General features: G+C 67.0%; 51 protein-coding genes and 1 pseudogene (1 of these 52 only partly in view). 25 read left to right on the top strand and 27 right to left on the bottom strand.

From position 1 onward, the window contains the following. The 3 genes from TX88_RS35105 to TX88_RS12620 form a co-directional block, all read right to left on the bottom strand. Positions 1-393: dihydrodipicolinate synthase family protein (locus TX88_RS35105; RefSeq protein WP_044517200.1), on the bottom strand; the 393-nt coding region annotated here is incomplete at its 3' end. A 17-nt stretch (positions 394-410) separates the two neighbouring features. After that, positions 411-1205 carry an SDR family NAD(P)-dependent oxidoreductase gene (locus TX88_RS12625; RefSeq protein WP_044517199.1) on the bottom strand — a complete coding sequence of 265 codons (795 nt, stop codon included), beginning with the start codon at positions 1203-1205 and terminating at the stop codon, positions 411-413. A 7-nt stretch (positions 1206-1212) separates the two neighbouring features. Next, a complete protein-coding gene (locus TX88_RS12620; protein ID WP_044517197.1) occupies positions 1213-1974 on the bottom strand; it encodes a crotonase/enoyl-CoA hydratase family protein in 762 nt (253 codons plus the stop codon). Positions 1975-2238: 264 nt separating this feature from the next. On the opposite strand from TX88_RS12620, the gene TX88_RS12615 reads away from it, so the two are divergent. After that, the gene (locus TX88_RS12615; RefSeq protein WP_209446974.1) at positions 2239-3006 is read left to right on the top strand and encodes a TetR/AcrR family transcriptional regulator; all 768 of its coding nucleotides are present in this window, start codon (positions 2239-2241) and stop codon (positions 3004-3006) included. Positions 3007-3066: 60 nt separating this feature from the next. Here TX88_RS12615 and TX88_RS12610 read toward each other — a convergent pair whose 3' ends face one another. From TX88_RS12610 to TX88_RS12600, 3 genes are read right to left on the bottom strand one after another with little or no spacing between them, the layout of a single operon-like run. Beyond that, entirely contained in the window at positions 3067-4248 is a 1182-nt protein-coding gene (locus tag TX88_RS12610) for a thiolase family protein (RefSeq protein ID WP_044517196.1), read from the bottom strand. Positions 4249-4300: 52 nt separating this feature from the next. Beyond that, on the bottom strand, positions 4301-5197 hold the full coding sequence (locus TX88_RS12605; RefSeq protein ID WP_044517194.1) for an enoyl-CoA hydratase/isomerase family protein: 897 nt from the start codon (positions 5195-5197) through the stop codon (positions 4301-4303). Then, entirely contained in the window at positions 5187-5960 is a 774-nt protein-coding gene (locus TX88_RS12600; protein ID WP_044517193.1) for a FadR/GntR family transcriptional regulator, read from the bottom strand. The genes TX88_RS12605 and TX88_RS12600 overlap by 11 nt, the downstream gene beginning before the upstream one ends. Positions 5961-6051: 91 nt before the next feature. Between TX88_RS12600 and TX88_RS12595 the strand changes: the two genes are divergently transcribed. From TX88_RS12595 to TX88_RS12555, 9 genes and pseudogenes are all read left to right on the top strand, one after another. Beyond that, on the top strand, positions 6052-6846 hold the full coding sequence (locus TX88_RS12595) for an enoyl-CoA hydratase/isomerase family protein (RefSeq protein WP_209446973.1): 795 nt from the start codon (positions 6052-6054) through the stop codon (positions 6844-6846). A gap of 16 nt (positions 6847-6862) precedes the next feature. After that, positions 6863-7678, top strand: a complete 816-nt coding sequence (locus TX88_RS12590) for an enoyl-CoA hydratase/isomerase family protein (protein WP_044517190.1) — start codon at positions 6863-6865, stop codon at positions 7676-7678. Then, positions 7678-8451: an enoyl-CoA hydratase/isomerase family protein gene (locus tag TX88_RS12585; RefSeq protein ID WP_044517188.1), complete on the top strand. Its 774-nt coding sequence runs from the start codon at positions 7678-7680 to the stop codon at positions 8449-8451. Before TX88_RS12590 ends, TX88_RS12585 begins: the two co-directional genes overlap by 1 nt. Continuing rightward, positions 8451-9899 (top strand): class I adenylate-forming enzyme family protein, encoded by a 1449-nt coding sequence (locus TX88_RS12580; protein WP_044517186.1) that lies wholly within the window; start codon positions 8451-8453, stop codon positions 9897-9899. The genes TX88_RS12585 and TX88_RS12580 overlap by 1 nt, the downstream gene beginning before the upstream one ends. Continuing rightward, on the top strand, positions 9892-11328 hold the full coding sequence (locus TX88_RS12575) for a class I adenylate-forming enzyme family protein (RefSeq protein ID WP_044517185.1): 1437 nt from the start codon (positions 9892-9894) through the stop codon (positions 11326-11328). The genes TX88_RS12580 and TX88_RS12575 overlap by 8 nt, the downstream gene beginning before the upstream one ends. Before the next feature lie 61 nt (positions 11329-11389). After that, positions 11390-12831, top strand: a pseudogene (locus TX88_RS12570) (class I adenylate-forming enzyme family protein). Further along, the gene (locus tag TX88_RS12565; protein WP_044517183.1) at positions 12828-13955 is read left to right on the top strand and encodes an NDMA-dependent alcohol dehydrogenase; all 1128 of its coding nucleotides are present in this window, start codon (positions 12828-12830) and stop codon (positions 13953-13955) included. Before TX88_RS12570 ends, TX88_RS12565 begins: the two are co-directional and overlap by 4 nt. Then, on the top strand, positions 13952-14350 hold the full coding sequence (locus TX88_RS12560) for a PaaI family thioesterase (RefSeq protein ID WP_044517182.1): 399 nt from the start codon (positions 13952-13954) through the stop codon (positions 14348-14350). Before TX88_RS12565 ends, TX88_RS12560 begins: the two co-directional genes overlap by 4 nt. Beyond that, on the top strand, positions 14347-15174 hold the full coding sequence (locus TX88_RS12555) for a TIGR03619 family F420-dependent LLM class oxidoreductase (protein WP_044517180.1): 828 nt from the start codon (positions 14347-14349) through the stop codon (positions 15172-15174). Before TX88_RS12560 ends, TX88_RS12555 begins: the two co-directional genes overlap by 4 nt. A gap of 91 nt (positions 15175-15265) precedes the next feature. Here the strand turns inward: TX88_RS12555 and TX88_RS12550 are convergent, their stop codons facing one another. The 5 genes from TX88_RS12550 to fabG form a co-directional block, all read right to left on the bottom strand. After that, positions 15266-16453, bottom strand: coding sequence for a CaiB/BaiF CoA transferase family protein (locus TX88_RS12550; protein WP_044517179.1), 1188 nt, complete (start codon positions 16451-16453; stop codon positions 15266-15268). An 88-nt stretch (positions 16454-16541) separates the two neighbouring features. After that, positions 16542-17210, bottom strand: a complete 669-nt coding sequence (locus tag TX88_RS12545) for a GntR family transcriptional regulator (RefSeq protein ID WP_044517177.1) — start codon at positions 17208-17210, stop codon at positions 16542-16544. A gap of 3 nt (positions 17211-17213) precedes the next feature. After that, positions 17214-18407 carry an acyl-CoA dehydrogenase family protein gene (locus tag TX88_RS12540; protein WP_044517176.1) on the bottom strand — a complete coding sequence of 398 codons (1194 nt, stop codon included), beginning with the start codon at positions 18405-18407 and terminating at the stop codon, positions 17214-17216. Next, positions 18404-19624 (bottom strand): acetyl-CoA C-acetyltransferase, encoded by a 1221-nt coding sequence (locus TX88_RS12535; RefSeq protein ID WP_044517174.1) that lies wholly within the window; start codon positions 19622-19624, stop codon positions 18404-18406. Before TX88_RS12535 ends, TX88_RS12540 begins: the two co-directional genes overlap by 4 nt. Next, positions 19621-20409, bottom strand: coding sequence for a 3-oxoacyl-ACP reductase FabG (fabG, locus tag TX88_RS12530; protein WP_044517173.1), 789 nt, complete (start codon positions 20407-20409; stop codon positions 19621-19623). The genes TX88_RS12535 and fabG overlap by 4 nt, the downstream gene beginning before the upstream one ends. Before the next feature lie 66 nt (positions 20410-20475). On the opposite strand from fabG, the gene TX88_RS12525 reads away from it, so the two are divergent. Genes TX88_RS12525 through TX88_RS12515 form a run of 3 tightly spaced genes read left to right on the top strand, consistent with a single transcriptional unit; the run spans position 20476 to position 24015 of the window. Then, positions 20476-21657, top strand: coding sequence for an acyl-CoA dehydrogenase family protein (locus TX88_RS12525; protein ID WP_044517171.1), 1182 nt, complete (start codon positions 20476-20478; stop codon positions 21655-21657). A 39-nt stretch (positions 21658-21696) separates the two neighbouring features. Then, the gene (locus TX88_RS12520; protein WP_044517170.1) at positions 21697-22518 is read left to right on the top strand and encodes a mycofactocin-coupled SDR family oxidoreductase; all 822 of its coding nucleotides are present in this window, start codon (positions 21697-21699) and stop codon (positions 22516-22518) included. Positions 22519-22524: 6 nt separating this feature from the next. Then, positions 22525-24015, top strand: a complete 1491-nt coding sequence (locus tag TX88_RS12515; RefSeq protein WP_044517168.1) for a class I adenylate-forming enzyme family protein — start codon at positions 22525-22527, stop codon at positions 24013-24015. A gap of 2 nt (positions 24016-24017) precedes the next feature. On the opposite strand, the gene TX88_RS12510 is transcribed toward TX88_RS12515, so the two are convergent. The 4 genes from TX88_RS12510 to purU all read right to left on the bottom strand — a co-directional run bounded on the left by TX88_RS12510 (position 24018) and on the right by purU (position 27788). After that, the gene (locus tag TX88_RS12510; RefSeq protein WP_044517166.1) at positions 24018-24926 is read right to left on the bottom strand and encodes an alpha/beta hydrolase; all 909 of its coding nucleotides are present in this window, start codon (positions 24924-24926) and stop codon (positions 24018-24020) included. Continuing rightward, complete coding sequence (locus TX88_RS12505; RefSeq protein WP_044519356.1) at positions 24923-26275, bottom strand: flavin-containing monooxygenase; 1353 nt, start codon at positions 26273-26275, stop codon at positions 24923-24925. The genes TX88_RS12510 and TX88_RS12505 overlap by 4 nt, the downstream gene beginning before the upstream one ends. A 147-nt stretch (positions 26276-26422) precedes the next feature. After that, positions 26423-26875 (bottom strand): MaoC family dehydratase, encoded by a 453-nt coding sequence (locus tag TX88_RS12500; RefSeq protein WP_044519355.1) that lies wholly within the window; start codon positions 26873-26875, stop codon positions 26423-26425. 22 nt (positions 26876-26897) lie between these two features. Continuing rightward, the gene (gene purU / locus TX88_RS12495) at positions 26898-27788 is read right to left on the bottom strand and encodes a formyltetrahydrofolate deformylase (RefSeq protein ID WP_044517165.1); all 891 of its coding nucleotides are present in this window, start codon (positions 27786-27788) and stop codon (positions 26898-26900) included. A gap of 462 nt (positions 27789-28250) precedes the next feature. Between purU and TX88_RS12490 the strand changes: the two genes are divergently transcribed. The 3 genes from TX88_RS12490 to TX88_RS12480 are packed head-to-tail and all read left to right on the top strand — an operon-like array spanning position 28251 to position 33075. Next, positions 28251-29006 carry a hypothetical protein gene (locus tag TX88_RS12490; protein WP_044517163.1) on the top strand — a complete coding sequence of 252 codons (756 nt, stop codon included), beginning with the start codon at positions 28251-28253 and terminating at the stop codon, positions 29004-29006. A 26-nt stretch (positions 29007-29032) separates the two neighbouring features. Next, on the top strand, positions 29033-31195 hold the full coding sequence (locus TX88_RS12485) for an Rv1355c family protein (protein WP_110918060.1): 2163 nt from the start codon (positions 29033-29035) through the stop codon (positions 31193-31195). Between the two features lie 17 nt (positions 31196-31212). Then, a complete protein-coding gene (locus TX88_RS12480) occupies positions 31213-33075 on the top strand; it encodes a putative bifunctional diguanylate cyclase/phosphodiesterase (protein ID WP_044517160.1) in 1863 nt (620 codons plus the stop codon). On the opposite strand, the gene TX88_RS12475 is transcribed toward TX88_RS12480, so the two are convergent. Beyond that, on the bottom strand, positions 33055-33927 hold the full coding sequence (locus TX88_RS12475; protein WP_044517158.1) for an FAD-binding protein: 873 nt from the start codon (positions 33925-33927) through the stop codon (positions 33055-33057). The two genes, TX88_RS12480 and TX88_RS12475, sit on opposite strands and share 21 nt — an antisense overlap. Positions 33928-34299: 372 nt before the next feature. Between TX88_RS12475 and TX88_RS12470 the strand changes: the two genes are divergently transcribed. Together TX88_RS12470 and TX88_RS12465 are read left to right on the top strand one after the other, a co-directional pair. Beyond that, positions 34300-35010 carry a TetR family transcriptional regulator gene (locus TX88_RS12470; RefSeq protein WP_044517157.1) on the top strand — a complete coding sequence of 237 codons (711 nt, stop codon included), beginning with the start codon at positions 34300-34302 and terminating at the stop codon, positions 35008-35010. Between the two features lies 1 nt (position 35011). Beyond that, a complete protein-coding gene (locus TX88_RS12465; protein WP_044517155.1) occupies positions 35012-35665 on the top strand; it encodes a ScbR family autoregulator-binding transcription factor in 654 nt (217 codons plus the stop codon). Between the two features lie 3 nt (positions 35666-35668). On the opposite strand, the gene TX88_RS12460 is transcribed toward TX88_RS12465, so the two are convergent. Next, positions 35669-36031 (bottom strand): PAS domain S-box protein, encoded by a 363-nt coding sequence (locus TX88_RS12460; protein ID WP_209447053.1) that lies wholly within the window; start codon positions 36029-36031, stop codon positions 35669-35671. Positions 36032-36231: 200 nt separating this feature from the next. Between TX88_RS12460 and TX88_RS12455 the strand changes: the two genes are divergently transcribed. Together TX88_RS12455 and TX88_RS12450 are read left to right on the top strand one after the other, a co-directional pair. Further along, on the top strand, positions 36232-37464 hold the full coding sequence (locus TX88_RS12455) for an acyl-CoA dehydrogenase family protein (protein WP_044517152.1): 1233 nt from the start codon (positions 36232-36234) through the stop codon (positions 37462-37464). Then, positions 37465-38607 carry an acyl-CoA dehydrogenase family protein gene (locus TX88_RS12450; RefSeq protein ID WP_044517150.1) on the top strand — a complete coding sequence of 381 codons (1143 nt, stop codon included), beginning with the start codon at positions 37465-37467 and terminating at the stop codon, positions 38605-38607. It begins immediately after the preceding gene. A gap of 87 nt (positions 38608-38694) precedes the next feature. On the opposite strand, the gene TX88_RS12445 is transcribed toward TX88_RS12450, so the two are convergent. Genes TX88_RS12445 through TX88_RS12430 form a run of 4 tightly spaced genes read right to left on the bottom strand, consistent with a single transcriptional unit; the run spans position 38695 to position 43178 of the window. After that, positions 38695-39726 carry an amidohydrolase family protein gene (locus TX88_RS12445; protein ID WP_044517149.1) on the bottom strand — a complete coding sequence of 344 codons (1032 nt, stop codon included), beginning with the start codon at positions 39724-39726 and terminating at the stop codon, positions 38695-38697. Between the two features lie 11 nt (positions 39727-39737). Further along, positions 39738-40739: a VOC family protein gene (locus tag TX88_RS12440; protein WP_110917930.1), complete on the bottom strand. Its 1002-nt coding sequence runs from the start codon at positions 40737-40739 to the stop codon at positions 39738-39740. After that, positions 40732-41607 (bottom strand): alpha/beta fold hydrolase, encoded by an 876-nt coding sequence (locus TX88_RS12435; RefSeq protein WP_044517146.1) that lies wholly within the window; start codon positions 41605-41607, stop codon positions 40732-40734. The genes TX88_RS12440 and TX88_RS12435 overlap by 8 nt, the downstream gene beginning before the upstream one ends. Then, the gene (locus TX88_RS12430; protein WP_044517144.1) at positions 41604-43178 is read right to left on the bottom strand and encodes a bifunctional 3-(3-hydroxy-phenyl)propionate/3-hydroxycinnamic acid hydroxylase; all 1575 of its coding nucleotides are present in this window, start codon (positions 43176-43178) and stop codon (positions 41604-41606) included. The genes TX88_RS12435 and TX88_RS12430 overlap by 4 nt, the downstream gene beginning before the upstream one ends. A 97-nt stretch (positions 43179-43275) precedes the next feature. Between TX88_RS12430 and TX88_RS12425 the strand changes: the two genes are divergently transcribed. From TX88_RS12425 to TX88_RS12410, 4 genes are read left to right on the top strand one after another with little or no spacing between them, the layout of a single operon-like run. Continuing rightward, a complete protein-coding gene (locus TX88_RS12425) occupies positions 43276-43911 on the top strand; it encodes a TetR/AcrR family transcriptional regulator (RefSeq protein ID WP_044517142.1) in 636 nt (211 codons plus the stop codon). Continuing rightward, positions 43908-44849, top strand: coding sequence for an acetaldehyde dehydrogenase (acetylating) (locus TX88_RS12420; RefSeq protein WP_044517141.1), 942 nt, complete (start codon positions 43908-43910; stop codon positions 44847-44849). The genes TX88_RS12425 and TX88_RS12420 overlap by 4 nt, the downstream gene beginning before the upstream one ends. Next, positions 44846-45853: a 4-hydroxy-2-oxovalerate aldolase gene (gene dmpG, locus TX88_RS12415; protein ID WP_044517139.1), complete on the top strand. Its 1008-nt coding sequence runs from the start codon at positions 44846-44848 to the stop codon at positions 45851-45853. The genes TX88_RS12420 and dmpG overlap by 4 nt, the downstream gene beginning before the upstream one ends. A 45-nt stretch (positions 45854-45898) precedes the next feature. Next, positions 45899-46798 carry a DMT family transporter gene (locus TX88_RS12410; RefSeq protein ID WP_044517138.1) on the top strand — a complete coding sequence of 300 codons (900 nt, stop codon included), beginning with the start codon at positions 45899-45901 and terminating at the stop codon, positions 46796-46798. Here the strand turns inward: TX88_RS12410 and TX88_RS12405 are convergent. After that, complete coding sequence (locus TX88_RS12405; RefSeq protein ID WP_044517136.1) at positions 46776-48362, bottom strand: FAD-dependent oxidoreductase; 1587 nt, start codon at positions 48360-48362, stop codon at positions 46776-46778. The genes TX88_RS12410 and TX88_RS12405 overlap by 23 nt on opposite strands. A gap of 183 nt (positions 48363-48545) precedes the next feature. On the opposite strand from TX88_RS12405, the gene TX88_RS12400 reads away from it, so the two are divergent. Further along, positions 48546-49124 carry a TetR family transcriptional regulator gene (locus tag TX88_RS12400; protein ID WP_044517134.1) on the top strand — a complete coding sequence of 193 codons (579 nt, stop codon included), beginning with the start codon at positions 48546-48548 and terminating at the stop codon, positions 49122-49124. A 17-nt stretch (positions 49125-49141) separates the two neighbouring features. Here TX88_RS12400 and atzF read toward each other — a convergent pair whose 3' ends face one another. The 5 genes in view from atzF to TX88_RS12375 are tightly spaced (at most 3 nt apart) and all read right to left on the bottom strand, a layout consistent with a single transcriptional unit that may run on beyond the window. Further along, entirely contained in the window at positions 49142-50803 is a 1662-nt protein-coding gene (atzF, locus tag TX88_RS12395) for an allophanate hydrolase (RefSeq protein WP_044517133.1), read from the bottom strand. Continuing rightward, entirely contained in the window at positions 50800-52794 is a 1995-nt protein-coding gene (locus TX88_RS12390) for a 5-oxoprolinase/urea amidolyase family protein (RefSeq protein ID WP_044517131.1), read from the bottom strand. Before TX88_RS12390 ends, atzF begins: the two co-directional genes overlap by 4 nt. Next, a complete protein-coding gene (locus TX88_RS12385) occupies positions 52791-53411 on the bottom strand; it encodes an urea amidolyase associated protein UAAP2 (protein ID WP_044517130.1) in 621 nt (206 codons plus the stop codon). Before TX88_RS12385 ends, TX88_RS12390 begins: the two co-directional genes overlap by 4 nt. After that, entirely contained in the window at positions 53408-54235 is an 828-nt protein-coding gene (locus TX88_RS12380) for an urea amidolyase associated protein UAAP1 (RefSeq protein WP_044517128.1), read from the bottom strand. The genes TX88_RS12385 and TX88_RS12380 overlap by 4 nt, the downstream gene beginning before the upstream one ends. A 3-nt stretch (positions 54236-54238) precedes the next feature. Continuing rightward, positions 54239-55257, bottom strand: the 3' portion of a protein-coding gene (locus TX88_RS12375) for an amino acid permease (RefSeq protein WP_044517127.1). Its footprint extends 523 nt past the window's final position; only the last 1019 of its 1542 coding nucleotides appear in the window; its start codon lies off the right edge, out of view; the stop codon is at positions 54239-54241.

Raw genomic sequence — 55257 nt, 5'->3', positions numbered from 1 at the left:
TCCGGCGTGCGCCTCCATCATCGGCGTCTGGATGTAGACGATGTCGGCTCCCGCCTGCTGAGCATGCAGCGTGAGCTCCAGACAGTCCTTGGCCGACGCCGCCGCGGTGCAGGCCTGAATCACGACATCCGGATTGGCCCGGCGGCCCTCCTGGATCGCCACCTCGAGCAGCTGCTTGCGCTCGGCCAGGGTCAGCGCCCAGAACTCGGCCAAACCGCTGGTACACCAGAGCATCTGGTGACCGAGATCGGCGACGCAGTAGCGCACCAGGTGCCGATAGGCATCCCAGTCGATGTCGTCGCCGTCGGTTCCGCAGAACGGGGTATAGAGCGAGTCACCGATTCCGCGCAGTGCACCGCGCGCCCAGTCCCGCGCTTCGGCTGCTGTCGCCATATCGTGCTCCTCCTGGGTCAGATGAAGTCGCTACCGCCGTCGACGTTGATGTTCGCACCAGTCATGTACGAGTTGCGCTTGGATGCGAGAAATGCTGCGACAGGCCCGATTTCGCTGGGAAGTCCAGCACGGGGCAGGTGGGCGGGATGCCCGAAATGCTCGTCGATGGCGGCCATCAACGCATACGGGTCGTCGCCGTCGACACCCACCGTGCCGGCCCAGCCCCGCAGCGACTCCGACGAGATGCTGCCCGGGGAAACCACATTGACCATGATCTCGTCCTTGGCCAGCAACAACGACAGGTTCTTGGACACGCTGTTCACGGCGGCCTTGGCCGCGGTATAGGCCGGCAGCCGCGTGCTCTGCCGCTGGGTGGAGTGGGCCGAGAAGTTGACGATGCGCGCCCATTCGGCGTTGCGCAGCAACGGCAACGCCGTACGCACGCAGCGCACCATGCCCATCAGGCCGGCGTCGAACGCCTCCTGCCACTGGTCGTCGGTCAACTCCTCGAAGTTGCCCGCGGCCCCCGGGCCGACCGTGTTGATCAGCGCGTTGATCTCACCCCAACGCTCGCCCACGTCGGCGAAGGCCCGCTCGACCTGGGAGCTGTCCGAGGTATCGGCGACGATCGCCACCGCCTCCGGCGATCCCAGGCGGGCCAGCTCCGTTGCGGCAGCGTCGAGTACGTCGCGGGACCGCCCGACGATCGCGATCCGCGCACCGTCCTCGGCCAGACATCGAGCCGTCGCGAAGCCCATCCCCCGGCCACCGCCCACGACGACGGTGGCCGCACCTGCGAATCCCAGATCCATAGGGTCGTCAGGAACCGGTCCAATTGGGTGCGCGCTTCTCCGCGAAGGCGATCGCACCCTCCTTGGCGTCGTTGGAGGAGAAGACCGGTCCGAGCAGTTCGCCCTGCTTCTTCCACATCTCGTCGGCCGACCACTCCGCCGACGACGCGATGATCTCCTTGGTCACGGCCACGGCCAGCGGGCCGTTGGCGGTGATCCGATCGGCAAGTTCGAGCGCACCGTCGAGCGCCTCACCTGGCTCGGTCAGCTTGTTGACGAAACCCCATGCGGCGGCTTCCTCGGCGGTGAAGCTGTCGCCGGTGAGCGCGAGTTCCATCGCCTTCTGGTACGGGATGCGCTGATGCAGCCGCAGCAGGCCACCGCCCCCGGCGACCAGTCCACGCTTGACCTCGGGGATGCCGAACTTGGCGACCTTGGAGGCGACCACGAGGTCTGTCGCCAGGACCAGCTCGGTCCCACCGGCGAGGGCGAACCCTTCGACAGCGGCGATCAGCGGCTTGCGCGGCGGACGCTCGGTGAAACCCGCGCCCCGCCCGGGAACGTAGGGCAGCTCCCCTGAGGCGAACGCCTTGAGGTCCATGCCTGCGCAGAAGTTGCCGCCCGCGCCGGTGAGGACGGCCACCGACAGCTCGGGGGTGTCGTCGAGTTCGTCCATGGCATCGGCGAGCCCTTGGACCACCGCAAGATTGAACGCATTGCGCGCTTCCGGACGATTGATCGTGATGACGAGCGTCCGACCCCGACGCTCCCGCAGAACTACTTCCGACACCAATTGCCCCTTCGCTCACGAAGCCCAATAACCCGGAAAAGCCTACTATAGGGGTTACAGTACAAAGGCGGCACCCCGTCGGCCACGCCCGAGCGACGCGTCGGCGTCAACGGTGGAAGGCACCCACGGAAGGGCTACCGGTAAGGTTGACAGCGACAAGACCCCGCGACACGCGCGCATAGGCGCAGTTCAGGTGGCGGCCGGCGGTAAATTCACCAGCGATTGACCCGCGGCACAGGGACGACTTGAGCAGATTCGATTTCGATGGAGGTGCCCGCAGTGGCAAAGCAACCGACCGCTGAGAAACGTCAACGGCGCGAACGCGGGTCCATCAATCCCGACGACATCATCAACGGCGCATTCGAACTCGCCGAGCAGGTGTCGATCGACAACCTCAGCATGCCGCTGCTGGGCAAACATCTGGGCGTCGGTGTCACGAGCATCTACTGGTACTTCCGCAAGAAGGACGACCTGCTCAATGCGATGACCGACCGCGCGCTGCGCGAGTTCGTCGTCGCCACCCCCTACGTGGAGGCCAAGGACTGGCGCGAGTCACTGGCCAACCACGCCAGGACCATGCGAAAAGCCTTCATGGGTAACCCCATTCTGTGTGATCTCATTCTCATTCGCTCGGCCCTGAGCCCGCGCGCCGCACGCCTGGGAGTGCAGGAGATGGAGACCGCGATCTCCGGACTCGTCGAGGCCGGACTGTCCGTCGAGGACGCCTTCGACACCTACTCGGCCGTGTCGGTACACGTCCGCGGGTCGGTTGTGCTGCACCGCCTCTACGAGAAGAACCGGTCCAACGACAACGCGCCCGGCGACTACGAAGAGACCATGGTCATCGACCCCGAGGTGACTCCGCTGCTGGCACAGGTCACCAGCGAGGGGCACCGCATCGGGGCGGCCGACGAGAAGAACTTCGAGTACGGCCTGGAGTGCATCCTCGACCACGCCGCGCAGCGGATCGAGGCGAATGCCGGTAAACCCGCCAAGAAGGCACCCGCCCGCCGCAAGGCCGCGGCCAGCTGACTCCGCGTCCCCGGCACATCCTTCTCGGATGTTCGCACCGGGGACGCAGGGCCAACTTTCTTAGACCTCGATGACCAGCCCGCCACCCTGGCCGCCGCCGGCGCACATCGCAGCCACGCCGATACCGCCACCGCGGCGCTGCAGTTCGTAGATCAGGGTGGTGACCATGCGGGCACCAGAGGCCGAGATCGGGTGGCCGAGGCTGCAGCCGCTGCCGGAGAAGTTCACCAGTTCCTCGTCGATGCCGTACTTGCGCACCGCGGCGATCGGCACCGAGGCGAACGCCTCGTTGATCTCCCACAGCGCCACATCCGACGGCTTGAGCCCGGCCCGGTCCAGGACCTTGCCGATCACCTCGACGCCGCCCAGGCCGGTGTCACGAGCGGCGACACCGACCGCACCCCACGCCCGGACCTTGGCCATCACGTTGAGGTTCTCCGCGGCCGCATAGTCGTCGCCGACCAGCGCGACAGCAGCGGCAGCGTCGTTGGTGCCGCTGCTGTTGCCCGCGGTGATGGAGAATCCTTCGATCTCCGGGTGCAGGACCTTGAGTTCGGCGAGCTTCTCGGCGGTGGTGCCGCGGCGCGGGTGCTCGTCGACGCTGAACTCGATGACCGAGCCGTCGGGCTGGTTCACCTTCAACGGCACGATCTCGTCGAGGAACTTGCCCGCATCGATCGCGGCGATGGCCCGCTGGTGCGACCGCGCGGCCCAGGCGTCCATGTCCTCACGAGTGATCCCGGCGGCCTGTGCGGTGTTCCAGCCGACTGTGATCGACATGTCGCGCATCGGCGCGTCCGGGGTCTCGACATGCGTCGGGGTCATCCACGGCTCGATGAACTCGATCTCGGGCCCGAATCCGGGCACCCGCCACTTCATCAGCGGCGACGAGGACAGCGACTGCACGCCGCCGGCCACCAGGACCCGCTCCATGCCGGAGCCGATCTGGGCCGACGCGTTGCCGATCGCGGTGAGCGATCCGGCGCAGTGCCGGTTGACGGCCTGGCCGGGCACGGACTGCCAGCCCAGCGCGTCGGCCGCATAGCGCGCGATGTCGCCGCCGCCGTAGTTCGATTCGGCGAAGATCAGGTCGTCGATGGCCTCGGGATTGATACCCGCGCGTCGGACCACCTCGGGCAACACCGTGGTGATGAGGGTTTCCGGCGGGGTGTTGACCAGGGTCCCCTTGAAGGAACGGCCGATCGCTGTGCGGGCAGCGCCCACGATGACGGGTGTTGGCATGGTTCCACCTTTACGCTATATCGTGTTTCTGTAACGGTATCAGGACGGGTTTCTACTGCGGTTCGGGGACGTGGAAATGCTCGTCGCGCAGCCGGAACGCTTCCTTCGTGCCATGCTGCGCGCGGGTCTTGACGAAGTTGAACTCACCTGGCGAAAACTGCAGGTTGGTGCCGTAGGCGTGGAAGATGTAGCTGGCCACCTCCTCGCCCTGGTATGCCTGACTCTGCTCGACGAGCCGGAACGCCTCCTTGGCGATCACCACCCCGTCGGCCGGCATCTTGGCCGCCTTGGCCGCCCAGTACTGCGCCCGCGCCGTCACCTGATCGGCATCGCACGTGTCGGTGAAGATGCCGAGGTGCTCGATCGAACCGGCTTCGACGATGTCCCCGGTGAGCAGCATCCGCCGGGCCAGCACCGGCCCGAGGCGGTGAAAGAACATGTGCAGGCTGCCCAGCGCCGGGCCGAGGAACCGGGTGGCCGGCATCCCGATCTTGGCATCGCGTGCGATCACCGAGATGTCGGTCATCAACGCCATCTCGAATCCACCGCCCAGTGCGTAACCGCTGATCTCGCCCACGGTGACCTTCGGGAAGCCCATGAAGTTGTGGTAGAAGCCAAAAGACTTGCGGTCCACCGTCAGTCGGCGTCGCTGGCTCGGCCGTGACTTCCGAGAAGCCTCTTTCGCTCCAGCACTCTGCTCTTCGCGCGAGCGCTCATCGCCGTACCAGCCGTACGCGTTGTTCATGTCGGCGCCGGTACTGAACACACCCTCGGCCCCGCGCAGCAGCACCACGGTCAGATCGTCGTCGTCGGCCACGATGTCGAGGTAGCGCGCGATCTCGTCGCGCATCGCGGCGTCATAGGAGTTGCGCTGCTTGGGATTGTTCAGCGTGATGGTGGCGATGCGGTGGTCCGCATCGACCTCGAAGAGCACCCGGTCATCTGTCATGCGAAATCAACCTCGCTTCAATCGTTTTGTCGTTGTCGGCGGCCAGCGTGGTGCGCCGCGCCGCGGTGAGATGGTCGGCCGCGAGCTTGGTCGCCCGGGCGGTATTGCCGTCCGCGATCGCGTCCACCAGCCGCTGGTGGTCCCGCAGCGCGGCCCGCATGGTCGGGGCCGACATGCCCGCCTCGCCTTCATTTGTCCACACCCCGGATTCGTGCGTGGACCAGATCAGCTCCAGTGAGCCGATCAGCAAGATCATCGGCTCGTTGCCGCATCGGGATACCAACGCTTCGTGGAACCGCCGGGCGTTGGGAACATATTGCGAGGTGTCGTCGAACTGCTCTGTCTGCCGGTCGATCTCAGCCCGCAGATATGGCACCACCTCGGTGGCGCGGTCGTCCCGTGCGGCGCACATTCCCGCACAGATCGGCTCAAGGTGCAGCAGGGCCTCGCTCACGTCGGCCGGCGTGGCGGCCCGCGTCTGCAGCACCATGCCGATCATGTGGGCGGTGCGGTCTGCCGACGGCATCTGCACCACCGCTCCCCCGACATTTCCGCGGCGGACCGAGATCAACCCGTCGGTCTCCAGCAGGTGAATGGCCTCACGCAATGCCGGTGGACTGACCCCGAACTCCTGGAACAGGCTTTCCTGGGTGGGCAGGATGTCGCCCTCCCGCAGGCGGCCCGACAGGATGTCGTCGCGCAGTTTGGACGCGACGATCTCGGCAACCCGGGGCTGCCGGATGCGCCTCGCGCGTCCTTCCATCAGCGACCTTTCCTTGCTAACTTGTACAAGATAGTAACCGCATCGCCTACTGTATGGGCAACTGTATGGATTGGGAAAGGCTGGAATCCAGGTGAGTGACGGTTCGGTGACCACGTCCCGCGCGGACTCCACGCTGCGCATCACCCTCGACCGCCCAGCACGGCGTAACTCGTTGAACCATCAGATGATCGACGAGCTGGTCGGCATCTTGTCGGCGGCCGCCTACGACGATTCCCTGCGGGCGATCGCCATCACCGGGGCCGGTGACGACTTCTGCACCGGGGCCGACTGGGTCGCCACCAACGACTCAGGTCAGCGGCCCCGCACCGGCGATCTGGTCCGGCGGATCCCGCACACCGCGCACCGCGTCATCGAACTGGTCGCCACCATCCAGTTGCCGGTGGTGTGCGCGGTGCGGGGCTGGGCCGTCGGGCTGGGCTGCAACCTGGCGCTGGCCGCCGACTTCACCATCGCCGACACCGGCGCCACCTTCTGGGAACCGTTCATGAGCCGCGGGTTCACCCCCGATTCCGGCGCGACCTGGCTGTTGCCCCGGCTGGCCGGGGTGGCCCGGGCCAAACGCATGCTGCTGCTCGGCGAGCAGGTCACCGGGTCCCAGGCTGCCGACTGGGGGTTGATCCACGATGCGGTTGCCGCCAACCAGTTGGATACGGCAGTGGACTCCTTGTTGGCGCGGCTCGCCGCCGGACCGACCGTCGCCATCGGGCTGGCCAAGCAGGCCATCGCCTACGGCCAGCACGCAACGCTCTCCCAATCACTCAACCAGGAGCTGTCCAACCTGGAACTCTCCTGCCGCACCACCGATTTCAAAGAGGGCCTGGCCGCGTTCCGGGAACGCCGCGACCCCGATTTCCAAGGCCGATAAGACAATAAGAGGACAGATGACTGCGTTTGCTACGTACGACACCATCAAGTACGAGGTGGACGGCCACAAGGCCACCATCACCTTGAATCGGCCCGACGCGCTCAATGCGCTGTCGCCGCACATGATCACCGAGTTGCGGGCCGCCTACGACCAAGCCGAGAATGACGACAACGTCTGGCTGATGATCGTCACCGCCACCGGTCGCGCATTCTGCACGGGCGCCGACGTCAAGGAGATCCCCGGTGACGGAAAGGTTGTCAACGAGCGGCCCTACCTGTCCACCTACGAGCAGTGGGAGGCGCCGCAGGAGGGCACCCCACCGTTCCGCAGCATGGCCAAGCCCGTCGTGGTGGCGATCAACGGAATCTGCTGCGGCGCCGGACTGGATTGGGTCACCACCGGTGACATCGTCATCGCCTCGGACAAGGCGACGTTCTTCGACCCCCATGTGAGCATCGGCCTGGTCGCCGCCCGCGAGATGGTGCGCCTGGCCAGGGCCCTGCCGCGGTCGGTGGCGTTGCGAATGGCGTTGATGGGCAAGCACGAACGCATGACGGTCGAGCGCGCCTACGAACTCGGACTGATCACCGAGATCGTCGAGCACGACAAGTTGCTGGAACGTGCCCACGAGATCGCCGACACGGTCTGCCTCAACGCCCCGCTGGCGGTCCGGGGAACCCGGCTGGCCATTCACAAGACGCTGGATCTGCCGTTGCACGAGGGCGAGATCCTGGCCGAGACGTTCCGCGAGCGCGTGGTCCGGACCGAGGATGCGCTGGAGGGGCCCCGGGCGTTCGTGGAGAAGCGCAAGCCCAACTGGCAGGCACGGTAGTGGACACGATTCTCCTCGACTTCGACCACGGATCACGGGTCGCCACGGTCACGCTGAACCGGCCCGAAGCGCTGAACTCGTTCAACCGTGCCATGTGCAATGAGATGCGCGACGCCTGGCATGCCATCAAAGATGACGAAGGCATCAATGCCGTGGTGTTGCGGGCGGCGGGCGACCGCGCGTTCAGCGCCGGGCTGGACGTGAAGTCCAGCTACGGGCAGCCCGAGATCGTCTGGAACCACGAGGATCCCGGCGAACTGCTGAGCCCGAAGTGGCAGAAGATGTGGAAGCCGGTGGTCTGCGCGGTGCAGGGCATGTGCACGGCAGGCGCGCTGTATTTCGTCAACGAAGCCGACGTCGTGATCTGCTCGCAGGAGGCCACGTTCTTCGATTCCCACGTCAGCGCCGGTCTGGTGTCGGCGCTGGAGCCCATCGGCCTGATGCGGCGGGTCGGGCTCGGCGATACCTTGCGAATGGCGTTGATGGGCAACGACGAACGTGTCGGCGCCGAGACCGCACTGCGCATCGGACTGGTCACCGAGGTGGTGGCCAGGGACCAGTTGTGGGACCGCGCGAACCAGATCGCCACCACCATCGCCGCGAAGCCGCCGACCGCCACGCAGGGCACCGTGAAGGCGATCTGGGAGTCCCTGGACAAGCCTTACCGTGCCGCCATGGATCAGGGCCTCATCTACACCCGGCTGGGCAACCCGATCGCCAAGGCCGAGCTGGCCGAGCGTCCCCTGCCCAAGACAGCACCCCGGATCCGCTGATGGCCCATCCCCTTTCGCAGCGCATCGACAACGTCCTCGACCTGGACCCGACCGCGAACGCCGTCCAGTACGACGGCCGGTGGCACACCTGGGGGCAGGTCGCGACGCTGGCGCGGCACATCGGTGCGATGTCTTCCGGCATGCGGGTCGGCATCATGCTGCGCAATCAACCCGCACATGTGGCGGCGCTGCTCGGGGTGCTGTCCGCGGGCGGCACCGTCGTCGTGATCAACCCGTCCCGCGGTGACGAGCGCACCCGCGCAGACATCGAAGCCCTCGGACTGCCGGTGCTCATCGGCCTGGCCGAGGACATCGCCGCACTGGCCACCCCCTCGCCTGCGACGACAACGGTGACGATCCGCGACCTCGACACCGAACCCGAGGTCAGCCCCGCCCAGCACCCCTCCCAGGATGTGGGGCGTCCGGGTGTGGCGGTGTGGATGCTGACCAGCGGAACCACCGGCCCGCCCAAGCGGGTGGACCTCACCTACGACATGCTGGCCCGCAGCGTCATCGGCCGGGACCCCGGAAATAGCCCGGCCCCAACCGAACTGCGGCGCGGCGTGGCGATCGTCAACTCGCCGCTGGTGCACGTCGGCGGCGTGTATCGGGTGCTGCTGTGCATCGCCGAAGCCCGATCATTCGTGCTGCTGGCCAAATTCGACCTCACGCGCTGGGCCGACGCCGTACGGGAGCACCAGCCGCGGGCGGTGTCGCTGGTCCCGGCTGCGCTCCGCATGGTGCTGCACTCCGACCTGACCCGCGACGACCTCGCCGGCGTCCGTGCAGTCACCTCCGGCACCGCGCCCTTGTCCGCCGATGACGCCGACGCGTTCACCGAGAAGTTCGGTATCCCGGTGTTGACCTCGTATGCCGCGACCGAGTTCGGCGGTGGGGTGGCCGGCTGGACGCTGGCAGATCACCAGCAGTACTGGAAAGCCAAGCGCGGCAGCGTTGGCCGGGCAAACCCAGGAGCCCGGCTACGGGTCGTCGACGAGGATGGCAATCCGCTGGGGCCAGACGAGAAGGGCTTGCTCGAGGTCAAACCGGCACAGTTCGATGCCGATGCGGACTGGCTGCGCACCACCGACCTGGCCCGTATCGATGCCGACGGATTCGTCTGGATCCTCGGCCGCGCCGACCAGGCCATCATCCGCGGCGGGTTCAAGGTGATGCCCGACGATGTCCGCATCGCCCTGGAGAGCCACCCCGCAGTGCGCGGTGCGGCCGTAATCGGTATATCCGACGACCGACTCGGCGAGACTCCGGTGGCGATGGTGGAACTGCACGGCAGGGCCACCGTCGACGCGCTACTCGAGTACCTGGGTGGCCGGCTGGCCCGCTACGAGATCCCCACCGACATCGCCATTGTCGAGACGATTCCCCGAACTCCTTCGGGGAAAGCCGATCTCGGCGCCGTACGGGACCATTTCGCCTCGCGTGTCTGACACCGTTGCGGAGCTGCTGCGCGAGTGCGCCGATCGCCCGCTGCTGATCTGCGATGACGAACGGATCAGCTACGCCGAGGCACAGCGTCGCTCCGCCCAGGTCGCGGGTGGCCTGCTCGAGCTCGGCGCCGGGAAGGGCACGCACGTCGGGCTGCTCTATCCCAACGGGGTCGATTTCGTGGTCGGGATGCTCGCGGCAGCCCGCATCGGTGCGGTGGTGGTGCCATACTCCACTTTCCTCACCGCGGCAGAGCTCGATACCCAGGTGCGCGCCAGCGACACCGCGATCCTGCTGTCGGCACGCAGTTTCCGCAATCACGACTACACGCAACGCCTCGCGGGTATCGACGCACCGTGCCTGCGGCAGGTGTTGTTCGATCTGCCGCAAGCCGACGTCCCGACCCAGGCCGAATTCGAAGACGATGTGGACGGGTCCGATCCATTGGCGATCATCTACACCTCGGGATCCACCGGCTCCCCCAAAGGCGTGGTCCACACCCACGGATCACTGATCGGACATCAGAGAAACCTCAACGAGATCCGCGGCCTCACGGCGGCCGACCGACTGTTCTGCAACTCACCGTTCTTCTGGATCGGCGGCTTCGCCTTCGGGCTGCTGGCCACGATCACCGCCGGGGCCACCCTGATCTGCTCGAACGCGACCGACGCGGGCGCCACCCTCGACCTGCTGGAGGCCGAGAGCCCCACCGTCACCAATGGATTCCTCGCCGGCATCAGCCATCTCAGCAGCCATCCCAGCTACCCGAACCGTCATTTCTCGGCAACGCGAGGCAACCTCTACCCAGTCATGGCGGCCGACTGCCGGCCCGCCGACCCGGAGCTACGGCACAACATGCTGGGGATGACCGAGACCGGCAGTGTGGTCCTGGTCGACGGCGACGACGGCGACCAACCCGAGCATCGTCGCGGCAGCTATGGCCGGCCAGCACCCGGATTCGAGACGAAGGTGCTCGACTCCGGCGAATTGTGCGTTCGCGGGCCATACCTCATGCAGGGCTACTACGGACGCAACCGCGAAGACTGCTTCGACGCCGACGGCTGGTTTCACACCGGCGATCTGGTACGCGTCGACGACGACGGCTACTTCTACTTCCTCGGCCGCGCGGGCGCGATGATCAAAACCGCCGGCGCCAATGTCACGCCCGGCGAAGTCGAGAAAGCGCTGGCGGCACTGGGACTCACCGCGCACGTCCTCGGCCTGCCCGATACGACTCGCGGGCAGATCGTCGCGGCGGTCATCGTCACCGACGACCCCGTCGACATCGACGTGGTGCGCAGCGCGCTGCGCACCACGCTGTCGGCCTACAAGGTCCCCCGGGTGTTCGCGGTATGCGGTACCGCCGACGTGCCGACACTCTCCAGCGGAAAGCTCGATCTACCCGCACTGGCCAGGCTGTTCAGTGCCTGACCGGGAGCCCGACACCATCGACGCGCTGGTGCGCGCGCACGCCCTGTCGGCGAAGGCCTCGATGTCCGCGGTGACCGACCCTGATGCTCGTCTCACCTACGCCGAACTGGACACGAGCACAGCCGAACTGGCCTCCGGATTCATCGCGGCGGGTATCACCAAAGGGACTCGGGTCGGGCTCATCATGCCCAACGGGGTGGACTGGGTGCGGATCGCGATCGCACTGATGCGGATCGGCGCCGTCCTGGTACCGCTGAGCACATTGCTGCGCCCAAGCGAACTGACAGCTCAACTGCGCATGGCATCGGTGCAGTTCCTCGTCACGGTCGAGGAATTCCGTGGCCACCGATACCCGGTGGACCGGAATCAGGTGCCCGCTCTGCGCGCAGTGTGGACTGCCGGGGAAGCAATGAGATTCAGCGGAGCACGTGGCACTGCGGACGCGCTGGCCACCTGCGTACGCGAAAGCGACCCATTGGTCATCATGTTCACCTCGGGCAGCAGCGGGCCACCGAAGGGGACCGTTCATTCGCACAGCAGCGCCCTGGGCGCGGTGCGCTCTGGGCTCGAGGCGCGGTGCATCACCGCCGACACCCGGCTGTACCTGCCCATGCCGTTCTTCTGGGTGGGCGGTTTCGGCGCAGGCATCCTCTCGGCCCTGGTCGCCGGGGCCACCCTGGTCACCGAACCCGTCCCCACCCCGAATCCACGCTCGAACTGCTTCAGCGCGAACAGGTCACGCTGTTCCGGGGTTGGCCCGAGCAGGCCGAGGCACTGGCCCGCCACGCCGGCGCCGCGGATCTGAGCTCATTGCGGCCCGGAAGCCTGGAAGCCCTGCTGCCCGACGGGATGCGGTCACGGCCCGGGGCGCGGGCGTCATTGTTGGGAATGACCGAATCGTTCGGCCCGTACTGCGGATACAGGGCCGACGCCGACATGCCGGAATCGGCCTGGGGCAGCTGCGGCAGACCGTTCGACGGTATGGACGTGCGCATCGTCGACGTCGAGACCGGCGTTGCGCTGCCCCGCGGGGAAGCCGGGGCAATCCAGATCCGGGGCCCGCACGTGATGCGCGGAATCTGCCGGCGCAGCCGAGAGCAGGTGTTCACCGCCGACGGCTACTACCCGACCGGCGATCTCGGGCACCTGGATGCCGACGGGTTCCTGTTCTACCGCGGCCGATCCGACGACATGTTCAAGGTCCGTGGCGCCACGGTGTATCCGAGTGAAGTGGCGCGAGCGCTGCGGTCCATCCCTGGGGTCCGCGCAGCACATGTGGTGAACGTTCCTCACGGCCCGGCCAACCGGGTCGGTGCGGCCGTGGTGGGCGATGGGCTGACCGTCGAAGCACTGCGCTCGGCCACCCACGCAATCATCAGCTCGTTCAAGGTACCCACGCTGTGGCTGCTCCTCGACGACGAGGACGCCGTCCCCCGCGGGGGCACCGGGAAAGTCGACAACGCCGCACTGCGCGAGATGTTGAGGAAGGTTGTGCACCAATGAAAACCAAAGGCGCCCTGGTATGGGACTTCGGTCAGGCGTGGTCGATCGAAGAGATCGAGATCGGCGACCCGCGCAAGGGTGAGGTGAAGGTTGCCCTGGAAACCGCGGGGTTGTGCCACTCCGACCATCACCTGATGACTGGCGACATCCCGATGGCCGACTTCCCCATCCTGGGCGGGCATGAAGGGGCCGGGGTGATCGTGGAGGTCGGTCCGGACACCGAGGGCCTCGAGGTCGGCGATCACGTGGTGATGTCGTTCATCCCGTCCTGCGGCAGCTGCCCGGCATGCCAGACGGGGCTGCGCAACCTCTGCGACCTCGGGATGGGCCTGTTGGCCGGCGCTTCGGTATCCGATGGATCGTTCCGGGTGCAGACCAAGGGAAGAAACGTGATTCCCATGTCGCTGCTCGGCACCTTCTCCCCGTACGTCGTCGTGCATCGGACCTCCGTGGTGAAGATCGACCCGTCGATCCCTTTCGAGGTGGCCTGCTTGGTCGGGTGCGGGGTGACGACGGGGTACGGATCGGCAGTACGCAGCGCCAACGTCCGGCCAGGTGACGACGTGGCGGTCATCGGTATCGGCGGTGTCGGCACGGCGGCCATACAGGGCGCCGCGATCGCCGGCGCCCGGCGCATCTTCGCCGTCGACCCGGTCGAATGGAAGCGCGAGCAGGCACTGAAATTCGGTGCGAGTGAGGCATACCCGGATGTGGCCACCGCGTTGGCGGGAGTGGCCGAAACGACCGGCGGACGAATGTGCCGCAAGGTCATCGTCACCGTCGGTCGCGCCGACGGCCGTGAGGTGGAGTCATGGATGCAACTGACCGCCAAAGGCGGCACGTGTGTCCTCACCGCGATGGGCAACGTGATCGATTCCGACACCACGCTCAATCTGGCCGGCTTGACGCTGCTGCAGAAGAGCTTGCAGGGCAGCTTGTTCGGCGGCGGCAACCCGCAGTTCGACATCCCCGAATTGCTGACCCTCTATCAGCTGGGCGCGTTGAATCTGGATGACATGGTGACCCGCGAGTATCGCCTCGAGCAGATCAACGATGCCTACCGGGACATGTTGGAGGGAAGAAACATCCGCGGTGTCATCCGCTACACCGAGGCGGACCGATGACCGCCGACATCTTCGAGCTGTTCGAGCTGATCGGTTATCGGGACGCCCCGGGCTCCGACGACGAGGCCGTGGTCGAGCTTCCCGTGGCCCCACACGTGGTCAACACCAACGGCGGTCTGCAGGGTGGTCTGCTTGCCACCCTGGTCGACACCGCGGCCGGCAAGCTCGCCATGCGTCAGCTGCCACCAGGCCACAGCGTGGTGACCTCGGACCTCAACCTGCGTTACCTACGGCCGGTGACCGACGGTGCCGCACGGGCCGTGGCCCGCATCGTGCACGCCGGTAAGCGATCCATGGTGATCCAGGTCGACATCTTCACGGTCCCGGACAATGACCTGGCCGTCGTGGCCACCGTCAGCTTTGCGAAGATCCAGGCCAAGGAGGCAACGTCGTGAAGCTCGGACTGTCCACACCCATCGTCATGCAGCATCCCGGTGAGTTCTCGCCGTGGGAGGCCGACGCAGGCCCCGACGAGCTGGCTTTGATCGCCGAGGCGGCTGACGGCTTGGGGTTTCACCACCTCACGTGTGCCGAGCACACCGGAATACCCGCCTCCGCCGCCGCGGTGCGCGGCACGGTGTACTGGGACCCGCTGGCCACCTTGTCGTTCCTGGCAGCCCGGACCCGGCGCATCCGGTTGGCCACCGCCGTGGTGGTGCTGCCCTATCACCACCCGGTGGCACTGGCGAAGAGCTATGGGACCCTCGACCGGCTCAGCGGCGGACGAGTGATCCTCGGCGTCGGCGTCGGATCACTGACCGAGGAATTCGAACTGCTCGGCGCCCAGTGGGAGGACCGCGGGGCCGCGGCCGACCGCGACATCGCCCGCCTGCGGGCCGCGTGGGGGCAGCGCGAGGTCGACGGATTCGTCATCGAACCGCACGCCACCACGATGGATCTCGAGGTCTGGGTGGGCGGGCGCACCAAACGCTCGCTACGGCGTGCCGTCGAATTGGGGACCGGCTGGGTACCTTTCGGCCTTTCACCCGACACGATCGCTGAGTTCCTCGCACCACATCAGCTGCCCGCGGATTTCGATATAGTCCTCTCTCCCGGGGTGGCACTGGACCCGCTGGGAGACCCGGATTCCACACGAGGCCGTCTGGGCCGGTTGCGCGACACCGGCGCCACGATCGCCAACTGCACGGTGCAGGCGCGCAGCGCCGAACACTTCTGCGATCAACTCACGGCGCTTCATGCGATCGGCGAGGCGCTGTAGATTCACACCCGGTCGTGCGATGTTGAGATTGCGTACAGGGTCGTGAATCCACGAACTTCACGACCCTGTACGCAATCTCAACGGTTCGCCATTACACGATCTGGTTTGTCCGCAATTGGGCGATCTGCTCAGCGTCATAACCGATCTCGGTAAGAACCTCGTCGGTGTGCTCACCCAACAGCGGAGCCCGTCGACGGATCGTCCCCGGCGTCGCCGACATCCGGAACGGCGTCTCGATGATCGGCACATCGCGCGACGCGCCTGGGAACGGGACCCGCTGTAGGTAGCCCATGGCCTGCACATGCGGGTCGTCGAGCACGTCCTGCGTGGAATGCAGCGGGGCGGCGGGCATTTTCGCCTTCTCCAACAGTTCCAGCACTTCCGCCTTGGTCTTGTCGGCACACCACTCGGACATGATGTCGTTGAGGATGTCGCCGTTGGCCCAACGGATGTCGTCGTTGGTGAAACGTGGATCGTCGAACAGTTCTTCGCGACCCACCAGCCGGCACCAGCGCTTGAACATCGGTTGCCCGGCGACCTGCAGCAGGACCCACTGGTCGTCGGCGGTGCGATAGAGATCGCACGGCGCGACCGACGCACCTTTGTTGCCCATCCGGGGCTTGTCGACCTGCAGCAGTTCACGCTCGATCAGGAAGGCGTTCGACAGCATCAGCGCGGTGGGCAGCAGCGCGCCTTCGACGTGCTGTCCCGTCCCGGTCTTGTCGCGGTGATACAGCGCCATCATGACGCCGATCGCGAGCGTGAGCGCGGTCCCGAAATCCGCGTAGGGCACCACGGTTCGGATCGGTTGGTCCGGCAGTCCCTGCCGGTAGACCGCCCCGGACATCACCTGTCCGGCGCCGTCGAAGCCGATCTTCTCGCTGTACGGGCCGCCCTCGCCGTAGGCCGTCGCACTGGCCAGGATGATGTCGGGCTTGACCGCCTTCAGCGTCTCGTAGTCCAGCCCGCTGGCCCGCATCCCGGCCGCGGGCATGTTGGCGATCACGATGTCGGCCTGTGCCACCAGCCGGCGGGTGATCTCCGCGCCCTCGGCGGTGGTGGAGTCCAGCGTCAGTGAGCGCTTGTTGCGGTTGCACTGCAGGAAGGTTCCGCCTTCACCGCCCTCGGTGACGGCCTGCACCCAACGGTCTTCCCCGCCTTCGCGTTTCTCCACCCGCAGCACGTCGGCACCCATGTCGGCCAGGATCGCGCTGCACCAGGGGGCCGCGATGAACCGGCCGTAGTCGAGCACCCGTATCCCGTCGAGAACACCAGGCATTCCTGCCCCTTCCTTCGGCGAGCAGACGCGGAGGTACCCAATTTTGCGTTGAAACAGGTACTTTCGCGTCTGCTCGCGGGTCAATTCGCTACTCGAGTACGCCCAGCCGGTCGAGGTGCTCGGTCAGCGGTTTGGACGCGGCACACAGATGCTCGGCCATGGCGTCGCGGGCCGCATCTCCGTCGCGCGCCTTGAGCGCGGCCAGGATCCGGCGGTGGTCGTGGGTGGACTGCTCGGGCCAGCCCTCCACTGTCGGGTACACCGATTCCAGTGCGTACCGGGTGATCTGGGACATCAGCTGGGCCAGCTTCGGCGATTCGGCCGCCCGGTTGACGCCCCGGTGGAACGCATGGTTGAGCCGTACCGCTGCCTCATGATCGTCCTGCGCATAGGCGTCCTCCAGCTCCCGCTGGATCCGGGCGAGATCACCGAGTTGGCCGTCGGTGATCTGGCCGGCCGCCCGGGACGCCAGCTGCCCGCCGATGTGCGCCTGCACGCCCGCCACGTCGTCGATGTCGCGCCGCGTGACCGGCAGCACCAGGAACCCGCGCCGGGGCTGCTGGGTCAGCAGCCCCTCGGTGCGGAGGCCGAACAACGCCTCGCGCACGGGCGTCACGCTGATCCCCAGCTCGGCCGCCAGTTGCTCGAGCCGGATGTAGTTGCCCGCAGGATAGGTGCCGTCGAAGATCCGGCGCCGGATCAGTCGCGCCACATCCTCGGCCAGCTGTGGCCGAGAAGCGAAATCGGGGATGGACACGGTTCAGACCCGATAGTCGGACAGCAGGCGCTTGCTGATGATGTTCTTCTGGATCTCGCTGGTGCCCTCGCCGATCAGCAGGAACGGTGCATCGCGCATCAGCCGCTCGATCTCGTACTCCTTGGAATAACCGTACCCGCCGTGGATCCGGAAGCTCTGCTGGGTGACCTCCGAACAGAACTCGCTGGCCAGATACTTGGCCATGCCGGCGGCCACGTCGTTGCGTTCGCCGGAGTCCTTGAGCCGGGCGGCGTTGACCATCATCAGATGTGCGGCCTCGACTTTGGTTGCCATCTCGGCCAATTGGAAGGCCACGGCCTGATGCTCGGCGATCGGCTTGCCGAACGTCTCCCGCTGCTGGGCATAACGGACTGCCAGCTCGAAGGCGCGGATTCCCACGCCGCACGCCCGGGCCGAGACGTTGACGCGACCGACCTCGACCCCGTCCATCATCTGGAAGAAGCCCTGTCCGGTGACACCGCCGAGGACGTCGTCGGCACCCGCGCGGTAGCCGTCGAAGATCAGCTCTGTGGTGTCGATGCCCTTGTAGCCCAGCTTGTCGAGCTTGCCCGGAATGGTCAGGCCGGGAACGACTTCACCGAAGCCGGTGGGCTTTTCCACCAGGAACGCGGTCAGGTTGCGGTGTGGCTTGTCGGCGCCCTCGTCCGTGCGAACCAGCGCGGCCACCAGGGTTGAACTGCCGCCGTTGGTCAGCCACATCTTCTGGCCGTCGATCGTGTACGTGCCGTCGTCGTTCTTCTTGGCCCGGGTGCGGATCGCGGCCACATCGGAGCCCAGCTCGGGCTCGGACATCGAGAACGCACCCCGCGTCTCACCAGTCGCCATGCGCGGCAGGAACTTCTGCTTCTGGGCGTCGGTTCCGTGCTGGCGGATCATGTACGCGACGATGAAGTGGGTGTTGATCACCCCGGACACGCTCATCCAGCCGCGGGCCAGTTCCTCGACGCAGAGCGCGTAGGTGAGCAGCGACTCGCCGAGCCCGCCGTACTCCTCGGGGATCATGAGCCCGAACAGGCCCATGTCCTTCATCTGGTCGACGATGGCCTGCGGGTAGGTGTCGGAGTGCTCCAGCTCCTGGGCGGTCGGGATGACCTCCTTGTCGACGAATTGCCGCACGGTGGAGACGATCTCGGTCTGGAACTCGGTCAGCCCCAGGGTTTGCGCGAGTCTGGTCATGGGGTCACCCTTTCGAACACAGCGGCCAGCCCCTGGCCGCCGCCGATGCACATGGTCTCCAGCCCGTAGCGGGCCTGACGCCGATCGAGTTCTCGCGCCAGCGTGGCCAGCATCCGGCCGCCGGTCGCCCCGACCGGGTGCCCCAGTGAGATACCGGATCCCCGGACGTTGGTGCGCTCGAAGTCGGCCTCGCCGAACTTCCATTCCTTCGTCACGGCCAGTGCCTGGGCGGCGAATGCCTCGTTGAGCTCGATCAGGTCGATGTCGCTGAGCTGCAGATCGGCCTTGGCCAGGGCCACCTCGGTGGCCGGAACCGGGCCGATGCCCATGACGTTGGGGGCAACACCCGCCGAACCCCACGACACCATCCGCACCAGTGGCCGCAGGCCCAGCTCGGCGGCCTTCTCCGGGGTGGTGACGATGCACATGGACGCGGCATCGTTCTGGCCGCTGGAGTTGCCCGCGGTCACGGTGGACTCCGGGTCCTGCTTGAGCAGAACAGGTTTCAGCTTGGCCAGCGCCTCGACCGTGGTGTCGGCACGCGGGTGCTCGTCGGTGTCGATCACCGTCTCACCCTTGCGGGAGCGGACCGTCACCGGAATGATCTCCTCGGCCAGAACCCCGGACTCCTGGGCCGCCACGGCGCTTCGATGCGAGCGGACCGCAAGCTCGTCCTGCTCGGCGCGGCTGATGCCGTACTCGCGACGCAGATTCTCGGCGGTCTCCAACATTCCGCCCGGCACCGGATAGAACTGACCACCGGCAGTGGTGCGTCCGCGTGCCAATCCGTCGTGAATCTGCACGCCGCTTCGGGCTCCACCCCAACGCATGTCGGTCGAGTAGAACGCGACGTTGCTCATGCTCTCGGCACCGCCGGCCACGACCAGATCGTTGTCGCCACTGCGTACCTGCAGGCAGGCCTGGATCACAGCCTGCAGCCCGGAACCGCATCGGCGGTCGACCTGCATGCCCGGAACGGTCACCGGCAGCCCGGCGTCGAGCGCCACCACGCGGCCGATGGCCGGGGCCTCACTGTTGGGATAGCAGTGGCCCAGAATCACGTCCTGCACCTGCTCGGGTGCCACACCGGTGCGCTCCAACAGGCCCTTGAGGGCGACGACACCGAGTTCGACGGCGGTCAGCGACGCGAACATGCCGCCATAGCGGCCGATCGGAGTGCGGACCGGTTCGCAGATGACCGCCTCGCGGGTACTCATACGTGCCGACCGCCGGTCACCTCGAGCACGGTGCCGGTCATGTACGACGACAGGTCGCTGGCCAGGAACAGCGCGACCTTGGCCACCTCGTCGGGTTCGCCGGCGCGGCCCATCGGGATCTCGGCCAGTTTCTGATCCCAAATCCGCTGCGGCATGGCCTCGGTCATCGCCGAGCGGATCAGCCCCGGCTGGATGGCGTTGACGCGCACGCCGAGGTGGGCGAGTTCCTTGGCCGACGCCTTGGTCATGCCGACGATGCCGGCCTTGGCCGCCGAGTAGTTGGTCTGGCCGACCAGGCCGACCTTGCCCGAGATCGAGGACATGTTCACGATCGCGCCGCGCTGGTTCTCCCGCATGATCGCCGCGGCCGACTTGGTGCCGTTCCAGGTGCCCTTCAGGTGCACCGCGATGACCTGGTCGAACTGCTCCTCGGTCATCTTGCGCAGGGTGGCGTCACGCGTGATGCCCGCGTTGTTGACCATGATGTCCAGACGGCCGAACCGTTCGACCGCGGCCTGCACGAGGGCCTCGACTTCGGCGGACGACGTCACGTCACAACGCACCGCGGTCGCCACTTCGGGCCCGCCGAGTTCCTGGGCGGCCGCCTCGGTGGCTTCCAGGTTGACGTCGCCGAGCACCACCCGGGCGCCCTCGTCGATGAAGCGTCTCGCGATGGCCAGGCCCAGACCCTGGGCACCGCCTGTCACCACTGCAGTTTGACCGGTCAGCAACGACACCTGATCACCTAACTTTCGATCCCGGGGGCTCTGTCTGAGCCAGATCATATTTCATATACGATATTGGAGATTCATCACCCCCGCGGATCCCGCGCGACGAAATGGAGCTCCCCTGTGACCACCACCGCGGCCACTACCGAAGTCAGCGACGAGGACTTCCAGGAGATCCTGGCGCAGACCCGCAGCTTCATCCGCTCCGCCGTGGTGCCCCGCGAGAACGAGATCCTGGCCACCGATCAGGTGCCCGACGATCTGCGCGAGCAGGCCAAGGACATGGGGTTGTTCGGATACGCGATCCCCCAGCAGTGGGGTGGCCTCGGGCTCAACCTGGCCCAAGATGTCGAACTGGCAATGGAATTCGGCTACACCTCGCTGGCCCTGCGGTCGATGTTCGGCACCAACAACGGCATCGCCGGGCAGGTGTTGGTGGGCTTCGGTACCGATGAACAGAAGACCCGGTGGCTGGAGGGCATCGCCTCCGGCGATGTCGTCGCCTCGTTCGCCCTGACCGAGCCCGGCGCCGGATCCAATCCGGCGGGCCTGCACACCAAGGCCGTTCGTGACGGGGACGACTGGGTGATCAACGGCCAGAAGCGGTTCATCACGAACGCACCGACCGCGGACCTGTTCGTCGTGTTCGCCCGCACCCGTCCCGCCGATGCCGACGGCCCGGGCATCGCCGTGTTCCTCGTGCCCGCCGGCGCCGCCGGTGTCGAGGTGGGCGCCAAGGACGCCAAGATGGGTCAGGAGGGCGCCTGGACCGCCGACGTCAACTTCACCGACGTGCGGGTGCCGAACAGCGCACTCGTCGGCGGCAGTGAGGACGTCGGCTACCGTGCCGCGATGACCTCCCTGGCGCGCGGCCGGGTCCATATCGCGGCACTCGCGGTGGGATCCGCCCAACGCGCGCTCGACGAATCAGTCGCCTACGCCGCCGCGGCGACTCAGGGCGGCCAACCGATCGGCAGTTTCCAGTTGGTGCAGGCGATGATCGCCGACCAGCAGACCGGGGTGATGGCCGGCCGGGCTCTGGTCCGTGATGCCGCCGCCAAGTGGGTGTCCGGCGAGGACCGCCGCATCGCCCCCTCGGCGGCCAAGTTGTTCTGCACCGAAATGGCAGGCAACGTGGCCGATCTCGCGGTTCAGATCCACGGCGGTACCGGCTACATGCGCGAGGTCCCGGTCGAACGCATCTACCGCGAGGTCCGGCTGCTGCGCCTCTACGAGGGGACCAGCGAGATCCAGCGACTCATCATCGGCGGCGGGTTGGTCAAGGCCGCCCAGCGCCAGCACTGAATCCACCCACCGAATCAACAGACCGACCAAGGAGAATCCATGACCGAGCGGCTCGCCGGAAAGGTCGCCTTCATCACCGGAGCTGCCCGTGGGCAGGGCCGCGCGCACGCGGTCCGGATGGCCAAAGAGGGCGCCGACATCATCGCCGTCGACATCGCCGGTCCGCTGCCCCCGAGCGTGCCCTACGACTCGGCCACCCCCGAGGATCTGACCGAAACCGTGCGCCTGGTCGAGGCCACCGGCAAGCGCATCATCGCCACCGCCGCCGACACCCGCGACCACGACGCGCTGCGGGAAATCGTCGGCAAGGGCGTCGCCGAGTTCGGCAGGCTCGACGTCATCGTGGCCAACGCGGGCATCACCGTTCCCGAACCCTGGAACGAGACCACCCCGGAGTCGTTCCGCGACGTCATGGACATCAACGTCACCGGAACCTGGAACACCGTGATGGCCGGTGCCCAGCACATCATCGACGGCGGCCGCGGCGGGTCGATCATCCTGATCAGCTCGGCTGCCGGCATCAAGATGCAGCCGTTCATGGTGCACTACACCGCCAGCAAGCACGCCGTCGCCGGCATGGCCCGGGCCTTCGCCGCTGAGTTGGGCAAGCACAAGATCCGGGTGAACAGCCTGCATCCGGGTGCGGTCAACACCCCGATGGGCACCGGCGACATGCTCGCCGCGCTCAACCGGGCCAACGACACCAACCCCGGCCTGATGCAGATGGTGACGCCGTTCCTGCCGGACTACATCGCCGAACCCGAAGACATCGCCGATGCCGCGATCTGGCTGGCGAGCGACGAGTCACGGTATGTCACCGCCAGCCGGGTGGCCGTCGATCTGGGCTCCACCCAGTTCTAGGCCGGCATGTCCAGCCCAGTATCCACGGACTTCGCCGACGGCCTGGCCACCGGGCTGGACGCCTACGGTGACCGGCCGTTCATCGAGTTCGACCGAAAATGGTATTCGGGCAACGAGATCACGCAGTTCATCGAGCAGGTCTCGGTCGCGCTGCGGGAAGCCGGCGTCGAGCCCGACGAGCCGGTCGGCCTCGTCGTGCGCAACCGGGTGGCCCACGCCGCCGCGATCCTCGGGTTCATCGCGTCGCGGCGCCCGGTGGTGATGATCTACTCGTACCAGTCCGCCACGGCGATCGCCCGCGACGCCGAAAGCCTGGGACTACCGGCGATCCTCGCCGATATCGACGACTGGACACCGGAACTCAACGGCGCGGTGCGCGCGGCCGGATCGGCCGGGATCTCGTTGTCCGGTGGGGCGCTCGGGGTCGGCGTGATCGCGGCGCGGCAACCCGGCAGCCGACACGACCCCGCCCTGGAACAGTCCGGCCTGCATATCCTGACCAGCGGCACCACCGGCCCACCCAAGCGAATCCCGGTCGCCACCAAGGTGCTCGCCCACACCGTGCTGAGTATGACGATCGGTGCGGGCACCGAAGTGGTCGGTCCCGACACTCCACCCGCGCTGGTCTACTGGCCGTTCGGCAGCATCGGCGTGTGCCAGCTGCTGGCCGCACCGTGCTCGGGCAAGCGCATGGTGCTGCTGGAGAAGTTCAGCGTCCCCGAGTGGGTACAGGCGATCAAGACCTACCGGATCACCCGGGCGGGCGTGCAGCCCGCGATCCTCCGGATGCTGCTGCAGGCCGACGTTCCGCCCGAGGATCTGGCGTCGCTGGAAGGACTCTCGGGCGGCTCGGGACCGCTCGAGCCGGAACTGCGGGCGGAGTTCGAGAGCCGCTACGGCATACCGCTGCTATGGGCCTACGGAGCAACCGAATTCGCCGGATCGGTGTGTAGCTGGACACCCGAGTTGTACCGCCGGTACGGCGCGGACAAGCCCGACAGCGTCGGGCGTACACTGCCGGGCGTGCGCGTCCGCATCGTCGACCCCGATACCTCCGCCGAGGTTCCGGCGGGCAGCATCGGACTGCTCGAAGCCCGCGTCGAGGTCATCGGACCGGACTGGGTGCGCACCACCGATCTGGCCTCCGTCGACGAGGACGGGTTCGTCACCCTGCACGGGCGCGGCGACGGCGCGATCAACCGCGGCGGTTTCAAGATCCTCCCGGAAACGGTTCGGCGGGTTCTGATCTCACATCCCAGTGTGCTCGACGCCTGCGTGGTGGGCGTACCCGACGCCCGTCTCGGCGCGGTGCCGTTCGCCGCGGTCGAGCTGCGGCGCGATGCCGCCGTACCCACCGAAGCCGAGTTGAAGGACCTGGTGCGCGAGGCGCTACCGAGCCATCATGTGCCGGTGGCGGTGGCGGTCGTCGACGCACTCCCCCGCAACGCAGCCCTCAAGGTGCGGCCGGGAGACGTTGCGGCGCTGTACCGCCCGTAGCTTCAGGCCGAACCCAACGTCCGGGTAAGGAACTTCACCTGGTCCCCGGCGGCGGTGTCGAACCAGTCATGGCCCGGCCACACGTCGAAGTGATCGCACGGGTAGTGGTGGACCTGAGCCCTGGCCTGTACGGCCGTCTTCATCACCGAGTTGGCCGGCACGAACCGGTCGAAGTCGGCGATCTGAATCAGCACAGGGCATTTCAGTGCCTTGGCCGCGGCACCGGTGCGGATCTGTACCAGCTCCATCCCGATGGCCGAATCGACCTCGTTGCGCCACGTCGGCCCGGCGATGGCGTGATAGCTGTCGTATGCACCGTCGAGGGCCAGCGCACCGGCCTCCCCTGGTTTGGCCGCCAGCGGCATCAACGTCGGCGCCCGGCCCGCCGCCACCGCCACCCGGCTCTTGACCCCGGCCAGTGTCCAGCGCAGTGCCGATGCGACGTCGCGGTGCGCCACGGCCGCACGACTGGCGGCCAGCCCACTCGTCAGCGGGGTCATCCCGATCACCGCGGCCACATCGGCGCACTGTGCGGCCACCCGCAGGACGTGACTACCCGAGAACGACGATCCCCACAGCACCACCCGGCTGCGATCCACCCCCGGCAGCTGTTGGGCGGCAGCGATGGCCGCACCGTAGTCCGCCATCTGGCGCTCGACCGAAACGCTCTGCCGCGGTTGCCCATCGGAGGCGCCGAAGCCGCGATAGTCGAAGGCCACCACGTCCAGGCCGGCCGCGCTGAACCGCTCCGCGAACGGCTGCAGGCCGGAGTCCTTGGTTCCGCCGAACCCGTGTGCCATCACCACCACCGGACGTCCCGCCGCCCCGGTGAGCCCATCACCGGCCGCGGCGAAATGCCAGGCGCTGCACCGCTCACCGGCCGAATGGAACGTGAGCTCGGTGTAGGTCATGCCGTCACTCCGGCCGTCGTGCCGGTGCGGCCGGCCGCCCGTTTGGCCCCGGCGGCCAATTCGCGCGTGCGGATGTCGTGCTCGTAATAGAAGTAGTCCACCTGCTGGGTGTGCCGGGGCCGGTCTGTGCAATGTCCGCCGTGCAGCTGCTGGTCGGCATCGATCACCCGCTCCATCTCCGCCACCGGCGGTAGGGCGTAGCGCCCGACCGCGTAGGCCGCCAATAGCCTGGACTGGCACTCCACGAACGGGAACAACGTCGGGATCGCCTGTGCGAAACCCATGAACACCAGATCGTCCATGCCGGGCTTGAACATCCGCTTGTACAGCCGGATGTGGTTGTCGGGGGCATCGACGACATCGCGGTCGAAGAACGGGAAGGTGATGTTGTAGCCCGTCGCGTAGACGATCACGTCGAAGTCGTCACTGGTCCCGTCCTCGAAATGCACGGTGGCACCGTCCAAGCGGGACACGTTGGGCTTCGGGATGACATCGCCCGATCCCAGCCGCAACGGCAACTCCACCGACTGCGTCGGATGAGCCTCGAAGAGCTTGTGGTTCGGCGCGGGCAGCCCGTACATCGTGGGATCGGTGCCCAGCATCGGGCCGATCAGCTGGACCAACTTGCGCTGCCAGGACAACGGCACGTACGGATTGGTGCGGAAGTATTTGTCACCCGGTTGTCCCGCAATGTATTTCGGCACGATCCAGGCGCTCGAGCGGGTGGACAGCGTGACCTTGTTCTGCAAGGACTTGGACGACAGCTCCACGGTGATGTCTGCGGCGCTGTTTCCGATACCCACCACCAGGATCCGTTTGCCGGTCAGCTCGAGCGGTTCCTTCGGGTCGATGTAGTGGTGCGAATGGATCTCTTCACCGGTGAACGTCCCGGGGAACTCCGGCAGCCGGGGGTCCCAGTGATGACCGTTGGCAACGACGAGCAGATCGAACTCGCGGCGGGCACCGGCCTGATCCTCGATCTCCCAACCGCCACCGTCGATCCGGGCCGCGTGTACGACGCCGTTACCGAACTCGATGTTGTCCAGCAGCCCGAAGGCATTCGCGTAGGCGTCCAGGTAGGACTTGATGTCGGAGTGGTGCGGGAACGACGGGAAGTGCTCGGGGATCGGGAAGTCCTTGAACGACAACCGATGCTTGCTGGTGTCGATGTGCAGGGAGCGGTATGCGCTGCTGTGCCCGTTCGGATTGCCGAAGGCCCAGTTCCCACCGATACGGTCCGACGTCTCGAACGTGGTGTACGGCACCCGGTAGTCCTTGAGCATCTTCCCGGCGGTGAGCCCGCTGATGCCCGCGCCGATGATCGCGGTCCGCGGCAGTGAACGCTGCAACACAGTGCTCCTTCACGTTGTGATGCAGAACACTAACAGCGGACTTTGACGGACGTCAATGAATTCTGACAAGTGTCAGAAACGCCGCGAGCAGTCCCCCGGACGGGAGACTGCTCGTCGGAAAGTGCGCCGGAAACCGGCCTGAGGTCAGCCGATGAAACGGACGATCGACTCGGCGACCGCGGCGGGCTTGTCCGAGCCCTCGATCTCGACGGTGACGGTCATGGTCGCCTGCACCGCTCCGTCGAGCTGGGCGACATCGGCGATCGCCGCGCTGGCCCGCACCTTGGAACCGACCCGCACCGGCGTGATGAACCGAACCTTGTTGTAGCCGTAGTTGATCGCCATCGCGATGTTGTCGACTCGATACAGCTGATGAGTGAAATGCGGCAGCAGTGACAGCGTCAGCAGACCGTGCGCGATGGTCCCGCCGAACGGGCCGCCGGCCGCCTTCTCGGGGTCAACGTGGATCCACTGATGGTCGTCGGTGGCGTCGGCGAACAGATTCACCCGCTCCTGGGTGATCTCCAGCCACTCGGTAGGGCCCAGCTCGCTGCCCTTCGCGGCCACGAATTCGTCAAGACCATTGAAGATTTTCACGCTCACTCCTCTCGAACCGTGGTCAGAAGACTACGGTCTGATTCCCGAACCGGATTACGCGGTCCTCACAGTGCCACAGCACTGCACGCGACAGCACGAGCCGTTCGACATCCGCACCCAGGCGCACCAGGTCACCGACCGAGTGGCGGTGGTCCACACGGACCACGTCCTGCTCGATGATCGGGCCCTCGTCGAGGTCGCCGGTCACGTAATGCGCTGTCGCGCCGACCAACTTGACCCCGCGTTCCTTGGCCCTGCGGTACGGCGCCGCGCCGATGAACGCCGGGAGGAGCGAATGGTGGATGTTGATCAGCGGGCAGCCCACGGCTTCGAGGAATTCGGGAGTCAGGATCTGCATGTACCGGGCCAGCACCACCAGATCGACGTTGCCCCGCAACAACTCCAGGAGCCGTTGCTCGGCCTCGGCCCGGTTCTCCCGGGTCGCGGGTACGTAGAGGAACGGAACACCGAATGCGCGCACCTGCTCGGCAAGGTCGGGATGGTTCGAGATGACCATGACCACGGACATGTCGAGTTCGCCGCGCCGGTTGCGCCACAACAGATCCAGCAGGCAATGGTCTTCTCGGGATGCCATCAGCGCCACCCGCTTCGGCTTGGAGGCCTCCGTCAGACGGAAGTCCATCTCGAACGGTTCGGCCACCTGGCGCCGGAAATCGCGCTCGAGTTCGTCGCGCACCGCGGCCAGCCCCGGTAGGTGGAAGATCGTGCGCTGGATGAAGGTGCCACCGGACTGCTCGGTGGAGTGCTGATCCAGTGACACGATGTTGGCGCCGGCGCCGGTGAGAAAGCCGCTGATCGCCGCGACCAGGCCGGGCCGGTCCGCGCAACGCAGCAGCAGCCTGCCGACATCTCGAGCCGGCAGGGCGGTTGCTTTCGGGTACTCCTCTGTCATCACCGAACAGAATCTCACCTGAGTTACCCGCGCCGAGGCGCAACCCCGCCAAGGCATGACAGTTCCGCAAGGGCCGGGCCGACGTGAAGCCGACCTTCGTTCACGTTCGAACACCAACGCGGCAGGGCTGGCTGAGCGCCATGACAGCAAAGCCATCTCCAACCGGCGCGGCCAACTACATTCGACGCCAACGCAAATTTCGAAATTTTGCCACCCGCCGATTTGACACACCTATACGGGCTAAATAGCGGCACCTGAATTTGCCAGAATTGCATGTACCCGCGAGTAAATCGGCAAGGGCCGCACAGAATTAACCACGCGCCTGGACAATCTTTCCGGGCTCGCTGGAATTTCTCCGCTAAGCGGCGCGATACTCATCACACGTATTCGCACAACCTGTGCTGCGCACTAAATCAGCCACTCCAGTCGGACGGCGTGGCTGACCGACGAAATGGATTCCAGATGACCGCTCCCCAACTCGATGCCGCCGGCCGTACCGCCATCGCACTGGACGAAAGCCCAAGCTGGTGGGACCCCGACAGCGAGTGCACCATCGTCGTGGCCCAGCCCGGCGCAGAGCGCGAATTGTGGACCGAATACGTCCGCGGGGCCGAGTCGAACTACCGCAAACACGGTGTCGAACTGGCACTTGACGCGAAAGCCCTAGAGACGGGCGACGATACGGCGTTGTTCTGCGTAGGGATCAATACCTCCGGCCGGGTTGTCGGCGGCCTTCGGGCCAAAGGGCCCTACCGAAGCGTCGACGAAAGCCATGCAGTCGTCGAATGGAGCGGACAGCCCGGGCTGGATTCCGTGCGAAAGATGATCGCCGACCGCCTGCCGTTCGGAGTGGTCGAAATGAAGACAGCCTGGGTCTGTGACGACCCCGAACAGAGCCGGGCACTGACCGATACTCTTGCGCGTATGCCACTGCATTCCATGACAATGCTCAACATTCAGTTCGCAATGGCCACAGCGGCGGCATACGTCCTGAAACGCTGGCTGTCTTCGGGCGGGGTGCTGGCGGCCAAAATCCCGGCAACTCCATATCCGGACGAACGCTACCAGACGAAGATGATGTGGTGGGATAGCCGCACATTCGCCAATCACGCCGACGCTGCGCAGCTGTCGCGATACTTCACCGAGGCTCAGCGAATCACTCCGCGCACGCACGCAGCCGACGTCGACGCCCTTGCTTCCGCCGCGGCGGGACGATGACCCACGAAGGACTGCACGGAGGCGACATGAATTCCGAATCGAGCGAACTCAACGACCCCGATCAATATCGAGCCATCTTCGTCGATGACGAAGGGCATCCGGGGAGCACCGTCGACCAGCTTCGACGAGACCCGCGCATCACGGTCATCGATGAATGTCGCGAACAGCAGGCTGCGCTGCGCACACTCGTCCCTGCGGTGGACCAGGAATTGCTCGATGAACCGACGCGCTGGGCTTACTACCCGTGGCGCCGGAGCCTGGTCCACATATTGGGTCCGGACGCCTTCAATCGGTTACGCCTGGATCGCAATCGCAACCTCGTCACCGCCGACGAACAGCGACGGCTGTCGGGCCTGAAGATCGGCGTCGTCGGCCTCAGCGTGGGACACGCCATCGCCTACAACCTGGCCACCGAGGGGCTGTGCGGCGAGATCCGCCTCACCGACTTCGACGAACTCGAGTTGGCGAACCTCAACCGGGTCCCCGGCACGGTGTTCGACCTCGGGCTGAACAAGGCGGTGGTGGCCGCACGCAGGATCGCCGAGATCGACCCGTACATCACGGTCCGGATCGATCGCAGCGGTGCGGTACCCGAGTCCATCGACGAGTTCCTGCGGGGGCTCGACATCGTCGTCGAGGAATGCGACTCGCTGGATGCGAAAGTGCTTGTCCGCGAGGCCGCCCGGGCCCGTCGGCTACCTGTGCTGATGACCACGGGCGACCGCGGGCTGCTCGATGTGGAGCGGTTCGACCTGGAACCCGCGCGGCCGATCCTGCACGGTCTGCTCGGCGACATCGCCGCGCGCGACCTGGCCGGGCTCAGCAGCAAGGACAAGGTGCCACACGTGCTGCGCATTCTCGACGCTCCCCAGCTCTCACCCCGGATGGCGGCCTCGCTGGTCGAAGTCGGCAAGACACTGAGCACCTGGCCCCAACTCGCCGCCGAAGTCGTGCTCGGGGCGACGGTGATCGCCAATGCCGTGCGACGCATCGGCCTGGGTGAGCCGATGCCGTCGGGGCGAGTGCGCGTCGACGTCGCAGACGCACTCGACGGCATCAGCGATCCGCTGGTCACCCGATCAGCACCCACACCCACATCCACACCCACCCCCGCGGGCGCCGAGGCCGACGCCGAACCCGGTGGGATGGCAGAGATCCTCACCTATGCGGCGACTCGCGCACCCTCCGGCGGCAACGTCCAACCGTGGCATTTCGAGGCGAGTGACGACCAGATCAACCTCCGGTTGGCGACGAAATACACCACCGCCATGGACGTCGGGTACCGCGGCAGCGCCGTGGCGCTGGGGGCGGCGGCGTTCAATGCCAGGGTGGCTGCCGCCGCACACGGCCTGACCGGGCAGGTGGAGTGGTCCCGCGGCGACGAGGGCACGCCCTTGTTCGGGGTCGCGGAGTTCGCCCCCGGCAGCGCACCTGAACTGGCTGAGCTCTACGAGCCGATGCTGGCCAGGGAGACGAACAGGCTCCGGGGCACATCGGCTCCGATCGCCGGCGACGTGATCGCCGATCTGCGGACCGCCGCCCGAAACGAGGGTGCCGAACTGACGATCCTCGACGATCGGGCCGAGATCGAAACCGCCGCACGCCTACTCGCCGCGGCGGACCGGATCCGGTACCTCACCCCGACCCTGCACCGGGAGATGATGTCGGAACTGCGCTGGCCCGGCGATGCAGACCCTGATGCCGGAATCGACGTGACGACGCTCGGGTTGGACCCGGCCGACCTGGTGGTGCTCGACATCCTGCGTCGGCCCGAGGTGATGGCGAAGTTGTCGGACTGGGATGCCGGGTCGGCACTCGGCGACGACACCTACGAACGGGTCACCTCGAGCTCGGGGCTGGCCGTCGTCTCGGTTCGCGGCCGCCGGTTGACCGACTACGCCCTGGCCGGGTCGGCGGTCGAAGCTGTCTGGATCCACGCTCAGCGCCACGGGCTCGCGGTTCAACCCGTGTCGCCGGCGTTCCTGTACGCGCACGACGACCGGGACCGCAGCGCACTCTCGCCTGGTCACGCCGATGCGCTGCGCGATCTGCAGTACGCTTTTCGCAGGTTGACCAACACCGAGCGCGACGAATCACAGGCGCTGGTGCTCAGGCTGTCCTACGCACCGCGTCCGACCGTACGGAGCCGACGCCGAGCCCGTACCGGCCTGACGCCGCAGTACAGCTGAGGCCGGTGCAGAGGTATATGCGGAGGTATCTGGTGCCAGGCAGCCTCGAACTGCTCGTCACGTCGGTCGCGACGCAACTCATGGCGGTCGACGCCGCGACCTCGGTCGCGGTGAGCCAGCAGGTGCTGGCCGAACTGGTCTCGTTCTTCGATGTCGACGTGAGCTTCCTGCGTCACAACGATCACGAGACGCACGCGACCCGGTTGGTGGCCGAGTGGCCACCGCGCCCGCCGGACAGCCCCACCGACCCGATCGCGGTCATCCACTTCGCGGACGCCGATCCGGTGTTCGCGATGGCCGAGCACCTCAAGGAGCCGGCGGTCTTCCGCCCGGAACCGGACACTGACGACTACCAGCGCACGATCGAGGCGGGACGCCACATCGCCAGCACCTCGATGGCATGTGTGCCGTTGTTGTCCGGGGACGTCACCACCGGCGTCCTGGGGTTCGTCAAGTTCGGCGATCGCGAGTGGCTACCCGCCGAACTCAACGCGCTCAAGGCGATCGCCTCGCTGTTCGCCCAGGTGCAGGCCCGCATCGAGGCCGAGGACCGGTTGCGTTACCTCGCCGATCACGACCACCTCACCGGGCTGCACAACCGCAGGGCGCTCATGGCCCACCTGGAGGCCCGGCTGGCTCCCGGCCAGCCCGGCCCGGTCGTGGTGATGTTCTTCGACCTGGACCGGTTGAAGGCGATCAATGACTATCTGGGTCATACCGCCGGTGATGCCTTCATCAGCATCCTGGCCGAACGGTTGCAACGCGGCGACGATTCACCCAAGCTCATCGCGCGACTCGGCGGCGACGAGTTCGTCGTGGTCCCCGCGGCCTCGATGACGGCCGAGGCAGCCACGGCATTGGCGTACCGACTCCAGTCGGTTCTGCGCGAACGGGTGACCATCGAAGGCGAGATGCTCACCCGTACCGTCAGCATCGGTCTGGCGCAAGGCATTCCGGGCCGAGACTCCACCTCCGACCTGCTCAACCGGGCCGACCACGCAGTACTGACGGCGAAGAGCTCCGGGGGCAACCGGGTCGCGGTGTTCTCCGACGAGATGGCGATGGAGATCGACTTCCGCAACGACATCGAGCTGCACCTGCAGAGCGTGATCGAGAGCGGCGCACTGGTGTTGCACTATCTACCCGAGATCGACATGCGCACCGGTGAGGTGCTCGCCGCCGAGGCCCTGGTCCGCTGGCAGCACCCGACCCGCGGGCTGCTGTCCCCCGACTCCTTCATCGGCGTGGCCGAATCCATAAATCTGGCAGGCGAATTGGGCCGCTGGGTGCTGCGCAACGCATGTGAAGAGTTCGCCCGCTGGCGGGCCAACGGCGTCGGCCGCAACATCGTGCTGCGGATCAACGTGTCCCCGGTGCAGTTGGTGACCGACGGATTCGTCGCGTCGGTCGCCGGGGTCATGAAGGAGTTCCGCCTCCCGCGCGGGTCGGTCTGCCTGGAGATCACCGAGAGCATCGTGGTGCAGGACATCGAAACCACTCGTTCGACCCTGACGGGATTGCACAAGGTCGGCGTGCAGGTGGCCATCGACGACTTCGGCACCGGCTACAGCGCGCTGTCGCTGTTGAAATCGCTCCCGGTGGACACCCTCAAGATCGACCGCAGCTTCGTCGCGGGACTCGGATCCGACCCGGGCGACCTGCCGATCGTGCGCGCGGTGATCGCCCTGGCCGGCGCCTTCGGCCTACAGCTGGTGGCCGAAGGGGTGGAGACCGAACGGGCCGCGCTGACGCTGCTGAGACACGGCTGCTACCGCGCCCAGGGGTTCTTGCTGTCCAAGCCGATCCTCGGCCACGAGATGGCCGCGTTACTGGCCAAAGGGCGGGTACCGGTGCACTTCTCAGCCGCGCCGCGCACGTGACCGGTACGACTCACGCGGTGAGTCGTGCACTCCGCCAGATCGGCAGTAGTCCGATCGTCCGGTGTCAGGCTCGTGGGCCAGCAGTTCCACGCGACCGAATCTGCTGGCACTGTAACCGACCAGGCCCACCTGCAACGGCTTACCGGGCTCGATGAGCTGACCGGGCGCCGAGCCACCGACGCGGGGTTCGGTCGACAGGGCCACGCCGTGGCGGGCCCGCAACGCCAGCGGACCCTCGGCGGTGTCGAACACCGCCCCGAGAACCTCGCCCTCCTCGAACACGATGCGTCGCAGCGTGCTGTTGTCCAGGGTGTGGATCTGGCGGTCGAGCGCCTGCGCCGACAGCCAGTCACCAACCATCGATGCGGCGCCGGACTCACTCTGGGCTTCCAGCGTCCCGAGCACCTTGACCTGGATCTCTTCGCCGGTGCGGGTCTTCATCGAGGTGGTGCCCCGATCGGCCAACCGGGTGTAGAGCACGCCGTAGGGAGACGTCAGGCAGGATTGCGCCCAGTCCTGCAGCCGGGCGCCGTAGAACGGAGCGATCCGGCCGCGTCCGGTGACCGGGGTCCAGTCGGTGACCGCCCGAACCGTCAGAGCGGTGTCGTACTCGGCGTCATCGACCGGCTTCACGTCCGCCGACAACTCGTCGAGGTAGTCACGGGTCTCGGGATCCTGGATGCCCGCGCCCAGCCACGGTGCCTCCGCACCCGGCGTCACCGATTGCGGGTTGCTCGCGGCCGCTGGGCGAACGATATGCACGTCGAGCCCGGCATCCGCTGCCGCGACAGCCGCGGCCAACGCACCGAAGCCCGAGCCACAGCAAACGACGTCGACTTCGTCATCCCACATCGTCTAGTGACACTCCGACTGAACCGCATGGTGCATCATCAAGATCGAATCACTTTGGTAGGCACCAGAAATTAGGGTCGCCATGGCCCGCACCGGGATTCGAGGGGGATTGCCGGTGCAGGCCATGACAACGCTTCCAGGATAGCCCTTGGCTACTGCCGACCGCCAAATGGTGGCGCTCGCCACTGCGCCCGCGGCCGTGGCATGCGCCACCGCCGGGCGGGCAACCCGCGACGAACCAAGAGTTATCACGCTAAGCACGATACATACCTTTAGAATGTTATGCACGTACGGTGAAGACTTTGAGTCTGCTGGTGGCGACGGTGAAATCAGACAAGACCACCGGCCGATCAGAGTCAGGAAGGCCCCGAGGTGACTGAGCAGCTCGACCGGCGAGCAGAGCTGACCCGCCTCCAGATCCTGCAGGCGGCAGCGCGGCAGTTCGCCCACACGCCGTACAGCCTGGTGAGCCTCGACGACATCCTGGCCGACGCCGCCGTCACGAAGGGTGCGCTGTACTTCCACTTCCGGTCCAAGCACGCGCTGGCGGTCTCGATCGTCGAGCACCGCACCGCGCAGGGCAACAAGGCCGTCGAGGAGGTCCTGGCCCGCAACCTGTCGGGAGCGGAGACGTTGATCGACCTCACCTGTCTGGTGGCAGCAGAAGACATCGGCGACCCGATGGCCCGGGCAGCCCTGAACCTGGTCGAATCCATCGGCCGGACCGACGGCCTGGGGCCGCGGGTGCTCGGAGAATGGGTACAGGGTTTCGCGGGCATCGCCAAACGCGCCATCGGCGAAGGCGACTTCACCGCCGACAGCGACCCGGAAGCGATCGCCCGGTTGTTGGTGTCCCTCTACCTGGGCGTGCGCCAGACGAGTGACCTCGACGATCCGCCGCGGTTCCTCACCGAGCTCGAGCACGGCTGGCGGCTGGCGCTCCCCGGGTTCGTCGAACCGGAGCGGCTCGCGTACCTCAAGCAGTTCATCCGGCGCCGCACCGCGGTCGGCGTCAAGAAGGTAGTCCCCCTGCGCCCCCACTCACCGGACGGCGCACCCAACGCAGCCGTCGGGCGATCCTGACATGGCCCGCCAGGCCCGATCCGAGCTGACCCGGCAGAAGATCATCGCCGCCGCCGTCGACCTGTTCAGCGAGCACGGCTATCCGGCGACCGGGCTCGGTGACATCATCGCGCGGGCCGAGATGACCAAAGGCGCGCTCTACTACCACTTCGACTCGAAGGAATCGCTGGCCGAGGCGATCATCAGCGACGGTGGCACGGCGATGCTGGCCACGTTCCGCGCCATCGCCGAATCCTCGTCGCCGGCTTTGGAAAACACCATCCACGGGCTGTTCGTGGTGGCCGATTTCGCCCGCTCGGACAAGGTCGCGCAGATCGGCATGCAATTGCTGCGGACGTTCAGCGGCATCAACGCCGCCGCCACCCAGGTCTACACAAGCTGGCTCGATGAGCTCAGAACGCAGTTGATCCAGGCGGCCGAGGAAGGCGACCTACGGGAAAACCTCGACATCGCCGGCGCCGCCGAGGTGATCCTCGGATCCATGCTGGGAGCCGAGGCCCTCTCGCGTGCCAACGCGACAGGCACCGACTTACGCGAACGTGTCGCCCACACGTGGGACCTACTGCTCCCCGCGATCGTCAGCAGGGAATCGCTGGATTACTTCCGTGAATTCCTGGCCCGCGAATCGCTGCGCCGAACCCAGGCCGCGGGCTAGCTCCTACAACTCTTCGGACCACAACCGCTCGGTGAGGTCCTGGAACGTCGCCAGCACCACCGGGTCGTCGCCGCGCAGCAGCGCCGACTTGCTCATCCGCGCCCGCACGATCGAACCGTCGCGGTGGACGAGGTCGACCAGCAGCCCGGCATTGGCCCGCATCACCGAGACCGCCGACTCGTCGGCCGGCAGCGAATGGAATATCTCAGCAAACTGCATGGTCTTGACTGCATCGGTGTCGCGGCCGACCATCTCACCGAACGCACTGTTGGCGAAGAGGATCGTCCCATCCTCGGCGATTGCCAACACCGGCACCGGGAACCGCTCCAGCACCACCAGCGCAGGAATGTTCTGCAGCAGTGTCATCGGCGATTGCGGGTCCTGACCGCTCTGGCGACGCTCCACGAGTCGATTATCGCCCGCGGCCCAGGCCAGGTGCCACCACCGACCAGCAACGTGCGGTAAGGACCCGCCCCGGTCGAGCCGACGCCCAGGGTCGGGGTGGCCTGCGCCACTTGACTAACTAGGTTTACTCTGTGGAGCGACACCAGTAGACAGGGGCAGGCATGGACCTGAAGTGGTCGACGAGCGACCAGAAATTCCGCGACGAGGTTCGCGACTTTCTCGCCAAGAATCTGACTCCCGAGATCCGGCGTGCGGGCCAGCTGATGACCAGCGTGTATGCCGATCACGACGCCAGCATGGCCTGGCAGAAGATCCTCCACGAGCGTGGCTGGGCGGCCCCGGCCTGGCCGGTGGAACACGGCGGCTGCGACTGGAGCCTCACGCAGCACTACATCTTCAGTCGCGAGTCGACCCTGGCCGGCGCCCCGTCACTGTCGCCCATGGGCATCCGCATGGTGGCCCACGCGATCATCAAATTCGGTACGCAGGCGCAGAAGGACAACTTCCTTCCCGGCATCCTGACCGGTGAGGTGTTCTTCTGCCAGGGCTACTCCGAGCCAGAGGCCGGGTCGGACCTGGCCGCGCTGTCGATGGCAGCGGTGTCCGACGGGGATGACCTGGTGTGCACCGGCAGCAAGATCTGGACCACCCACGCCCAGGAAGCCAACTGGATGTTCGCGCTGGTGCGCACCACCCGTGGCGCCAAGAAGCAGCAGGGCATCACCTTCGTGCTGATCGACATGACCTCCCCCGGCATCGAAATCCGCCCGCTGGTCATGACTTCCGGCGAAGAGGTCCAGAATCAGGTCTTCTTCGACGAGGTCCGGGTACCGAAGTCCAACGTGATCGGCACGATCGACGACGGCTGGACCGTCGCCAAGTATCTGCTGGAATTCGAGCGTGGCGGCGGCGCCAACGCACCGGCGTTGCAGGTGCTTGGCGACGAAATCTCAGCGGTTGCCTCCGATATGCCCGGACCGGCCGGTGGCCGGCTGATCGACGACCCGGCCTTCAGCCGCAGGCTCGCCGACGCCCGGCTCCGCACCGATGTGCTGGAAATCCTGGAGTACCAGGTGCTGGCCGCGGTCGCCGAGGGCGGTCATCCCGGTACGGCGTCGTCGATGCTCAAGATCCTGAGCACCGAACTGAGCCAGACCCTGACCGAACTGTCCATGGAGGCCGCGGGCCCGCTCGCCCGCGCCTACCAACCGCACGCCACCTTCCCGGGCGGCCCGGTGGCCGAGTACGAACCGCCCGCCGACGGCTATCACAGCGGAGCGCCGTGGCAGGCGGTCGCCCCGCTGCGCTACTTCAACGACCGGGCCGGCTCGATCTACGCCGGTAGCAACGAAATTCAGCGAAACATCCTCGCCAAGGCAGAACTGGGGCTCTAGATGGACTTCAACCTGACCAACGAACAGGAACTGCTGCGCGACGGGCTGACCAAGTTCCTGGCCAGCCGCTACGACCTGGCGTCGAGCCGCGCCGCGGCCAAGACCGGCCCCGGCTGGCAGCCCGAGATCTGGCGCGGCTTCGCCGACGAACTGGGAATCCTGGGCGCCACCCTGCCCGAGGAGGCCGGCGGCATCGGCGGCGGGCCGGTCGAAACCATGGTCATCGCCGAGGCTTTGGGCCACGCCCTGGTGATCGAGCCGTTCGTGGACACCGTGGTGGTCGCCGGCGGCCTGCTGCACCGATCCGGCGACAAGGCCGCCGCTGCACTGCTGGAAGATATCGTGGCGGGTTCGGCCATCGTCGCCTTGGCGGCCACCGAGCCGACTTCCGGGGACAACTGGCGCGACGTGTCCACCACCGCGCGCCGAGACGGCGACGAGTGGGTGCTCGACGGCGCCAAGGTGATGGTCGTCGACGCACCGCTGGCCACCCACCTGCTGGTGACCGCGCGTACCTCGGGGGAACGCGCCGACACCGACGGGATCTCCCTGTTCCTGGTCGACATCACCTCGTTGATAACGGGATTCACCGCGCACCCGTATCGCACAGTGGACGACCGCAGGGCGTCGGACCTGACGTTCTCCGACGTCCGGTTGCCCGCCGGGGCGTTGTTGGGGACCGAGGGTCAGGCCTGGCCGTCGCTGGACCTGGCCCGTGACGAGGGGGCGGCGGCGGTGTGCGCCGAGGCCGTCGGCGGAATGCGCAAGGTGCTGGCCGACACGGTCGAGTACTGCAAACAGCGCCAGCAGTTCGGCCTGCCCATCGGTAGCTTCCAGGCGTTGCAGCACCGGATGGTGGATATGCACATGGAGGTCGAACAGGCTTCGGCCGCGGTCTATCTCGCCGTACTGAACCTCGATGCCGAACCCGCACAACGGGCCAAGGCGGTATCGGCGGCCAAGGCCACCATCGGACGGGCCGCGCGCTTCGTCGGGCAGAACTCCGTGCAGTTGCACGGCGGCATGGGCATGACCGAGGAACTGGCGATCGGTCACTACTTCAAGCGGCTCACCGCGGTGCAGTACGAGTTCGGCTCAACCGATTACCACGTCGCCCGCTACGCGGAGCTGACCCGGGCCTGAAACCGTGAGACCGCACCGAAACTGAAGCCAGGGACAGAATCAGCGCCGATTTTGTCCCTGGCTTCAGTTTCGGTGTTCCAGCAGGGCTCATCTCGCGTTGATGAGGCGGGCGACTCCGCGCATCACCGCCCGGGTGGCCTGATGCCGCACCTGATCCAGCGGTGAGGGCGCCGGAGCCGCCGGGGCGGTGCCGAGCCGCGGGAACAGCGCCAGCGCGTTGTCGCGGTTGATCGCCTGGCGGGCAGCGGCATCGAGCCCGTCGTAGGTGTCCAGGCCCGCGGCGAACAGCTGGCTCGCGGGCAGCGGGGCGAACGGCCAATCGGAACCGAAGGTGATGTGGCCGGGTTTGGCGAACGCGAGCAGGGTGGGTAGCGCCGCGGCACTCGACGACAGCGCGGTGTCGAAGTAGAAACTCGCGAAGTCGTCGAGGATGTCGGCCGGACTGCGGCCGGTATCCGCCATGATTGCCACCGCCATGCGGTGCGAGGCATACGGTACGAACCCGCCGGCGTGGCTGAGGATGAACTTGATGTTCGGGTACTTACGCCGGATACCATTGCGTACCAACAGGTAGGCAGCACGCGTGGTGTCGAGGAGAAAGTCCGCGGCGAACGGTGGGACACCGGGCACCGTCGGCGCCGGAAGGTCGGCCGGATGGATGAAGACCACGGCGGACCGGACGTCGAGCGCAGCCCACAATTCGTCCTGTCCATCCTGTCCGAGGTAGGTGCCGGCGTTGTTGGCCAGCAGGACGACTCCGTCGGCACCGAGTGTGTCGAGCGCACGGATGGCCTCTGTTGTCGCAGCTTCGACGTGCGGCATGGGAAGCGTGGCGAAGAAACCGAACCGATCCGACTGCGAGGCGAACACCTCTGCTCCATAGTCGTTGAGGTCGATGGCCAGCGCCGTGGCGTCGGACGCATTCGGCAGAAAGGTGGTGCCCGGCGTCGACACCGACAGAATCGCGGTGGCGATATCGAGTTCAGCCATGGTCTGCAACGAGGCCTCCGGACTCCAATCCGGCAAGGCGCGGCCGCCGGCTTCATCGATCCCCGCCTTCTGCAACGTCTTTCGATAGTCGGCCGGAATCATGTGGTGATGGGTGTCGATTCGGTTCATGGTCTTCCTCCCTAGCGGTCGGCGATACCGGCACCGGCCAGCGGTGCGACGCTGTCCTCGCGCCGCAGCACGGAGCGGGCGCCGGTCTTGAACTGGGCGAGCTTGTCGATGATCGTCTGCCCTTCCGGGGAGTGGCCCCAGATGCTGATGCCCTGGTGGGTGGTGGGCTTCCAGGTCGTCTCGTCGACGACCAGAGGGTTCCACCCCACCTCCCATTCAAACCCTGATGGGGTCATCGCGTAATAGGACAGTTCCCGATCGTTGGTGTGCTGCCCGACTCCCAGCGCCATACTGAAACCGAGTTCCTTGATCCGCTGGTAGGACGTGGTCATATCGTCGAGGTCGGCGACCTGGATGTTGAGGTGCTGGACGCGGGTGCGGATCGGGTTGACGGGCAGGCGGTTCACCGAGGCGATGGCCACCGAGTGGTGGCGCTGGTTGACCCGCAGGAACCGGATCTTGACCTTGACGCCGCTGATCGTCTCGTCGATGAAATCGGACAGTCGAGCATCGAACACGGTGTTGTAGTAGCCCCGCATCTGTTGCGGCTTCTTCGTGGTGATCGCGACGTGCCCGATACCGCAGTCACCGGTCACGAAACCACCGCGCGCGGTCATCCGCAGTGGTGTGACGGCAGGGCGGGCGCGGGTGAAGATCTCCTGCGTCAACCCGTTGGGGCCAGGAAACCGCACGAGCCGCTCCACCCCACGCAGGGCGGCCTCTTCCGCACTTCCCTCGCTGACCGGCACGCCGTGCCGCACGACACGTCCGACGATGTCGTCGAACGTGTCGTGATCGTCGAGCTGCCACCCGAGCGCCGTGACGTCCTCGGCCGGTCCACGTTGCAGCAGAAACCGGCACTGATTCTCGTCGAGCCGGAACCGAAGGACATCGGGCAGTGCGTCGTCGACGTGGAGGCCGACCCCGTCGCGGCCGAAACGCCGCCAATCGGCGAACTTCTCGGTTTCGATGACGACGTAGCCGAGGCGGACATTGCCGAACACGCTAGGCATGAGCGAGCTTCGAGGTCTGGCCGAGGAACTCGGTGACGAGTTCATTGAAGAACTCGGAGCGTTCCCACTGCATCCAGTGGCCCGTGTGCGAGGTCATCACGAGTTCGGCGTTCGGCATGGCGTTGAGCAGCATCGGGCCGCCGGCCGGCCGGTTCACCTTGTCGTCGCGGCCCCACAGGACCAGCGTGGGGGTCTGCAGGTGCTTGAGCCGGCTGTCGCGGGTGAGGTCCATGCGCCAAAGCGTGCGCAAGGCCTTCGGCCCCGACGGCCGGGTCAACGGTGGCTCGGCGATCACCTCGGGATCGATGGACGCCCGGTACCGCAGGTCGATCAGCTCGTCGGGCACCGAACTGCCGTCGTACACCAGGTAATTGCGAATGAAGGCGCCCAGCTTCTCGCGGCTCGGGCCGTCGCCGGTGTAGTAGGCCAGCAGACTGTTCAGACCTGCGGTCGGCAGCGCGCGTGTGGTGCCGATGCCGCCGGGGCCCATGAGCACCAGCTTGCCGACGCGGTGCGGGGTATCCAGCGCCAACCGCAATGCCGCTGCGCCGCCGTAGGAGTTTCCGATCAGATGCGCTGTCTCGATGCCCAGTTCGTCGAGCAGGCCACGGATCATGTCGGCGAGGAAACCGAACGGATCGTCCTTGTCGACTCCCTTGGCCGAGCGCCCATAGCCGGGCATATCCGGCACGATGACCCGGAAATGTGCGGCGAGAGCGTCGATGTTGCGGCCGTAGTTGGACACCCCCGAGGCGCCGGGGCCGCCGCCGTGCAGCATGACCACCGCGGGTCCGGTGCCGGCTTCGGCGTAGAAGATGGCCCGGCCCGCGACTGTCACGGTGTGCTCGGTGAGTGCGGTGGTGGTCATGTGTGAGCTCCAGTTCTGGTCGGTGCCAGCTCGTAGCCGGCCGGTGGTGCGGGTAGCCGCTGCCCGGATTCGGCTGCGGCGTAGATGAATCCGTCGGGGCGCAGCACGACGGCTGCGGCCTTCTTCTGCTGCAGCCAGGCGATGAGCGTGCCGTCGATGTCGCGGACCGCTCCGGGCCCCGCGGCGTCCCCGGGACCGGCCAACGCGATGGCAGGCACGCCCAGCTCGGTCCAGGCTCGCACGCCCGCAGGGGTGACTCCGGTGTGCAGCACCGTCCATCGCCCGGCCACCACGTCGTCCAAGCGGGCCGTCGCGCCCGCGTCGTCGATGACCCACGGTTGTGGGATCTGCCAGCCGGCCGCGTCTTTTCCGGGCCGGGCGAAGAACCCCTCGCCGTAGCGCGCGTCCGGGATCCAGTAGAGCTTTTGACCGCCGCGCAGCACTCCGGGCAGCTTGGTCAGCGCCCGGAGGGTGTGGTTACGGACGGCGGCGATCACGCGGTTGCGCTCGGTGATCACTCGGCCGACGAGACAGGCGCGGCGGGTTACTTCGACGACGTGTGGTTTGCGTTCTGCCTCATAGGAATTCAGGAGGGCATCGGGCGCCCGGCCGGCCAGCACCGCGGCGAGCTTCCAGCACAGGTTGGCCGCATCGCGCACCCCGGCCGACATGCCCTGGCCGATCCACGGCGGCATGGCGTGCGCGGCGTCGCCGGCCAGGAAGATGCGGCCGACCCGCCAGCGGTCGGCAACCCGGACATGGTGGCTGTAGACCACGGCCCGAAGGATCTCGACGTTCTCGCGAGTGATGCCCTGATCCTCCAGCACCTTCCAGACCTCGGGTTCGCTGACCAGTTTCTGCTCGTCCTCACCCGCCCGGTCCGGGTACTCCCACCGGTGGTGCCCCAGCGGTGTCGGACAGTCGACGGTGGGACGGTCCGGGTTGCAGTGGAATCGGAGCCGGTCGTGGGCATCCCATTCGGTGAGCACCTTGGTGTCGATGACGACCCATCGTTCGGCGTAGGTGTTGCCCGAGTACCCGATGCCCAATTGCCCACGCGTCGGGGACGATCCGCCGTCGGCGGCGATGACATAGGAAGCCCGCACCCTCTTGAACGTGTCGGTGCGAAGGTCCGCGAGCATCAGCTCGACGTGATCCGATCGGGACAGCACGCGCAGACATTCGTGTTCGAGCAGCACCTCGACGGTGTCGAAGCGCTCCACCCCCTCGCGCAGGACATGGTCGGCCGCGGGCTGGTAGAGGAATTGTTGAGCCGGGTGGCCCGAACCTCGCGCGAAGATCGTCGTCTCGATGAAAGGCACGCCGTCGGCATCGACGAACGCCGCGGGCCGGTCCGGCAGCATGTCCTGCTGCAGTCGGTCCGCCAGGCCGACCGACTGCCAGATGCGCAGCACCTCTTCATCGGTACTGATTGCCCGGGCCCTGCCGTATACGTCTGGATCACGCTCGATGACGAGCACTTTCAAACCTTGTCGGCCCAACAGGTTCGCCGCGGTGGCGCCGGTGGGCCCATAGCCGATCACCGCCACGTCGTAGAGGTCTGCAGTCACGGTGGCCTCATCTCGTCATCGAGGGTTGTCCTGTAGTGATCGCTACGGTAATGTAGTGATCACTACAGAGTCAAGAAGGAAAATGACGGGAGTCCTGATGCCCCCTGATGAGCAGCCCAAGCCGCGCCGTCGCCGCCTCGATGGCGAGCAGTCGCGGGAACGGATCCTCGACGCCGCCACCGAGATCGCCGCCGAGCGCGGGTATGAAGGCACCAGCATCGCGCTGGTCAGCAAGAAGTGCGGGTTACCGGCCAGCTCGATCTACTGGCATTTCAAGGACAAGGACGACCTGATCGCGGCGGTGATCGAGCGCAGCTTCGGGACCTGGCTGGCAGCCTGGCAGGTGCCGGCCGACGGGACCGCCGAAGAGCGAGCGACCGCATTCGGCGCAAACGTCGCCAAGGCGTTGGTCGAATCCCCCGACTTCATCCGGCTCGGGCTCATGCTCGCCCTGGAGCGCCGTCCCGTCGAGTCACGCGCCCGGGCCATGTTCCTGCAGGCACGCGCTCAGGCGTACAACCAACTCGTCGACACAATCCTGGACTGGGCGCCGGACCTGAGTGACGCCCAGGTCCACCAGCTGGCCACCTACACGATCGCGGGCGCCGACGGACTGTTCATCGCCAAGGAGATCGGAGGCGATTCGGTGGATCTCATCGCATTGTTCGAATTGCACGCGCGCAACGTGATCGAGGCGGCCCGTCGCCTGGTCAACGATCGGGACAGCCGATGAGCCGCTATCCGGTCGCCATCGTCGGCTCGGGCAACATCGGCACGGATCTGATGATCAAGATCCTGCGCAGCGACGGGCCGCTGGCCGTGGCCGCCATGGCCGGCATCGACCCGCAGTCCGACGGTCTGGCGCGCGCGGCCCGCCTCGGGGTGCCCACCACAGCCGACGGCGTCGACGGACTGCTCGCGATGCCCGAATTCGCCGGCGTCAAACTGGTTTTCGACGCCACCTCAGCAGGCGCTCACCGCGCCAACTGGGCCCGGCTGGCCGATCACGGAGTCCGGATGATCGATCTCACCCCGGCCGCCGTCGGCCCCTACTGCGTGCCGGTGGTGAACATCGAGGAGCATATCGACGCGCCCAACCTCAACATGGTGACCTGCGGCGGACAGGCCACTGTGCCGATCGTGGCCGCCGTCGCGCAAGCGGGCATCGTGTCGTACGCCGAGATCATCTCGTCCATCTCGTCGCGGTCGGCAGGTCCGGGAACTCGCGCCAACATCGACGAGTTCACCGAAACCACCTCTGCGGCACTGCACATCGTCGGCGGCGCACAGCGGAGCAAGGCGGTGATGATCCTCAACCCGGCCGACCCGCCGGTCCTGATGCGCAACACCGTGTACTGCCTCGTCGATGGTGACGCCGATCCGCACACCATCGAGAACGACGTCGTGGCCATGGCCGACAGGGTCAGCAGCTACGTGCCCGGATACCGGCTCAAACAACGCGTTCAATTCGAGACGTTCAGTGCCGCACGGCCTCTGTACATCCCGGAAACCGGAAAGTTCAGCGGGACCCGGGTGACCGTGATGCTCGAAGTCACCGGCGCCGCGCATTACCTGCCCGCCTATGCAGGCAATCTCGACATCATGACCTCGGCCGCCAAAGCAACCGCCGAACGCATCGCCGCCTCCGAAAGTGCCATCACACCATCATGATTCACGACTTGTACGTCAGCGACGTCACGCTGCGCGACGGCATGCACGCAGTGCGCCACCAGTACAGCCTCGACCAGGTGACCACCATCGCCGCCGCGCTTGACGCCGCCGGAGTGGATTCCATCGAGGTCGCCCACGGCGACGGTCTCGGAGGATCGAGCTGCATCTATGGCTTCGGGGCGCACACCGACCTGGAGTGGATCGAAGCGGTCGCCGCGGCCGTACGCAACGCCCGGGTCGCGACGCTGTTGTTGCCCGGGATCGGCAGCGTGCACAACCTCAAGGACGCCCACCGCGCCGGCGCCTCCGTCGTGCGGGTGGCCACCCACTGCACCGAAGCCGACATCTCGGCCCAGCACATCGCTGCCGCACGCGATCTCGGTATGGACACCGTCGGCTTCCTGATGATGAGCCACATGGCCACGCCGGCGAAGCTCGCCGGTCAGGCCGAACTCATGGAAAGCTACGGAGCCACATGTGTTTACGTCGTCGACTCCGGTGGCGCCATGACCATGCGCGATGTCGCCGACCGGGTCGATGCGCTCCGCGACGTCCTGTCCCCCACCACCGAGATCGGCATTCACGCTCACCACAATCTGTCGCTGGGCGTGGCCAATTCGATCGTCGCGGTCGAGCACGGCGCCAATCGGGTCGACGCGTCGCTGACCGGCATGGGCGCCGGAGCCGGCAACGCACCGCTCGAGGTGTTCGTCGCGGCCGCCGACAAACTGGGCTGGCGGCACGCCTGCGACCTGCATGCCCTGGAAGATGCCGCCGACGACATCGTGCGCCCCTTGCAGGACCGGCCGGTCCGGGTGGACCGCGAAACGCTCACGCTCGGATATGCCGGGGTGTACTCGAGTTTTCTGCGCCACGCCGAAGCCGCTGCCGAGCGCTACGGCGTCGACGCACGCTCGCTGCTCGAAGAGGCCGGTCGCCGCGGCATGGTCGGCGGCCAGGAGGACATGCTCGTCGACATCGCGCTCGATCTGACCGCGTCATAAGGCGGTTCGGGACACCGGTGCCGCGCGATCCGTAGTCTGGATCGGGTGAGTGTGCGGGGCTGGCTGCTGCTGGGCGCCATGAGCATCATCTGGGGCATCCCGTACCTGCTGATCAAAATCGCCGTCGAAGGCGTCTCGGTACCCGTGCTGGTCCTGGCCCGCACCGCGGTCGGCGCAGCCGTGCTGTTGCCGCTGGTGATGTCGCGCGCGGCGTGGGCGCCGGTGCTGCGGCATTGGCGGCCCGTGCTGGCGTTCGCGTTCTTCGAGATCATCGCGGCGTGGTACCTGCTCTCGGATGCCGAACGCCACCTGAGCAGCTCGTTGACGGGCCTGCTGATCGCCACCGCCCCGATCATCGCCGCGGTTCTCGACCGGATCACCGGTGGAGAACGGCTGAGCGCCAAGCGAATCGCGGGACTTGGGGTCGGGCTGGCCGGTGTGGCCGTGCTCGCCGGCCCCGGACTGGCAGGCGGGCACGGCTGGCCGATCGCCGAAGTGCTGTTGGTGGCAACGTGTTACGCCATCGCTCCGCTGATCGCCGCCCGCTATCTGGGTGACGTGCCCACCCTCCCGCTGACCGCGGCGTGTCTGACGATCGCGGCACTGATCTACACCACACCGGCACTGCTGACCTGGCCCGATCAGATGCCGTCACGGCGCGTGCTCATCGCGCTGGCCGCGCTCGCCGTGATCTGCACCGCGCTGGCCTTCGTGGTGTTCTTCGCGTTGATCCGCGAAGTCGGGGGTGCGCGGGCACTGGTGTTCACCTACATCAACCCGGCCGTTGCGCTGGCCGCCGGCGTCGTCGTGCTCGGCGAGCCGCTGACCGTGTACAACATCGCCGGGCTGGCGCTGATCCTCGCCGGGTCGGTCCTGGCGACCCGCACACCCCGCGACCCCGATCCGCAGGTAGAGGCCGAAGTCAGCCGCGCAGGCCCGCGCTGAGCATCTCCTCGATCGACACGAACTTCACCCTCGGCCGCGCCGCCTGCACGCCGCGGTCACGTTCGGCGGCGTCGATCGCACGCCATCCCGGCCATCCGACCGGCTCTGCTCCCCGGGCGGCCAACAACGCATCGAGCGACTCGACGCCCTTGACGTCGCGGGTCAACAGGCCGGCATCGAAATCCGCCCACAACTGGGCCACGGTCTGCTCGGCACACACCCGGTTCGTGCCGATCACCCCACGCGGTCCGCGTTTGATCCAGCCGGTCACGTAGGTGCCGGGCACGACACGGCCCGAGTCGTTGGGCACGGTCCCGGAGTCCTCGTCGTAGGGCAGCCCGGAGACGGGCAGGCCGCGATAGCCGATCGACCGCAGGATCAGCGACGTCTCGATCACCTCGGTGCCACCGGCCTCGCTGCTGACCTCCAACCCTTCGGCACGGTCGGTTCCGTGGATGGCGATCGGGGAGGTGCCGAAGCGGAACACCACGCGCTTGTGTCCGGGAGTCGGGCTGCGCTGTGCGTATTCGCGCGCGATGGCGAGCTTGAACGAGGTCTCGACGTCGTCGTGTTCGTCATCGGCAGGTAGGTCCTGCGGGTCCACGATCACGTCGACACCGTCGAGATGCCCCAACGCCAGGAACTCCCCCGCCGAGAACGCGGCGTGCCCGATGTCACGACGCGCCAGGATCACCACTTCCCGGATTGCGCTGTCGGCCAACGCATCCAGGGTGTGCTGCGCGATATCGGTGGCGGCCAGCGCGGTCCGGTCCATCAACAGCACGCGGGCGACGTCGAGGGCGACGTTGCCGTTGCCGACGATGACCGCCCGCTCGCCCGACAGGTCGAACTGGTGCGCGGCGTGGTCGGGATGCCCGTTGTACCAACCAACGAACTCGGCCGCCGCATGGTGGCCCATGAGATCCTCGCCGTCGATTCCCAGTCGCCGGCTGGTGGCCGCGCCCACCGCGTAGATCACCGCGTGGTGATGGGCCAGCAACTCATCGTGGTTGACGGTGCGGCCGACCTCGACGTTGAAATGGCTGGCGAACCGCGGGTTCATGAACGCCCGCTCGAAGATGTCGACGACCGACTTGGTGTGCTGATGATCAGGCGCCACGCCCGCCCGGATCAGGCCGAACGGCGTGGGCAGCCGCTCGAACAGGTTGATCTCCACGCCGTCGACATCGATCAGCTCGGCTGCGGCGTAGCAGGCGGCAGGCCCGGATCCGACGATGGCCACCCGTAGTTCCCCCGCCTCGACCCGCGCCCGGGACGCCGGCGCAGGTGCGGTCACCGGCTCGAGCGGATGACGCTCGAAGTAGGCGGCATTGAGGTCCTTGAACCGCTGCAGTTCGCCGGGCAGGTCCTCTTCGTAGTGGATCGCGCCGACCGGGCACTCCTCGAAGCACGCTCCGCAATCGATGCACGATTCCGGATCGATGTACAGCATCTCGGCCGACGCGGAATCCAGCCCGCCCTCAGCCGGGCGGATGCAGTCCACCGGGCACACCGGAACGCAGCTGGCGTCCTTGCAGCAGTTCTGCGTGATCACGTAAGCCATCGGACCTCCCCTTTCAGATCTGGGCAGATCCTACTGGACACCTGTCTGGTTTATCGACTCGGAAGACTCGCGAACCCGCTCACCGGCGTTCGAACCTCAAGAACGCCGGAGCTGAAAATGCCTCGATACAGGCCATTTGACGGAGCGATTGCCAACCACGCCGAGGATCTATATCTTGGACACATGTCCAGGCCGGTGGTGGCAACTGTCACTCGCCTACACGACGCGCACGGTCAGCGCATACGCACGCAGCGTCGCGTCTTCGGCGCTGCGGCACAACTCCTCGATGCGCATTCGCATGTCTCGGTGCCGGAGCTGGCCGCGCGCGCCAAGCTCGCGCCCGCGGCGCTCTACGCGCACTTCCCGTCCATCGAGGTGGTCTTCGCCGAGCTCTACCTGGACCGGGTGGTTCAGCTGCCGCTCGACATCGATCCCGCGGCCGGCGCGACCAGCCGAGTCGTCGAGCAGCTCACGGCACTCACGCTGTTGATGGCCGATGAGCCCCGCTTGGCCCGCGCCTGCACCCAGGCGTTGGTGAGTACCGACGATGACATGGTCGACGACGTCCGCTCCCGGATCGCCGCCGAGGTCACCCGCCGGATCTCGACGGCCTTGGGCGGCGGGGCGTGGCCGGAGGTACTGGCCACCCTGGAGTCGGTGTTCTGGGGCGCACTGCTGCAAGCACAAACAGGCGCGATGAGCTACCGGCAGATGGCCCGCCAGCTCGAGACGATGGTCTCGCTGATCGTCCCCGGAGACTGACGAGCCACCCATCCGGATCAAGCCATCGCGGCCAGCCAACCCCGGTACTCGGTGATGTCACGGCCTTGTGCGGGAGCGATGTGGTCACAACCGAATCCGGTGATCCAGCGCCCGTCGTCGAGCTCCACCTTCCCGAGCAACATCGGCGCGGGTAACTCGGCCAGGAACTCCCCCAGCGCAGCTGGTGACAACAGCCACCGCTCACCCACGATCGGTGCCCCGCCTTCGCCGACGCGGGTCAGACCCGGCTTGGGCGGAACCGTGTCGAGCGCATACAGGCGGTAGTGCGGCGCGGTGGTGATCGGACCCGCCCAGCGCGCGCCCCGCCCGGTGAGCTGATGCTCCAACGGCTGCCCGCGCAGATGCGCACCGAACACCGCGAGCTCGGTCAACGGCGCGCCGCCCGACTCCGGCCAGGTCTCCGCCGACGGAACGTCGAGGAACCGGGCTGCCAGATCGGCGATGACGCCATCGTGGAATCCCGGTGCCAGCAGGGTGATCCCGAACTGCGCACCGTCGGACACCACCCCCGCGGGAATCGCGATGGCGCACATGTCGAACAGGTTGCAGAAGTTGGTGTACCGGCCCATCCGGGAGTTCACCGCGACCGGGTCGGCCGCGACGTCGTCGATGCGCGGATGCTCGGGAGCCGTCGGGACCATGAGTGCGTGACAGCCGGCGAGCTGGGCCAGCGCCTTACCGCGGAGCTCCTCGACCCGCCGCCGGTCCCGCAGCAGGTCCGCCGCCGAATACGTTCCCGCCGCGTTGATGATGGCCGCCACGGTCGGGTCCAGCTTCGCATCGGGACTGACTGCGCTGACGAACTCCCCTACCGCATCCCACCTTTCGGCGACAAGTGCGCCGTTGTAAAGAAGGCCGGCCGCGGCGAAGAAGTCATCCATCGGAATCGGGACCGTGTCGAATCCGGCGTCGTTCGCCTGGCGCACGGCAGCGCCGAACGCGGCCTGCCATTCGTCATCGAGCCCGGCCAATGTGTCCGGTATCGCGATTCGGGGAGTCACCGGCGCGGCGAAGGGGACGTCGGCCGGCCACGGCCGGTGCGGCGCACCGGCACTCATCACGGCCATCGCCGACTGGGCAGTGACCAGGTCAGCGGCGAAGATCGTCACACAGTCATAGCTCGCGCACGCCGGGACCACACCCTCGGTGGAGACCAGGCCGACCGTGGCTTTGATTCCGACGATGCCCTGCAGTCCGGCAGGAACGCGACCCGACCCTGCGGTGTCGGTGCCGATGGCGATGTCGGCGAAGCCGAGCGCGACGGCCACCGCCGACCCCGAACTCGACCCGCCGGATATGTAGTCCGGTCGGCGGGAATCCCGTACGGCGCCATAGGGACTGCGTGTCCCCACCAATCCGGTGGCGAACTGGTCGAGGTTGGTCTTCCCGATGACGACAGCACCGGCGGCCTTGAGAGCGGTCACCGCCGGTGCGTCGGCATCGGGAATATAACGGAAATCCGGGCACGCCGCAGTGGTCGGTATCCCGGCCACGTCGACGTTGTCCTTGACGGCGAGCAGCAACCCGGCCAGTGGGCCGTCACCGGCAAGCGCGGCGCGGTGTTCGTCCTCCACCTCGGCCTGCGGGCGCAGGTGGATGAACACCTCGTCGCGTCCGCTCTCGGCGATGGCGCGGTAGATCTCGGCAATGCGGGTCACGCGGACTCCTTTCGTGCGAATTCTCCTGCCGCCGCCCAACGCTCGCGCTCCTCACCCCGGGCGGCTTCCATCGCCGCGCGGGTAGCCGCGATGTCCTCGGCATTGGCGGCCAGGAACTGCTCATGCTCGGCCAGTGAGAACGTTCCGTCGGTGATCTCGACCTGGCCGCGTCCGGCGGCCATGTCGGCACGCAGGTCCAACAGCTCCTCGGCGGACACCGGATACCACTGGATGCGGTCGAAAAACCGCAACAGCCATGGGTGTTCGGGTTCGAAGCCCTGGGCCACCAGTGGGTGCCGGTGGTTCCAGATCTGGGTGGTGCGGCCGACGAACTGGTATCCACCCGGCCCCTCCATCCCGTAGATGCACAGGTACGCCCCACCGATACCGACCGCGTTCTCCGGGGTCCAGGTCCGCGCCGGGTTGTACTTGGTCGTCACCAGACGGTGACGCGGATCCAGCGGCGTGGCGACCGGGGCTCCCAGGTAGACGTCGCCGAGACCGAGCACCAGATACTCGGCGTCATAGACGATTCGGTGCACGTCGTCGACCGAGGCCAGGCCGTTCATCCGGCGGATGAACTCGATGTTCCACGGGCACCACGGCGCGTCGGCGCGCACGCCGTGCATGTAGCGTTCGATCGCTTCCCGGGTCGAGGGGTCATCCCAGCTCAGCGGCAACCGCACGGTGCGACTGGGCACCACGAGATCCTGCGCGGCGGGCAACGACGCCTCGAGCTCGGTGAGCAGCGGCACCAGCTTGGCCTGCGGGAGCCGGTCCGGGTCCACCTTGACCTGCAGCGAACGGATCCCGGGTGTGAGGTCGATCAGCCCGTCGGGCCGGTGTTGTTCGAGCGCGTGATGCAGTGCGTGGGCACGGGCCCGCAGCGCCAGGTCCAGTCGCATCTCGCCGTACTCGACCAGGACGTTGTCGTCCCCGATCCGGCGGTAGGTGACTGCCGTCGTCCCATCAGAAGAGGTGGTGCCGGCGATGATTCCGTCGTCCTCGTCACCGCCGGCGGAGAACACCGCGGGAATCGAGGCGCGCCGCGCGGGACCGACCGTGGCCGGCGCGGGTGCCGCGGACGCCCGGACCGGGACGAACCGGATGGTGGCGCCGGGGGCGAGTTGACCCAGTTTCCAGCGATCGGCAGCGGTGACGGTGACGGGGCAGACGAAACCACCCAGGCTCGGGCCGTCCGGGCCGAGCAGGATCGGGGTGTCCCCGGTGAAGTCGAGCGATCCCACCGAATAGGCGTTGTCGTGGATGTTCGACGGGTGCAGCCCGGCTTCTCCGCCGTCGGGGCGGGCCCACTCCGGCTTCGGCCCGATCAACCTGACACCGGTGCGGTCGGAGTTGAAGTGCACCTCGTAGTCGTGGTTGAGCAGTGTGTCGATGTCGTTGCGCGTGAAGAACTCCGGCGCGGAGTGCGGGCCGACGGTCACCGCGACGTACCAGTGGTTGCTGATGGCCGGCTGCTCCTCGAACAGGATGCGGCGCCGTGTTCCGCCGGCCGCGTCGAGGGTTTCCAGCTTGTCCCCCACGGCCAGCGTCCGGCCCTCGTGGCCGCCGAACCGGCCGAGAGTGAATGTCGATGCGCTGCCCAGGTATTCGTCAGATTGCAGCCCGCCCGCGAGCGCGATGTAGATCCGCAGGCCCGGGCCGTCGACCATTCCCACGTCCAGGACCTGTCCGGCCTTGACCAGGACGGGAACCCACTGCGCGACCCGCGTTCCGTCGACGGTCACCGGCGCGGGCGCACCGGTGACACACACCCAGGTGTCGGTGTCGAACCGCAACGCCGGTCCGCCCATCGTGGCCTCGAGACCGGGCGCGCCCTCCGGATTGCCGACCGCGATATTGGCCAGCCGGAAGGACACGTCGTCCATCGGCCCCGAGGGCGGCACCCCGATCTGCCAGTACCCGGTCCGCCCCGGCCAGTCCTGGACCGTGGTGGCCATGCCGGGCCGGATCACCTCTAGCGTGGTCATGGGCGCGTCACGACCATCCGCACAGCGGTCGGGTCGAATCCGTTGCACGGGTTGTTGATCTGCGGGCAGTTCGACACCAGCACCAGGGTGTCGATCTCGGCGCGCAGCGATACGGTCTTGCCCGGAGCGGACAGGCCGTCGACGATGCCCAGCGCGCCGTCGGGGTCCACCGGGACGTTCATGAAGAAGTTGATGTTGCTGACGATGTCGGCCTTGGTCAGCCCCCACCGCGCGCCTTCGCCGATGAAGTTCTCCACACAGGCGTGCTGATGCTTGGTGTGGTGCCCGTAGCGCAGGGTGTTCGATTCCTGCGAGCAGGCCCCGCCGAGGGTGTCGTGGTTACCGACCTCGTCGTCGACGATGGTCAGCATCGGTGCACCGTCGCTGTCGCGCAGCACCGATCCGGTGGTCAGGAAGATGTTGCCCTGAGCCGCGATCGTGGCCGGCGCGCTGTACCGCACGCCGTGATCGGCCGCCCCGTAGAACAGGGTGTCCACGGCCTGGTTGCCGTGCAGGTCGACGATGGTGAGCACGTCCCCGGCCCGCACGATCTTCGACCACGGGGCGCGGGGCGCGACGATTTCATCTACAACGGTGTGGGCAGCTGTGACAGTCATCGGGCACTCCAGACATCTTCGGAATTCAGGTAGGCGCGTTGGTATTCGGGATCGCGGTCACCGACCGTGGCGCCGATCTCGGCCAGGTCACCCGGCGCTGACCAGGCCAGCACCTCGAGCGAGCCGACGGTGAACTGCGGCGCCGGATCCAGTGGATGGGCGGTATTGGCGACCGCCACGATCAGCGGCAGATGGGTGATCAGTTCGACGGCGGTATCGGCCCCGGCCGACCCCGTGGACACCAGCGCGCCGTCGGCGTCGACCCGAACGCCGTGGAAGAACGAGAGGCTGGGCGCCACGTCGCGACGGGTCAGCCCGTTCTTGAGGGCGGCCAGCGCGAGCAGTTCCCGCCCGGCGGGGCTGGACGACTCCACCTCGCCCGCACCGTATTTGGCCGCATTGCCGGTCAGGGTCGTGGTGCCGCACAGGGCGTCGTGGTGGCCCGAGGTGTCAGACACCAAGGTGGCCAGCACCCGACCCTGGTCACTCAGCAGCGGGTGCCCTGCCGAAAGATAGGCCTGCCAGGGCACTTTCACGGTGTCGGCGACATTGAGCCGCTCCCAGGGTGCGTCTGCCCGCCACAGCAGCAGGTGGGCGCACGCGGCGCCGTCCAGATCGCGCAGCCGCAGCCGGGTGCCGCGGGCCAGCACCTTGCTGGTGTAGCGGCCACCGGGAACTGTCTCCGCCCATGTCAGTCGCTCGGGTGTAACGCCTTGTGGCGGGGTGGGCCAGCTCGATGCCGGCACGACCGGCATGGAGTCGGTGAGGGTGCCTGCCTGGGCGCGGGCGTGGTCGCGGGCACCGGTGGTTGTGGCGGTGGTCATCGGTCAGGCTCCGATCGTGACAGGTTTGGGGTGGGTCTTGCCGCGCGGGAAGCACAGTGCGCCGAGGACGACAGCGGCCGCGATGCTCAGGGGTCCGGCCCACTGCAGGATCGGCAATTCGCCGGTGGGGTTGAAGATCTCGGCACGCGGCCAACCCAGGTTGACGATCATCACCGCGCCGTAGAGCACGGCCAGGACGTTCACGACGACACCGAACTTGCCGAGGGAGAACAGCGGCAGGCCTTCGGCATCGACCTGGTTGCGTTGGGCGGGCCAGCCTTTGAGCCGGCGATACAGCAGCGGCGCGGTCACCAGCAGGTAGGCGAGGTAGATCAGGATGATGCAGACGCTGGCCAGGGTCGCGAAGATGGCCGAGTTGCCGACGTTGACCAGCAGCACCCCGATACACAGCAGGCCGATGAGCACCGAAGGCCAGATCGGCGTGCCGGTGCGGCTGTTGACCCGGGACAGGATCGACGAGGCCGGCAGCCGTCCGTCGCGGGCCATCGAGAACATCAGCCGGGAGGCCGCCGTCTGGATTGCCAAGGTGCAGATCGTGATCGCGATGCAGACGTCGATCAGCAGCACCGTGCCCCACGGTGAGGACAGCACGGTGTCGAGTACGTACGGCAGACCTTCGGTGGCCAGGCGTCCGTCGGTCAGGCTGGGGGCGGCCATCAGGGCGCCCAGGATCATCAGCCCGCCGCCCAGCGCCGAGACCGACAGCGCCAGCCGGATGGTGCGGGGCGCGACACGACGCGGGTTGCGGGTCTCCTCTGCGAGTTCACCCGCCGAGCCGAAACCGACCATGACGTAGGCCGCCATCAATCCCGACATGATCCAGGCCCAGACGTATCCGGGTTGGCCGCCGGCGTGACCGGTGTCGAACACCACCTGTGGGCCCCGTTGGGCATGGGTGAAGAACACTCCGATGACGGCGATGACACCGACGATCTCGCAGATCACCCCGGCGCTGTTGACGCGTGACATCCATTTGACGCCAAGGCAATTGATCGTGGTGG

Source organism: Mycolicibacterium septicum DSM 44393, assembly GCF_000455325.1.
Lineage (GTDB): Bacteria > Actinomycetota > Actinomycetes > Mycobacteriales > Mycobacteriaceae > Mycobacterium > Mycobacterium septicum.
Note: the sequence above shows the minus strand (reverse complement) of the source record. Positions and strands in the feature narration are given on the sequence as shown.

Bases quoted from the DNA above. Each gene is read 5' to 3' on its own strand.
- TX88_RS12400 (WP_044517134.1), top strand. From the start codon at position 48,546: ATGTCCAGGCCGGTGGTGGCAACTGTCACTCGCCTACACGACGCGCAC.
- TX88_RS12480 (WP_044517160.1), top strand. From the start codon at position 31,213: ATGCGGAGGTATCTGGTGCCAGGCAGCCTCGAACTGCTCGTCACGTCG.
- TX88_RS12605 (WP_044517194.1), bottom strand. From the start codon at position 5,197: ATGACAGATGACCGGGTGCTCTTCGAGGTCGATGCGGACCACCGCATC.
- TX88_RS12460 (WP_209447053.1), bottom strand. From the start codon at position 36,031: ATGACACTGCTGCAGAACATTCCTGCGCTGGTGGTGCTGGAGCGGTTC.
- TX88_RS12535 (WP_044517174.1), bottom strand. From the start codon at position 19,624: ATGAGTACCCGCGAGGCGGTCATCTGCGAACCGGTCCGCACTCCGATC.
- TX88_RS12475 (WP_044517158.1), bottom strand. From the start codon at position 33,927: ATGTGGGATGACGAAGTCGACGTCGTTTGCTGTGGCTCGGGCTTCGGT.
- TX88_RS12515 (WP_044517168.1), top strand. From the start codon at position 22,525: ATGTCCAGCCCAGTATCCACGGACTTCGCCGACGGCCTGGCCACCGGG.
- TX88_RS12385 (WP_044517130.1), bottom strand. From the start codon at position 53,411: ATGACTGTCACAGCTGCCCACACCGTTGTAGATGAAATCGTCGCGCCC.
- fabG (WP_044517173.1), bottom strand. From the start codon at position 20,409: ATGATCTGGCTCAGACAGAGCCCCCGGGATCGAAAGTTAGGTGATCAG.
- purU (WP_044517165.1), bottom strand. From the start codon at position 27,788: ATGACAGAGGAGTACCCGAAAGCAACCGCCCTGCCGGCTCGAGATGTC.
- TX88_RS12580 (WP_044517186.1), top strand. From the start codon at position 8,451: ATGGCCCATCCCCTTTCGCAGCGCATCGACAACGTCCTCGACCTGGAC.
- TX88_RS12600 (WP_044517193.1), bottom strand. From the start codon at position 5,960: ATGGAAGGACGCGCGAGGCGCATCCGGCAGCCCCGGGTTGCCGAGATC.
- TX88_RS12440 (WP_110917930.1), bottom strand. From the start codon at position 40,739: ATGCCTAGCGTGTTCGGCAATGTCCGCCTCGGCTACGTCGTCATCGAA.
- TX88_RS12455 (WP_044517152.1), top strand. From the start codon at position 36,232: ATGGACCTGAAGTGGTCGACGAGCGACCAGAAATTCCGCGACGAGGTT.
- TX88_RS12445 (WP_044517149.1), bottom strand. From the start codon at position 39,726: ATGAACCGAATCGACACCCATCACCACATGATTCCGGCCGACTATCGA.
- TX88_RS12610 (WP_044517196.1), bottom strand. From the start codon at position 4,248: ATGCCAACACCCGTCATCGTGGGCGCTGCCCGCACAGCGATCGGCCGT.
- dmpG (WP_044517139.1), top strand. From the start codon at position 44,846: ATGATTCACGACTTGTACGTCAGCGACGTCACGCTGCGCGACGGCATG.
- TX88_RS12625 (WP_044517199.1), bottom strand. From the start codon at position 1,205: ATGGATCTGGGATTCGCAGGTGCGGCCACCGTCGTCGTGGGCGGTGGC.
- TX88_RS12465 (WP_044517155.1), top strand. From the start codon at position 35,012: ATGGCCCGCCAGGCCCGATCCGAGCTGACCCGGCAGAAGATCATCGCC.
- TX88_RS12615 (WP_209446974.1), top strand. From the start codon at position 2,239: ATGGAGGTGCCCGCAGTGGCAAAGCAACCGACCGCTGAGAAACGTCAA.
- TX88_RS12510 (WP_044517166.1), bottom strand. From the start codon at position 24,926: ATGACCTACACCGAGCTCACGTTCCATTCGGCCGGTGAGCGGTGCAGC.
- TX88_RS12380 (WP_044517128.1), bottom strand. From the start codon at position 54,235: ATGACCACCGCCACAACCACCGGTGCCCGCGACCACGCCCGCGCCCAG.
- TX88_RS12425 (WP_044517142.1), top strand. From the start codon at position 43,276: ATGCCCCCTGATGAGCAGCCCAAGCCGCGCCGTCGCCGCCTCGATGGC.
- TX88_RS12490 (WP_044517163.1), top strand. From the start codon at position 28,251: ATGACCGCTCCCCAACTCGATGCCGCCGGCCGTACCGCCATCGCACTG.
- TX88_RS12450 (WP_044517150.1), top strand. From the start codon at position 37,465: ATGGACTTCAACCTGACCAACGAACAGGAACTGCTGCGCGACGGGCTG.
- TX88_RS12390 (WP_044517131.1), bottom strand. From the start codon at position 52,794: ATGACCACGCTAGAGGTGATCCGGCCCGGCATGGCCACCACGGTCCAG.
- TX88_RS12435 (WP_044517146.1), bottom strand. From the start codon at position 41,607: ATGACCACCACCGCACTCACCGAGCACACCGTGACAGTCGCGGGCCGG.
- TX88_RS12520 (WP_044517170.1), top strand. From the start codon at position 21,697: ATGACCGAGCGGCTCGCCGGAAAGGTCGCCTTCATCACCGGAGCTGCC.
- TX88_RS12590 (WP_044517190.1), top strand. From the start codon at position 6,863: ATGACTGCGTTTGCTACGTACGACACCATCAAGTACGAGGTGGACGGC.
- TX88_RS12485 (WP_110918060.1), top strand. From the start codon at position 29,033: ATGAATTCCGAATCGAGCGAACTCAACGACCCCGATCAATATCGAGCC.
- TX88_RS12560 (WP_044517182.1), top strand. From the start codon at position 13,952: ATGACCGCCGACATCTTCGAGCTGTTCGAGCTGATCGGTTATCGGGAC.
- TX88_RS12540 (WP_044517176.1), bottom strand. From the start codon at position 18,407: ATGACCAGACTCGCGCAAACCCTGGGGCTGACCGAGTTCCAGACCGAG.
- TX88_RS12565 (WP_044517183.1), top strand. From the start codon at position 12,828: ATGAAAACCAAAGGCGCCCTGGTATGGGACTTCGGTCAGGCGTGGTCG.
- TX88_RS12550 (WP_044517179.1), bottom strand. From the start codon at position 16,453: ATGCCTGGTGTTCTCGACGGGATACGGGTGCTCGACTACGGCCGGTTC.
- TX88_RS12405 (WP_044517136.1), bottom strand. From the start codon at position 48,362: ATGGCTTACGTGATCACGCAGAACTGCTGCAAGGACGCCAGCTGCGTT.
- TX88_RS12420 (WP_044517141.1), top strand. From the start codon at position 43,908: ATGAGCCGCTATCCGGTCGCCATCGTCGGCTCGGGCAACATCGGCACG.